This window comes from Yersinia sp. Marseille-Q5920 (assembly GCF_946902935.1).
Taxonomy (GTDB): domain Bacteria; phylum Pseudomonadota; class Gammaproteobacteria; order Enterobacterales; family Enterobacteriaceae; genus Yersinia; species Yersinia rochesterensis.
The window spans coordinates 173,015-230,685 of the sequence record NZ_CAMPQA010000007.1 but is presented as its reverse complement, the minus strand read 5'-3'; the positions used below and the strand labels follow the sequence as shown (position 1 = coordinate 230,685).

Sequence of the window (57,671 nt, the reverse complement as noted above, 5' to 3'; positions counted from 1 at the left end):
ACGTCAGTGCTGATATCCGTGAGATGTAACGGCGCGAGAATATCCAAATTATTGAGAACAGTGTGCCGTTCGGCTGCATTGGGAATATCGACTAATGTGGAATGACAGTAGCGCCATAACCAGGTATCGCGTTTCGGATAATGAAAACCAATACTAAAGCCCGGTTTTAATAAACGACAATAGGCTGCGGCCCGCCATTGATCAGATAAATTGAGGATCAGATCATAATGGTGTGCTTTCAATGCATTAAACAGCGCTTTTTCACCGCTAATTTGCGCCTTTAAGCCCGCATGTTTGAGGCCGCGATCGACAATAAATGCATGATTAACTGTTTTGTTCTCTCGCAACATTTCTTGCGTTCCGCCATACAGCAACACGTCGATTTTCGCCTGTGGATAGTTGGCTTTCAACGTATTCAGCAAAGGAGTTGTCAGGAGAACATCGCCGAAATGGCGTAATTTAATCACTAAAATGCGCTTAACATTCTCTTTCTCCCGCAGTATGACCGATAAATTATCGGCAGGAGCAGGAGCAGAAAGTTGCCCGGCAGGTGATTCTGTCTTATTTGATGTATTCATCATAGGATGCGCCATCATCGGCAACGAAAGAGGGGCTGTAATGCTATACCAGCCGTTTACTGCATGGCAATTTTTTATTTGATTATACAATACACCGAGAGCGGCGAGTTGACCGTACCTAGGGGCGCTCCGGCGACTCACGTCGCTACGACCCCAACGGCACGTTTCCCCGCCGTTTCACATTTGGGCTGTTTGCCCTTATCAAACAATATAACCAATTGGCGTCATCGGCGCAGGCAGATTGAGTGCGGACAGCGCACAGCCAACGGAGCGTACACGCAGTACGTGACGGAGGCGAGCACTGCCCCGAAGCTCAAGCTGGCCAGTAAGATAGCCAATTTTAGAGGCCAGGGGCTTTCCACAGGGAGGTCGTCAGCCCACTGTCTACTAATGTCAGTTGGTCGGTATACACCGCTTGCCAGTTGATTTTAGCCGCCTGATAAAGTGCTTTATGTTCAGGATTGGGCTGATATTCCCGCTCCCAGCGCACTAGACGCTCGCCAGTTTTATCGAGCGCTTCATATAGCCCGACCCCCACCCCCGCCGCAATGGCGCAACCTAATGCCGTGGCCTCTTTAACTACCGGTACACGGACTGGAATGCCGGTCACATCGGCCAGGATCTGGCTCCACAGTTTGCCTTTTGAACCGCCACCGGCAAATACCACCGAAGAAGCTTTGACGCCGGAGAACTCTGCAATTTGGGCCAAATTACAAGCCGAGACAATCGCGGCGTTCTCTTCCAGCGCACGGAATAAAGTCGCTTTGTTACATTTTTCAGGGTCGAGCGACAGGTTAATAAAGGAAGGGGCGGCGTGATACCAAGATTTAAAGCGCATGACATCAGAGAAAATCGGCATCACCCCGTAAGCGCCAGCGGGCACCCGCGCCGCCATATCTTCCAGCAAACTGTAAGTATCAATCCCCAGCCGTTGGGCGAGTAATTTCTCTTCGGCGCAAAATGCATCACGGAACCAGCGCATAGTCAGGCCAGTAAAGAAGCTGATGGATTCCGCTTGCACCATGCCAGGAATGACATGCGGGTTAATGCGCGTATTCATATTGGGGTCAGTAATCGGCTTGGGCAAGTTAACGACTTGCTGCCAGAAAGTGCCGCCCAACACCGCGGTTTGGCCCGGTTTTACCACGCCAAGTCCCAAGCAGCCGAGTTGGACATCGCCACCGCCCATGATGACTGGCGTCCCGACCTGCAAACCACTCTCTTCTGCCGCTTGCGCGGTGACATGCCCGAGTAAAGTGCCCGTCTCTTTGACCGGCGATAAGATATCGGCGCGTAATCCGGCCATTTCCAACAAATTCGGTTGCCAGTTGCGAGTGACTAAATCCAGCATTCCGGTGGTGCCCGCATTGGAGGGGTCAACCGCCAGCTCGCCGCTGAGCATATTTGCCAGCCAGTCACTTATCATAGTCAATGTCCCGGCCTGACGATAAATATCTGGGCGGTAATGCGCCAGCCACAGTAACCGTGGCATGGCACTCAAGGCCAGTGTTTGACCAGAACATTGATAGACTTCGAGTTCAAATCCATTGTTGTGTAACTCTTTTAATTCGCTGACTTCGCGGCTAGCACGCGCATCCACATTGGCACAGGCCCAGATAGGTTTGCCGCTGCGATCATAGAGCACGATGCCCTCGCGCATTGAGCATGCCGCTACCGCACGGATAGCACTGGCGGGTAGGTTGGCCTGATGCAGCGCCTGACGGATGCACTGGCAGGTCAACTTCCAGTTGGTGGTTAAGTCAAACTCCATTGACCCTGGGACATCGGGTACTGGCAGGTGTAGCCATTCAGCCTGTCCGGCGGCTATCTGATGACCATTAAGGTCAAATATCACAGCCCGAACACTGCCGGTGCCTGCATCCAAAGCCATCAGATAATCACCCGATGTGGTCGTAGAGAATTGACTCATTACGCTATCCTCTGTTTTATCTAAATTTATGAATAAATCTGTCCTCTACTGCTTTTTCTCGAAAAAATAAAAACTATTGGCGTGATTGTCGCGGTCAGATTGAGCACTGCTCAACCTCAAACCGGTAAGTAAAATAGCCAATTAAATCAGTTTGATAATAGCTCTTGCCGTCAATTCGTCCGTCACTAACGCGTTCATATACTGGCCTTTCAGCGCTGCAACAATCGCCTCTGACTTTTCAACGCCACCCGCGACCCCAATCACTGTCGGGATGTTGGTCAAGTCTGTCAGCGAAATACCGATTAATTCCTGGTGAATCTGCATATCTGCGGCCAGCGCGCCATCGGCCTGCATAAAGTAACCGAGGATATCGCCCACGGCACCTTTGCGGCTAAACATCAGCTGTTCACCTTCGCTGATATAGCCAGAGCGCAAAATAGTGGCTTCTTTTTGTTGATTGACCGAGCCAATCCCCACCACGGCGACATCCGCTGCACACGCCGCCAGCATCACATCGCGCACGCTATTTTCCTGGCGGAATGTTTCAGCGACTTTAGCGCTGGAAGCCCGCAACGGCGCAGGGATAATACTGACCTGACAGGCCGCATCAAGCTGCCCAATCCCCGTCATATAAGACCCCACCCCACCGGAAAGAGTGACTAAACGCACCTGCTGAGAGGCAATAAAGCCGCTCAAATGCTGCAAGGCGCACATGGTGGTTTCGCCAAAACCGACCGCTAATAGCTGCTGCGGTTGTATCAATGCCATCAATAAATGTGCCGCACCAATCCCCAACCGGCTGCTAATACTGAGGTCAGCCAGTGACGGCAAAATGCGGATATGCTTGAGGTCAAAATGCTGTTGCAGCGCGTTTTCCAGTTCCAGACAACCCTCATAGCGCGAATTGATCTGTACCCGAATAACCCCAGACTGACGGCCTTTCTCCAGCAATCTGGAGACCTTCAATCGGGTCAGCCCCAGCAGTTCGCCAATATCCCCTTGTGTTAAGCCATCGTGATAATAAAACCACGCAATGCGAGCGAGCAGTTCCTCTTCACTCATGCTATTACCCGGATATTTGTATTCATCGTTGGACGACATAAGTTTTTCTTTCATCATTAGCCGCGATCCCTATTGCCGCTTTTCCATTCTTCATTAATTCATCATCGATCAGAAATCCACGGTCTGAATTGGTAACTACGCTAACAGCTTAAATGACACATTTGAACATATTTTAATTTAAATTTTTTTATTCACGATTTTGTGATCTTGATTACGCCATAAATGGGATTATGCGGCTATCTTTTTTGAACACTTTTAATTTTAATTTATTTTTGTTCACATCGCGGGAGCTACTGATGCCACAGATTAATCCGTCCCCCCTGCTCCAGGTTCGTGGTATCAGCAAGCAGTTTTCCGGCGTCGTGGTATTGAAAAGTATCGATTTTACTCTGCTACCGGGTCAGGTTCATGCCCTGCTCGGCGGAAATGGCGCGGGGAAATCGACACTGATGAAGATCATCGCCGGTGTGCTGCCTCCCGACAGCGGCACTATTGAAATAGATGGGCAACTTTGTTCCAACCTCACTCCAGCCAAGGCCCACCAGCTCGGTATTTATCTGGTGCCACAGGAACCCATGCTGTTCGCTAATTTGTCGGTTCAGGAAAACATTCTGTTCCGCTTGCCGAAACATCAGGCTGATAAAAAGAAAATGGCGCAGTTGCTGCACAGTTTGGGCTGCCATTTAGATTTGTCGGTCAGTGCCGGTTCGCTGGATGTGGCTGACCAGCAGTTAGTCGAGATCATGCGCGGCCTGATGCGCGACTCGCATATTTTGATTCTTGATGAACCCACCGCCTCGCTAACACCCGCGGAAACTCACCGTTTATTTAGCCAAATCAAAATGTTATTGCAGCAAGGGGTCGGGGTGGTGTTTATCTCCCACAAACTGCCGGAAATTCGCCAATTAGCAGATTGGGTCAGTGTGATGCGCGATGGCGGGATGGCCCTGAGTGGCGCGACCGCTGATTTCTCCACCGAGGCCATTATTCAGGCGATGACTCCGCAAGCTAAAAACAGTGAATTAACCGATACCCAGAAGTTATGGCTCGAGCTGCCCGGTAACCGCCGCTCGCAAGCACGGGCGCAATCCAATCAGCCGGTGATACAAGTGAGCGACTTGAGCGGCGAGGGCTTTGCCCATATTTCTTTTGAGGTGCGCGCCGGTGAAATTCTCGGGCTGGCGGGGGTAGTCGGCGCGGGCAGAACCGAGCTGGCCGAAACGCTCTATGGCTTACGGCACGCCAGCAGTGGCCGCGTTATGTTGGAAGAGCTAGACATCACCGCCATGAAAACCGTCAATCGGCTGGCAACCGGCCTGGTTTATCTGCCAGAAGACCGGCAGGCCTCCGGCCTCTATCTGGATGCCCCGCTGAGCTGGAATGTCTGTTCGCTCACTCAGGGCAACCAAGGGATATGGACTCATCCGGCGCAGGAAGCCGCTATTTTGGAGCGCTATCGCCGCGCGCTAAACATCAAATTTAGTCACCTCGAACAGCCGGTTCGGACGCTATCCGGTGGTAACCAACAAAAGCTGCTGATTGCTAAATGTCTGGAAGCCAACCCGCTGCTACTGATTATTGATGAACCGACCCGTGGTGTGGATGTGTCGGCCCGCAGTGATATTTATCAATTGATCCGCAGCATTGCCTCGCAGCATGTGGCGATCATTTTTATCTCATCGGATCTGGAAGAAGTGGTGCAAATGGCGGATCGCGTGTTGGTCATGCACCAGGGGGAAATCAGTGGCGCGCTGGAGGGCAGTGCAATGAATGTCGACACCATTATGCACTTATCTTTTGGTGAACAGGCCGCTTTTGGTGAACATCAGACCGATGCCCATCAGTCTGCTGAAAATGAGGGCGTATCATGTTGAAATTCATTCAAAACAATCGCGAAGGCACCGCCCTGCTGGCGATCCTCGCCTTATTTGCCCTGCTCGGTGTGATTGATCGTAATTACTTCAATTTGCAAACTTTCACCATGATCTTCAGTAGCGCACAGATCCTGATCCTGCTGGCGATCGGCGCGACTATGGTGATGCTGACCCGCAATATTGATGTCTCCGTCGGCTCAATCACCGGCTTGTGTGCGGTGACAGTCGGCATGGCGCTCAATGCCGGTTTCGGGCTGGCGGTATCTTGCTTGCTTGCTTTGCTGGTCGGCATGGTGGCAGGTTTGTTTAATGGCATCCTGGTGACTTGGCTGCGCATCCCGGCGATTGTCGCCACACTGGGCACATTGGGGTTGTATCGCGGCCTGATGCTGTTGCTGACCGGCGGTAAATGGATTGAGGGGCTACCCGCTGACCTCAAAAGCCTATCAACGCCAATTCTGTTTTCCATCTCGCCCATTGGCTGGCTGATTATGTTGTTGATTGTGTCAATGGCCTTACTGCTGGGCAAAACCGCCTTTGGCCGCAGCTTCTATGCGACCGGCGATAACTTGCAGGGCGCACGCCAATTGGGGATCCGCACTGATAGCATTCGTATTTTTGCTTTCTCAATGAATGGCGTGATGGCGGCGCTAGCGGGGATTGTATTCGCCTCACAAATTGGTTTTATCCCCAATCAAACCGGCAGTGGCTTGGAAATGAAAGCCATTGCCGCCTGTGTTCTCGGCGGTATCAGCTTGCTCGGCGGCACCGGCACCATTCTTGGTGCCATTCTTGGGGCTTATTTACTGACACAAATCGACAGCGTGCTGGTGCTGCTGCGCCTACCGGCGTGGTGGAATGACTTTATCGCTGGCTTGGTGCTGTTGGCGGTGCTGGTATTCGATGGCCGCCTGCGTTGCGCCGTCGAGCGCAATATTCGCCAACAGAAATATGCCCGCTTTACCGCCCGCCCGGTTGCTCCGGATAAGAAAATGAAACCGAACAATAACAAAGCACCGAGTAGTAAATCATTTACTAAGAAGGAGGCGGCACGATGAATATTTACCGGCGTTATGGATGGGAGCTGACACTGGCCGCCTTGTTAGTGTTGGAAATTGGGCTGTTTGGTTTATCCAATTCGCGCATGTGGGACATCAATGTGCTGCTGTTCAGTACCAGTGATTTTATCTGCATCGGCATCGTCGCCCTGCCGCTCACCATGGTGATTGTCAGTGGCGGCATTGATATCTCATTTGGCTCCACTATTGGCTTGTGCTCAATATTCCTCGGGGTGATGTTTCAAGCGGGCGTCCCGATGAGCCTCGCTATCCCATTGACGCTGGTGGTGGGCGCATTCTGCGGTTTGATTAATGCCGGGCTGATTCTGTATACCGGCGTCAACCCGCTGGTCATCACCCTCGGCACTATGTATCTGTTCGGTGGCAGCGCCTTGTTGTTATCCGGTATTTCCGGCGCGACCGGTTATGAAGGCATTGGCGGCTTCCCAACCGCCTTTACCGATTTCGCCAATCAAACTTTATTCGGCCTGCCGGTGCCGCTGGTCATCTTTATGGTCTGCGTGTTGCTGTTCTGGTTGCTGATGCACCGCACCCACAGTGGCCGTAACGTTTTTCTTATCGGGCAAAACAGCCGGGTGGCACGATACAGCGCCCTGCCCGTCGCACGTACCTTGTGCATCTTGTATGCCTTGACTGGCGTGGCCTCCGCCATTGCCGCAGTCCTGTTGGTTTCTTACTTCGGCTCGGCACGATCTGATTTAGGGGCATCATTCCTGATGCCTGCTATCACCGCCGTGGTGTTGGGCGGGGCCAATATCTATGGCGGCTCCGGCTCCATCCTCGGCACGGCACTGGCGGTATTACTGGTGGGTTACTTGCAACAAGGCCTGCAAATGATTGGCACGCCCAACCAGATATCCAGTGCGCTGTCTGGCGCATTGCTGATTCTGGTGGTGGTCGGGCGCTCCATTAGCCTGCACCGGCATTTGATTTATGAATGGCTGCAACGTCGCAGAAATACGGTTAATTAACCTGTTGTTTTTATTTAAATTGCCAACACCTCGATCCCATATCGGAGATAGCCATGAAAACACCAAGATTAAAAAAGCTGGCGCTGATTTGTGCCCTCGGATTTGCCGGTATCACTTTTAGCGCTATAAATGCCGCGCAAGCCGCGGAACGCATCGCATTTATCCCGAAATTAGTCGGGGTGGGCTTCTTTACCAGCGGCGGTAAAGGTGCCGTCGATGCCGGGAAAGAGCTGGGGGTGGATGTCACCTATGATGGCCCGACCGAACCGAGTGTCTCCGGTCAGGTTCAGTTAATTAATAACTTTGTTAATCAGGGCTATAACGCCATTGTGGTCTCTGCGGTTTCACCCGATGGCCTGTGTCCGGCATTAAAACGCGCTATGCAGCGGGGGGTCAAAATCCTGACCTGGGACTCTGACACCAAACCCGAATGTCGCTCGCTGTATATCAACCAGGGAACGCCCAATCAACTGGGATCAATGCTGGTTGATATGGCGGCCAATCAGGTGAAAAAAGACCAAGCCAAAGTCGCATTTTTCTATTCCAGCCCGACAGTCACCGACCAAAACCAATGGGTGAATGAGGCGAAAAAGAAAATCCAGCAAGAACACCCCGGCTGGGAAATTGTCACCACCCAGTTTGGCTATAACGACGCCACCAAATCACTGCAAACCGCTGAGGGTATTTTGAAAGCCTATAGCGATTTGGATGCGATTATTGCCCCAGATGCCAACGCCCTGCCCGCTGCGGCGCAAGCAGCAGAAAACCTCAAACGCGACAATGTGGCGATTGTCGGCTTCAGCACCCCGAATGTGATGCGCCCTTATGTTCAACGCGGCACGGTCAAAGAATTCGGCCTATGGGACGTGGTTAACCAAGGCAAAATCTCAGTGTATGTCGCCAATGAGATGCTGAAAAAAGGCGACCTGAATGTCGGCGATAAAATTGATATCCCGAACATTGGTGTGGTCGAGGTGGTGCCCAACAGTGTTCAGGGCTATGACCATGAAGCTAAAGGCAACGGCATTGTGTTACTGCCACAGCGGGTCATTTTCACCAAAGAGAACATCGACAAATACGATTTCTAATCTCGGCGGCCCGCCCCTACCGGCGGGTCTAAACAGACCTAAGGGAGTAATGACAGATGGCTGATTTAGACGATATCAAAGACGGTAAGGATTTCGGTATTGGCGTACCCCAGCAAAATCCTGCATTTACACTTAAAGGCTGCGGTTCGCTGGATTGGGGGATGCAATCTCGTCTGGCGCGGATTTTTAATCCGAAAACTAACCGCACAGTGATGCTGGCATTTGACCACGGCTATTTTCAGGGGCCGACCACCGGTCTGGAGCGGATTGATATTAACATCGCCCCGCTGTTTGAATATGCCGATGTCTTAATGTGTACTCGTGGCATTTTGCGCAGCATCGTGCCCGCCGCGGCCAATCGCCCGATTGTACTGCGCGCCTCTGGCGCAAACTCAATTCTGACGGATTTATCCAATGAAGCGGTGGCGGTGGCAATGGAAGATGCCCTACGGCTCAACTCCTGCGCCGTGGCAGCACAGGTTTACATTGGCACTGAGCACGAGCATCAATCTATCAAAAATATCATCCAGTTAGTCGACCAGGGCATTCGCTACGGAATGCCGACCATGGCAGTGACGGGGGTGGGTAAAGATATGGCGCGCGACCAGCGTTATTTCTCTCTGGCGACCCGTATCGCCGCAGAAATGGGCGCTCAGGTGATTAAAACTTATTATGTCGACAGTGGCTTTGAGCGCATTGCTGCCGGTTGCCCGGTGCCTATCGTGATAGCGGGTGGTAAAAAACTCCCGGAACGGGATGCGCTGGAAATGTGCTATCAGGCGATTGATCAGGGCGCATCTGGGGTGGATATGGGCCGCAATATCTTCCAATCAGACGCCCCGATTGCCATGCTGAAAGCGGTTCATGCCGTGGTGCATAAAAATGAAAATGCAGAAACGGCCTATAAGCTGTTTTTACATGAAAAAGGTTGAGTCAGCTGGCCGTTAACTGGCCCATGATGACAAGGAGAAAGGTATGCATGTCACCCTCGTCGAAATTAATGTTAAAGATGGCAAAGTTGAGCAGTTTATTGCGGTTTTCCGCGCTAATCACTTGGGTTCGATCCAAGAGCCGGGCAACCTGCGTTTTGATGTCTTGCAGGATGCATCTATCCCAACACGCTTTTATATCTATGAAGCTTATGTTGATGAACACGCGGTCGCCGCTCATAAGAAAACGGCCCATTATCTAAAATGTGTCGAAGAGCTAGAGGGGTTGATGACCGGCCCGCGCAAGAAAACTGTCTTTAATTGCCTGATGCCTTAATCCATCCGGGCAGCGGCTCCCTCGCGCTGCCCTTTCTTCTATTTCTTGTTTCTTACTTCTTGCTCAATAAAAACATTCTGCTCAATAAAATACTCAATTTGCGCTTAGTAGAGGTTTATTATCGGCGAGCTAATAAGTTGAAGATCAATACCAGCAATATCCGCGTTATCAGATAACACCTATCAATAAAATGTTTGCTTTGCGTTATTCTTAGTGCCGAAGATAATAATGACGGTATTGCTCACTCGGTGCTGTAATACCCACCGTAAACAGGAGTTTCTATGAATATGACTCATCGCCTCATGCTCACTTTGGCTTTCTCCGGCACTCTGTTAGCCAGTTCTGCTAACGCCAACAGCTTATTAGACTCAGTAAAAAGTGCCGCAGATCAGTACAGTAAATCAGGCGACAGCTCATCTTCACTGTCATCACTGACCGGTTTACTCAATGGCGGCGATAAAGCCCTCAGCGCCAGCACCATGACCAATGCTGCCGGTATTTTGCAATATTGTGTGCAAAATAATGTATTGTCGGCCAATGGCACTACAGCGATTAAAGACCAATTGATGAGTAAATTGGGCATCACCAGCACTGAGAATGCCAAGAGCCAAGACTATCAGGAAGGCCTCGGTGGATTGCTGAAAACCGGTGAAGGAAAGCAACTGAATTTGAATGACCTGGGTAGTGAGCAAATCACCGAAAAAATTAAAACTAAGGCCTGCGATTTAGTGCTGAAACAGGGTCAGTCATTCTTGTTGAAATAACGGGATGAGGAATAACCGAGCGCAGCTTGCGGCTGCGCTTTTTTTATACTGAGATAGCCAGCTAATCGGAGATAAATATGTTTTTATTTTTTCACCGGTTCAGGATGAATATTTTTACTGGGTATTTATCTACCGCTTAAGAAAATATTCTGGCGGTGATAGGCCATTTGCCCTTCATCGGGGAAGAACTGAATCGGTAACCGCAGTTTTCGCCCTTCATATTTAGCGAAATTCTCTTCACTGATACTGCTTTTGAGTTTTTTGATCTGAGGAGATAACACCATTTCCAGATGTTCATTAAAGGTTATTAATCCCTGATCAAAAGCCCGGTCATGCAAGCTCGACAGGCAGAGGCCATTACTGGGATTAAGCCGATGCTCTGCACCCTGGCTCCAGGGGCGAATATGGCTGGCGACTAATAATGCCGGTTCTTCTAACTGCGTAATACAGCAGCGGCTCTCATAAACTTGCAATACGTTTTTACGAAATAGCTGCTGGCCAACCCGCGCTTTAATAATGGCGGTTCTTTCTTTGCCACTGAAATCTTTAATGCCGCTATCAAAGAGTTTGGTCACCGGTTTTTCTAACTGGCCTATGGCCTGCTGACATTGCTGCTCAAAAACTTCAGCATTTTCATTCAGTTCCAGCCATAAGGCACGATCTGCATTAGATGCACCACTCAGCCCTTTTCGGCCCGAGTCGATAATAAAGGGGTCCAAACTGGCGAAATTAACTAATTTCATCGCCAATGCCGAGGGTGTTCGGCCAATTAATGCAGCGTAATGAATAATATCGGGATTCTTGGAATGTAATTTGCCAAAAGGAATTTGGCTATACAGCGTAAATGCCACTAACAGTTGATCCCGGGTCCAGTGATTTGCCGCCGCCATACATCGCCATCCAGAATGAGTGAACCGCCTTATTGAATGAGCTAACTATGCCAGGTGTGGGAGGGAATGGCTATGGGGTGCCCCCCCGAACACATCACATGGAGAGATAAATATTATGGATAAACAAGACTGGCATCCGGCAGATATTATTGCGGCACTAAAAAGGAGAAAGCGGGATTATTAAATCTTGAGCAAAACAGTCGATTGATTATCAATAAATTTCCCCCGCACATCGGGGGAGAATTTATATTATTCACTACAACATTAAACCGTTTCTTCCGATTCAAGCGGCTTTTGATTACGACTGACGACCACTTTGAACACCCAGTAGATAAAGCTGGCAGCAACTAATGAGTTGATAGTTGGGATTCCCCACTCGATCACTAGCCCAACAACACTGCCAACTATGCTGGCGATAATCGCAACCCAGCCAATGACAGGCGTTTGTTTTTCATCAGGTAATTTCCCTTCATCTCGACTTTTATCCAGAATTTTGCGATGGGAGCGCAGCACATAATAATCCACCAGCATGATGCCAATAATCGGTGGAAGCACCACTCCTAGCAGGCTCAGGAAATCAATGAATCGATCCAAAATACCTAACACGGAAAGCGTGGTTCCCAGCGCTCCAATCACTAGCGTAGTTGAGAGATATTTCAGTTTCTTACCGGTTAGCCCTTCGACTGCATTGACAATACCCAGTGATGAGCAGTACAGGTTGAGATCATTGACTTTCAACGTAGAAAACACGACCACCAGCAGGCCCGTGACCCCCACGGTTTGAGACATAATGCTAACAACATCTGCCGTACCCAGAGCCTTAGCAATCAGGAGGGCCAAGCCGTTGACCGCACACTTCCCCACTATGATGCCAATAAATATCACACCCAGCACATGCTTACCATTTTTGGAATAACGCGTCAGGTCAGGCGTCACTAAGCTCGCCATGATGGCTCCTCCCATCACGATGGTGATACCCGCACTGATAGACAGAGTGTCGCCTGCTGCTGTCAACTGATTGATATCAGAAATATTATGCTCAGTTAGAATTTTAAAGGTGATATAAATCACCAGTAAAATGAACGTCGGTACAGCAATTCGAGCCGCTATGCGTAACGCCTTAAAACCAAAGGCTACCAATATCGTCAACAGACTACCGGATAAAATTGCAGCCCAATTAAAGCCCAGTTTATGGCCCAAAGCGAAATCCAGGGATTTGGCGAAAATAGCATTCTGTATACCAAACCAACCGAGCAGACTGACTGCGACGACGATCCCGACCAGTGCCGATCCCAAGCGCCCAAAACCACACCAACGGGCCAAAAGACTGCCAGAGATCCCCTCACGCATACCTGCCATGCCAAGGCCATAGGTCACCAAACAAAATATTATGCTGGCGATGAAAAGCGCGATAAAAGCATCAGCTAACTCCATAGAATTACCCAGTACTGCACCAAGCATGAATTGATCCAGCGAAGTCAGCGCACCCATATAAACGATAGCAACACTGAAAAGTGACACTCTTTTATCCTGTGGAACTCGACTTAACGGGTAATCTTCTGTTTTGATCATGATGAGGTGTCCCTTTATTATTCAGATAAATTAAATCCCTTTTGCCACTAATCGATCAATCGTATAACGATTAACTTTCACAGCGTAAATATCCCCGTCATACCCTCAAGTTGCATGTGCGTTGGCGGGCTTCCCGCAACTCGAATTATTTAGGGTATTATTACCAAACCACTCAAACCATTAATAATTGTCATTATATTTCCTATAAATAAGTTAAATTATGTTTAATATAATTTAACTATTTACTAAATATCGTTTTGACATTGATTAATATAATCACACTGCTAATCGTGGAGCTTTTATTGATTTATTCACTTCAATGACAACACTGCTATAATACTTTCTTTATATATATAGTATGGATATTCACCTCCTATTATATTAATGATTGAAGTTGAAATTAGATTAATAGCCCATTCAACGTTCCTTATTCTAACATCACCTTTATTAAAACTTTACAATAATATTTTTCATCCATCCCCCTCATAACATTAAGTATTCATATTTATTATGGCAGAATTAAATAATATAAATTAAAATCACTGTATGCTTACTGTACGGCGAAGCGAGAATAATGTGTCGGACCAAAGCTCACACCTCTCAAATAGAGGAGTGAGCTATTTGATATAAATTAAACCGTTTCTTCTGATTCAAGCGGCTTTTGATTACGACTGACGACCACTTTGAACACCCAGTAGATAAAGCTGGCAGCAACTAATGAGTTGATAGTTGGGATTCCCCACTCGATCACTAGCCCGACAACACTGCCAACTATGCTGGCTATAATCGCGACCCAGCCAATGACAGGCGTTTGTTTTTCATCAGGTAATTTCCCTTCTTCTCGACTTTTATCCAGAATTTTGCGATGGGAGCGCAGCACATAATAATCCACCAACATGATGCCAATAATCGGTGGGAATACTACGCCGAGCACCGTCAGGAAATCGACAAACCGGTCGAGTATCCCCAACACTGATAATGTCGTACCCAACACACCAATAACCAGTGTGGTGGATATATATTTCAGTTTTTTGCCCGTTAACCCCTCGACCGCATTAACAATACCGAGTGAAGAAGAGTACAAATTAAGGTCATTCACCCTTAAGGTAGAGAACACCACGACCAGCAAACCTGCGCCACCTGCGGCTTGAGACATGATCGTCACGACATCTGCCGTCCCCAAGGTTTTCGCAATCAGGATGGCCAACCCATTGACCACAAACTCGCCCGCAACAATAGTGAAAATCGTCACACCCAGAACATGTTTACCATTTTTGGAGTAGCGCGTCAGGTCTGGCGTCATCAAGCTTGCCACAATAGCGCCCCCAACCACGATAGTAATCCCCGCGCTAATAGACAAAGATTCACCCGGCGGGATCAACTGAATGATTTCATTCAAATTATGGCCAGATAATGTGCTAATGGAGATATAAGCTACCAATAAAATAAACATCGGCACCGCAATTCGCGCTGCAATGCGTAATGCTTTAAAACCAAAGGCAACCAGGATGGTCAATAAGCTCCCCGATAATGCAGCCGCTAATCCGAATCCCAGTTTATTACCGAGGGCGAAATCGAGTGATTTGGCAAAAATAGCGTTTTGAATGCCAAACCACCCCAGCAAACTGACCGCCACAACAATCCCAATCAGTACTGATCCCAAGCGACCAAAACCACACCAACGGGCCAGTAAACTGCCGGAAATCCCTTCGCGCATCCCCGCCAGCCCCAGGCCGTAAGTCACGACACCAAATATAATGCTGCCGATAAGAATTGCGGTAAATGCATCAATTAGCGTCATAGAATTACCGAGTACAGCGCCGAGCATAAATTGATCTAGCGCGGTCAGCATACCCATATGAACAATAGCGACACTTAGAAATGAAACTCTTTTATCTTGCGGTACCCGACTTAATGGATAATCTTCAATTTTGATCACGATGAGGTGTACCTTGTTGTCCAGATAGATTATTGTCCAGATAGCTTGTTGTTCAGATAAATTGGATTCCTTTTGCCACCAGGCGATCGGGAATGTAATTATCCAAATGCGCCAGTTTGCAAAACTCCTCAAACTGTTGCAGCGTGTGGACATCAGCCTTCTGATAAATTGTATATATTCTATTTTCTATCGTTTTAGTGCTGATGTTATATATCTTTGCAATTTCTTTAACAGAAAATCTTTGCAGCATTAAAAATATAACATCAAGTTCAGCTCGAGTGAAAATACTGTTATTAATTTCAGTTGTCAGAATACTGGGCTTTTGTTGATTAATATATTTTAGTGGGGATAAGGTATTAAGTGGCTTAGCATTCCACATTACGCCAATAACTTCTTTTCTATCGTTATAGACGGGCAGTTTCTCGCTGATATACGGAGTCAGAGTATTTTTCCCATACCAATAATGGGTTTCTATGACAGTAACCCGATCCTGAGTTTCCTCTGTTTGTTTGTCGTGCTCTATCAGATCGAGAGAAAATTCAGTCCAATCCCCTGGGAAATCATGGTCCATCTTCCCCTCAACCTCAAAATCCAAAGGTGTATTGGTGTAGAGGTAAGCGGCCTTATTCATATAAATATGGCGGGAGTGCAGATCTTTAATGCCCCATGGTTCACTTAAGTTTTCCATCATGGCAATAAGGCCCTTGAAATAAATTTCATTATTTTTATCGGGCAAATCCATGGCAACCTCGCCGATGAAGAATGGGTTAAATTTCTTTTGCCAGATAGTGCCGCGTATGCTTTTTAGCATACCCGTCTAAATTGCCATATGCGCGATAGCCTAATTTTTCATAAAAACCTTTGGCTTGAAAATCGAAAGTATCGACATAAGCCATGTGACAACCGCGCTTTAAAGCCTCTTCTTCAGATTTTTCCATTAGCTGGCGGCCATAACCGCTTTTACGATATTCGTCACTGACCCAAAGGTATTGAATTTCAAGCCCACCCCACCAGGTTCTGGCAACTAATCCCGCCACGATTTTGCCATTATCATCCGTCACAGTTAAGAATAGCGGATGGATATCTACCGGTTGTGTTTTATCATTGTGCGCCCAAAGACCATCAATAACATACTCTTCATCTTCTGGGTTTGGTTTATCGGTAACGTTGATATTCATTTTCGGAACATACCTTCCTATCTCAAGAGTTAAAATTGCCATCAGATTAATCGATCACAGCTGTCTGTAATATCATTTTCCTTAAAGTGTTACAAGAGTGGTTTTCACCCGTTCCCACCGCCCCCTTAAGTGTTTATATTTACTGCGACAGAGCTAAAAAACACCAATATGTATTGTAATGGCAATCTTTCTTTCTTGTTCTGTCTGCAAATGCTGATAACGCCTCACCAGGGCCTCATCGGGGAAATCTATACATAATTCACGGCTCCACCCACAGAGCAAGAGTCACTTGCCATAGGGGGAGCCGCTCATCTCTCTTCCAATGCATTAAGTTTATTTCTTAATATTGCCCCTTTAGCCAAGAATGAATTTTTGTGGAGCAAGAACTAAAAAGCCACCTTACGGTGACTTTCTTTTCATATGCATCATGCGAAAATAATACTCGCCAGTTAACGCCAATTGATTGAATTATAAGAATTATCTGACTCGCTAATTCAGTCTACCAAAGTGGGTGGCGGCTAATGACTAATAACAACTTTCCCCACGTTCTGGCGTGAATTGAAGCGCTGCCAGACCTGTTTAGCTTCGGCAAAAGGAAAAACGCTATCAATGACGGGTATAATTTTATGCTGCACCAACGCCCGGCGGATTTAGCCAATGATAATCTGGGTGTCGTTTTTGACACGATACCCCGAAGTCCGACTTGAATAATTACACTCAGAATTTGATTGGTAGCGGTGCTGATGTGGCGATCCGCGTGGGCGCTCAGCAGGATCCTCAATTGATGATTTGAGTCTTTTTACTTCCCGATAATCTCGGCAAACTTAATGGCTGGCTTGATATTCAAGCGCCTTAGCCAATTTAGAATCTGGTTTTGCCAACTTATTTAAACGTTTTTCATCTATGTGACTCATCTGCCCTAAAGCCGCCGCTGTTTGACCTGAATGCCCTATTAGCTGTTGCTTAGGGACATTGACCATCAATACTGCCGCGTCTTTCAGCGCCTTGATATAATCATCCTGTTTATGCAGGTTATAACGTTTTAAATCCATTTTGCTCTGTAATAACTGGCCCCAATAAAACTCGAGGAAAGGGACTGCCGGATAAGGCTTACCGGTTTCAGGATTGAGGTTTTTATCTGACTTATCGTAAGAGATACCGCGTAAATAATAGAGCATTGAGCGATACGGATCGTCCTGAAAACCGCTAATGCCCAAGGTGTTAGGCAATTGAGAAAAAGTGATGGACTTTCCCTCAGCATCAATAGGAAGAAAGTGTTTGAGTTCCGTCATCTTTTGTTCAAACTGAGCTTGAGTCAGCGCCTTTCCGTTGCTGTCACGGCTAACATTTTGCCCCACCAAGACACTTAAGGCCACATCGCCACCACCACCGGGTACATCCCAAAAACTGTTAAACGCATGATGTCCATCAGTCAGATAAAGCTTGCCCGTTGGCCCGATATCGACTGTATTCATATCCGCTTTTTTAGTGCCGATAGCCAGTTTACACCTATATGAAGAGGGATCTTTGGGTGTTGATGACGCATTCATTTCAGCCAGTTTCCCAGCCCCTTGAACTTTACATAACTCATTGAATAGACGCTTATAATCCTGGGCATAATCAGCCAAATCGCCCGCAATCTGGAGTTTACCTACCGCGATTTGGGTCGGGTGCAACTCACTGAGTTTGATTTGAATAATATCGCCAGATTTAGCCTGTAAGTCATTCTGGGAAAGGGAAGGTACCGCGTGCAGATTAACTGAGTAGAGCATCAGCCCAGAAAGCAGCAAAATGAAAGCCGAAAGTAACCCACCCCCCAACCTTGCCTGGATAGATCCAGCCGGACATAAATCAATCTTATTCAGAGACACATTTTACTCCTCGAATCGGCATCAATATTTTCAGCATTTTATTGGCTTTACGTTATTCATGATATGACTATCCCCTATTCTTCGCCATGAAAACGCATGATGATTTTTACTTGCTCATTTTGTATCGAAAGGGACTTAATTAATTCCAGATCGCACACATAATATAAAAATAATGAGATAATGTTTTATAAGTCATGGCAAACATCCAGATGATGTTATTTCCTGTTTAATTTAAATATAATAATCTACTAAGACAATTCCACCTTTGAGTTTTCTGTAGGATATTTCCCACCCTTGCAATGGAAAGTTCTTGCAAGCTTATTTTATCGACAAAAACACATTGAAAATAACGCTTTTGCAGTCATAATGCGCATCAATCATCTTATATTTATCTACCCCAACCTATTTGGGGAAGGGTCTTTATTGTGTCGCGTTCCTGTTATTTTACATTAATTGTTGGCGTATTATCACCAGCATTGATTATTCCGTTCGCCAGTCATGGCGCGGAATTGCCTCCTATTCAACAAAGTATTCATCAACAGGAACGGCAACGCGCACTGGAAGAGCGTTTGGCCTCCTCAACGCCGGATGTGCGCTTATCTGCGCCGCCAGTCTCTTTAGGCCGTCTGGCTTTCCCGGTGGAGACACCCTGCTTTGTCATTGACCATATTACCCTCAGCGGAACCGAGCCGTTACCTCGCTGGTTGCCACTGCAACGCATTGCCGATCAAGCGCAAGGCCACTGTCTGGGAGGACAGGGCATTAATCTGCTGATGAGCCAGATGCAAAACCGCCTGATTGATCACGGCTATGTCACTACCCGAGTGCTGGCCCCGCAACAGGACTTGAACAGGGGTACGCTGGCGTTACAAGTGGTGCCTGGCAAAATACGCCATGTTGAGCTGACCCCCGACAGTGACCGCCATGTGACGCTGTTGAGTGCTTTCCCTGCCCGCCCCGGTAACCTGTTGGATTTACGTGATATTGAGCAAGGGCTGGAGAACCTACAGCGCGTCCCCACGGTGCAGGCCAACATGGAGTTGATCCCCGGTGAGGCCCCCGGCGAGACCGATATCGCCCTGAGCTGGAAACAGAGCAAAATGTGGCGGCTGGCGGCCTCGCTGGATGACTCTGGCACCCGCAGCACTGGCCGCTATCAAGGCGGCGCGACCCTGTTTCTGGATAACCCGCTCTCTCTGAGTGACCTATTTTATGTCTCTGCCGGTGGCTCAATAAAAAATCGCGGCGATAAAGGCACCAATAACCTGACCGGCCATTACTCGCTACCTTTCGGCTATTGGACTCTCGGCATGACCGCCAGCAGCTATGACTATCACCAGACGGTGGCGGGTCTCAATGGCGATTACGGCTATCGCGGCGAAAGTGAAAATGTGTCGCTGCAACTCAGCCGCCTGCTACACCGCAATGCCAGCCAAAAAACCACTCTGACCTACGATGTGCTGACTCGCTCGTCGAAAAACTACATCAATGATACTGAAGTGGAAGTGCAACGTCGCCGCACCTCGGCCTGGCGTGTTGGTTTAGAGCATCGCCACTTTATCTCACAAGCCATACTGGACGCGGGTGTCAGTTACCAGCGCGGCACTCGCTGGTTTGGTGCAGTACCGGCACAAGAAGAGTATGTCGGCGAAGCCACTGCTCTGAGCAAAATTCTGCGGCTGAATGCGCAACTGGATATTCCTTTTGCCCTGCAAAAACAAAACTTCCATTACAACCTGCAATATCAGCGGCAAAGCACCAACACGCCACTGACACCACAGGATCAATTCAGTATCGGTGGCCGCTGGTCAGTACGCGGTTTTGATGGCGAACGCACATTGAATGCCGATCGCGGCTGGACGGTGCGCAATGATCTCGGCTGGTATACCCCGCTACCAGGCCATGAACTGTATGTCGGTGTGGATTACGGCGAGGTCGGTGGTCGCAGTGATCCTTACTTACTGGGCCACCATCTGGCAGGCGCGGCTTTGGGTGTGCGCGGCAACGTGCTGAATACCCGCTATGACCTGTTTGCTGGCAAACCGCTGTCTAAACCCGATGGTTTCAAAACCGATTCGGTGACCGTCGGCTTTAACCTGAACTGGCAATACTGATGCGCCCAATTAGCGCTTTACTCTCTGGGATGAGTTATGAATAAGAACCTATACCGTATCGTGTTCAACAAGGCGCGTGGCTTGTTGATGGTGGTGGCCGATATCGCCGCCTCCGGTCGGGCGGCTTCCTCGCCCTCGTCAGGTGTTGGGCATACTCAAAGCCGCCGTCTCAGTGCCTTATCAACATTGAGTTTCAGTCTGCTATTGGCTTTGGGTTGTGTCTCTTTACCCGCCCTGTCCGCGATTGTCGCCGATGCCAGTGCGCCGGGGAATCAGCAGCCAACCATTATCAGCAGCGCCAACGGTACGCCGCAGGTCAATATTCAGACGCCCAGCAGTGGCGGGGTTTCGCGTAACCTTTACAGCCAATTTGATGTCGATAATCGCGGCGTGATCCTCAACAACGGCCAGGGTGTCAACCAGACCCAGCTCGGCGGTTTTATCAACGGTAACCCGTCGCTGGCGCGCGGTGAAGCCAGCATTATTCTCAACGAAGTCAACAGCCGTGACCCGAGTAAACTCAATGGCTATATCGAAGTTGCAGGCCGCAAAGCGCAGGTGGTTATTGCCAACCCATCAGGCATTACCTGTGAGGGCTGCGGCTTTATCAACGCCAACCGTGCGACCTTAACCACCGGTCAGACGCAGCTTAATAATGGCCAGCTCACCGGCTTTGATGTGGATCGCGGTGAAATTGTTATTCAAGGCAAAGGTCTAGACAGCAGCCGTCAAGACCATACCGATCTTATCGCCCGCTCTGTCAAAGTGAATGCGGGTATCTGGGCCAATGATTTGAAAGTCACCACCGGGCGCAATCAGGTAGATGCCGCCCATCAGAATAGTAACGCCAAAGCCGCCGATGGCAGCGCCCGCCCTACTGTGGCGGTGGATGTTGCCAATTTGGGTGGCATGTACGCTGGTAAAATTCGCTTGATCGGCACTGAAAGCGGTGTTGGTGTGCGTAATGCCGGTGAAATAGGCGCATCAGCGGGCGATATCACCATTACGGCTGACGGCATGCTGATGAACAGCGGCCAGATCAACAGTGTCCAGCACTTGGCGGTGAATGCCGCTGCGGGCATAGAGAATGCCGGGGTGCTCTATGCGCAGGGCAATACCCAGCTCACTACTGCGGGTAAGCTGAGTAACAGTGGCACTATCGCGGCGGCGGGTGATACCTCATTGCGTGCGGCAGAGGTGAACAGCAACCGCAACTCTATGTTGGGCGCAGGGGTCAAGTCGGACAACAGCAACATTACCAGCGGCACCTTGCGCGTTGACGCCAGTGGGAAGTTAACCGCCCAAGGGAAAAATATTAGCGGCACGACGCAGAATTTCACTGCGCACAGTATTGATCTGAGTGGCAGCCAAACTCAGAGCCGAGACCTGACACTCACCGCCCAAAATGGAGACATTAATCTCACTGGCGCAAATCTGTCCGCCAGCCGTCAGCTGTCTGCCTCGACGGCTTTTTTGTTACGAACGGATAACGCCAGCCTGATTGCGGATCAGCTCAAGCTTAGCGCCCAAGCACTCTCCAATGTCGGCGGCCTGATCGCGCAAACCGGCACCACCGATTTCAACCTGAATCTTCCGGGTTATGTCGATAACCGTGGCGGCTCCCTCCTGTCTGCCGGTAAATTCTTGCTGCAAGCCGAAAGCGTGAACAGCAACGGCAATAGCCAGCTGGGCGCAGGTGTACAGAGCAATGGCAAACTGGCCCAAAGTGGAGATCTTAATGTCACCACGCGGCAAGCTTTGATTGCTCAGGGGCAAAATGTGGCGGTGGGGGCCATGACATTATCCGGTAGCCGTGTCGATCTCACCGGTAGCCAGACTTCTGCGAGCAATATCGCCATCACTGCGCGTGACGGCGATATTTCTACGCAAAAAGCGACGGTGCTCACTCCCGGCGCTCTTACCATCACTGCAGCGGTAAATCCTGCACAAACGCTGAATAACAACGGCGGCAAATTACATGCCGACACCCTCGAACTCAAGCTGGCTAAATTAGATAACAGCAACGGGGAGATAGCGGCGGCGACCGACCTGTGGATACGGCTGCAAAGTGATTTCACTCACCAGACCGGCGCGCGTGTCACGGCAGGTCGTGACCTGGTCTTTAACACCAGTGGCACACTGATTAACCAGTATAAACTGGAAGCCGGGCGCGATATGCAGCTCACCGCGCTCAGCATCAGCAACACCAATGACAGCAGCGCCCTGCTGGCCGGTCGGAACTTGTCATTAAGCACCAATGGCCTGTTTAACAGCGGCGCTATTTATGCGGCCGGTGTCGGGCAATTGACGGTTAATGGCAAGGCTGAAAACCGCGGTGAGATTTACACCGAACAGCAGTTAACTTTCACCACCACCGGCAATTTGGATAACCGCGGTGTGATGCAAACTCGCGGGAATATGCAGTTATCGACGCAGCGCGACCTCAATAACAGTGGCACGCTGTACAGCGCTGGTGACCAGATGCAACTGTCAGTCACCGGCGACCTGACCAACCAAGGCAAGTTGCACGCCGCCAATGGCGACCTGCTGCTGTTGACCAACGGCAATCTGGATAACAGCGGTAGCTTCTATGGCGCAGGGAACAGTCTGTTTACGACTCAGGGGAACGTACTTAACAGCGGCTCGATTTACACCCAAGGCACGCTCCAGTGGCAGATAGCTGGGCGAGCACAGAACAGCGGTTCCATCGCCGCGCTGGGTGACCTCCAACTGCGGGCTAATGATTTACTCAGCACCCATCAATCCCTGATAGCAGCTGGATTGAAAGCGGATGGTAACCTTGCCAATAGTGGCGATTTGGCTATCCATACTGAGCACGCTTTGATAGCGCAAGGGCAAAATATCGCCGCAGGGGCATTGGCGCTGGCGGGTAGCCAGCTTGATTTAACCGGCAGCCAAACTCAGGCCAACGCCATTACCCTCACAGCTAAATCCGGGGATATCACTTTAACTGGGGCAGTGGTTAAAGCCGTCATGCGCCTGTCTGCCAGCACTAACGGCCTGCTGCGCAGCGATAAAGCTAACCTGATGGCGGAGCAGATAACACTCGCCGCGCAAGCACTCTCCAACCTCGGCGGGGTGATAGCACAAACCGGTATCATGGATTTCACTCTCAATCTGGCCGGTTATCTGGATAACCGCGCCGGCACGCTGCTTGCCAAAGGTCACGTGACAGTACAGGCGGAGCGTCTGGATAGCGACGGCGACAGTCTATTGGGGGCGGGAGTGCAGAGTAATGGCCGCCTGACTGATGCCGGTGATCTGCGGGTGACCACCCGTCAGGAGTTAGTGGCGCAAGGGCAAAATATCGCCGCAGGGGCGATGACGCTAACGGGTAGCCGGATTGATTTAACCGGCAGCCAAACACAAGCCAGAGAGATAAACATCACCGCCAACAAGGGGAATGTCAGCACGCAGCGCGCCAATATCCTCTCCCTTGGCTCGCTGACCATGAATGCCGGTGCAAATGCAGGGCAAACCCTCAATAACCAGAGTGGCACGCTGGCAGCAAATAATATCCAATTAAATTTGGGTCAGTTTGATAACCGCAGCGGCAAGGTGACCGCCAGTCAGGATCTGACTATTGGCTTACAGAGCGATTTCAATCATCTGGCCGATTCAACACTTCAGGCTGGGCGTGATTTAACCTTTATCACCAATGGGGCTTTAACCAACGACGGGCAGTTATTGGCGGGTGGCAAACTCAGCACCCGTTCGAGCAGCTTACTGAATAACGGCAATATTATCGCGACGCAAGCCGGGCTAACCACCACAGGTGCCTTGATTAATCACGGCGAAATATTAACCAGCGGGCGGCTCGATACCGACTCCACCACCCTGTTCAATAGCGGCGCCATTATTAGCGCAGAAGCCACACTCAAAGCACGTCAAAGCATCACTAACTCCGGCCCTAACGCCTTGATCGGCGCGACCGATGAGAACGGCACCTTAGCCTTGCTGGCTCCGGTGATTGAAAACAGTGATACCGTCACCAACACCGACACCGCCCCGAGCACCACCCTGTTAGGCATGGGCAAGATTATCCTGGCGGGCGCTCTGGACCAGAGTGGTAATTATCTGTCGGCCGCTCAGGTACTCAATATTTCTGGCCTGATTGAATCCGGCAAAGATATGTTGATTTACGCCACGACACTGACCAATCGTCGTCATATTCTCACCGCCAATACTGACTTTGTCGTCGCGGATACGGTGAATGGGACTGCTTACTGGACAGCCGAAAACCCCGATATTCCAGGTGGGCGCTATGCAGAACCGCCTCATGGCGGCTCGATGAACAGCGATTATATCGGCACGAATTATACGTCGACCATTGCCTATAACGGCATCGATCAAATCAGCCCGGAAGCACAGTTGTTAGCCGGTGGAAACCTGACCCCGCAGGTCGGCACGCTGGAAAACTTCTGGAGCAAAGTGAGCGCGCAAGGCGAGATTGATCTCTCCGGTGTCACCCTGCAACAAGATGGTTGGGGCAGCGCACAACGTCTGATAGAAAAAACCACCTCCAGCGGTGAGTGGCGCTACCGTACCTACAAAGGCGATTTGTGGGGCATCGGTTGGGGGCCGGAGGTGAGTGAGCTGGCCACCCACCAATATGCCTCGAGTATCACCGCAAAAACCCTCAGCGGCAGTGGCACGATTATTCATAATGGCGCCAACCCCGGCGCGATCGCCCCACCGAGTGGCAGCGACAGTACCGGGAAAAATATCGCCATCGAATTTAACGGTATTTCCCTGACACTCCCCAGCGGTGGGCTATATCAGCTCAACACTGACCAAGGTCAATACGCGCCGGATCCTGACGGGGAACTCTCGCTTGAGGCTATCAATAACCCATCCGCCAATGTGGACAGATCTGGCCTCTCCGCCCCTGATCGTGCGGTGAGCGGCGGCTATCTGGTCGAAACCCACCCGGCATTTGCCAATCTGAATAACTGGCGCGGCTCGGACTATGTGCTCCAGCAGCTCAATAACAACCCCGATGTGATATTCAAACGTCTGGGGGATAATGCCTATGAACAACGTCTGGTGCGCGACCAAGTGCTGGCATTGACCGGTCAGGCGGTCGCCAGTGATTACCGCAGCGCCCAGGAGCAGTTCGAGCAACTGTTTGCGGCGGGGCTTGAGTACAGCAAGGCGTTCAATATTGCCCTCGGTACCCACCTCAGTGCCGAGCAGATGGCGGCACTGACCAGCAATATCATCCTCATGGAAACCCGTGAAGTCGCCGGACAAACCGTATTAGTCCCAGTGGTCTATCTGGCGGGGATTAAACCGGGTGAGTTGCATGCCAACGGCGCATTGATTGCGGCTGACAATATCACCTTAACGAATGTGCAGGGTTTCACTAACTCGGGGGCGATTAAAGCCACCAATGACCTGCAAATCAGTATGGCGCAAGACATCACGCTCAATAACCGTGGCGGCCTGCTTCAGGCGGGCAATACTATGCTGCTCAGTACCCTGAACACTGATATTGACCTGACCAGTGCGCGACTCAATGCCACCAACCTGCAACTGGACAGTGGCCGCGATGTCATCCTGCGCACCAGCAGTGAACAACTCAGTAGCAGCAATGGCTCAGTGCTGCGTAATCAAACCATTTTGGGGCCGCTGGCGAGTATCAATGTCAGCAATAACGCGGTGATTAATACCGGGCGCGATTTTATCCTACAAGGTGCCGGCCTCAATGTCGGTCAGGATTTGCAGGTCAATACCGGCGGTGACTGGCTGCTCAATACGGTACAAACCCGCGACCAGATAAGTGCAAATTATGGCAGTGGCAGCGCGAGCAGTGAGCATATCCGCCATCTGGGCAGTGAGGTCAATGTCGGCGGTGCGCTAACCGCCAATGTCAATAATCTGACCGCGGTGGGGGCCAATATCAATGCCGGCACTATTGATGTGCAGGCGCAAAATATTAACCTCAGCGCCGCCACCGACAGCCTGCAGGTCAGCGGTGAATCCTCAAGCAAACGCCATACCAGCTCAGTGGAGCTTTATGATGAAACCCTGCGCGGCAGCCAGTTAAACGCCACCGGCGATATCCATTTGCAGACGGCAAAAGACATCACCCTCAGCGCCAGCGCGATACAAACTGACGGCGCGCTGACACTGGCGGCGGGCGGCGATGTCACCCTCACCGCCCAGACTGAACAGCATGATGAGCAGCGCAATCATACCGGCACTAAAAAAGGGCTGGCCTCCAGCACCACCACCCGCAGCGAAGACAGTATTAGCCAGACGCTGGCGGTCGGCTCCATGCTGTCTGCCGGTTCTCTTGATGTCAGTGGCAAAAATATCGCGGTCATCGGCAGCAATGTGGTGGCAGACAAGGATATCAACCTGCGGGCAAAAGAGAACCTCACCGTCGGCAGCGCGCAGCAGAGCGAGAGTGAATCTCACCTGTATGAGCAGACAAAATCCGGCCTGATGAGCGCCGGCGGCATGGGTGTCATGGCCGGCAGCAGCAGCACCAAAGTCACCGATACGGGCAAATCCCTCTCCAACGTCGGCAGCACCGTCGGCAGCGTACTGGGCAATGTCAGCATGACCGCCGGTGAAGACCTGACGGTGCAAGGCTCCGACGTGTTGGCCGGTAAAGACATTAATCTGAGCGGTAAGAGCGTCAGTATTTTGGCGGCGGAAAATCACAGCAGCCAGACTCATAGCGTCGAGCAAAAAAGCAGCGGCCTGACACTGGCGCTGTCCGGTGCGGTCGGCAGCGCTCTCAATACCGCGGCCACCACCGCCAAAGAGGCCCGCGACGAAAGCAATGGCCGATTAGCCGCGTTGCAAGGGGTGAAAGCCGCACTCAGTGGCGCGCAGGCGGTGCAGGCCGGCCAACTGGTGCAGGCGCAAGGGGGCGATGCCGCCAGCATGGTCGGTGTCAGCGCCTCATTAGGCTCACAAAAATCGTCCTCACAGCAGCATCAGGAACAGACCAGCGTGACCGGTTCGACCCTGACGGCGGGCAACAACCTGACGGTGACAGCCACCGGCGAGGGGAACAGCGGCGATATTCTGGTGCAAGGCAGCCAGCTTAAAGCCGGCGGTGATACCACCTTAGATGCCGCCCGCGACTNGCAAGGGGGCGATGCCGCCAGCATGGTCGGTGTCAGCGCCTCATTAGGCTCACAAAAATCGTCCTCACAGCAGCATCAGGAACAGACCAGCGTGACCGGTTCGACCCTGACGGCGGGCAACAACCTGACGGTGACAGCCACCGGCGAGGGGAACAGCGGCGATATTCTGGTGCAAGGCAGCCAGCTTAAAGCCGGCGGTGATACCACCTTAGATGCCGCCCGCGACTTGCTGTTACTCGGTGCCGCCAACACGCAGAAAACCGACGGCAGTAACAGCAGCAGCGGCGGCAGCGTAGGGGTCAGTCTGGGCCTGAATGGTGCCAGCAGTGGCCTGAGCATCTTTGCCAACGCCAACAAGGGCCAGGGCAATGAACACGGCAACGGCACCACCTGGACTGAAACCACCCTCGACAGCGGCGGCACCCTGTCGCTCAACAGCGGCCGCGATACCTCGCTGATTGGCGCGCAGGCCAGCGGCGAAAGCGTCAAGGTGGATGTCGGCCGCGACCTGCTGCTGCAAAGCCAGCAAGACAGCGATAATTATGATGCGAAGCAGACCAGCAGCAGCGGCGGTGTCAGCGTGGCGGTGACCGGCGGCGGCTCGGCCAACCTGAGCATGAGTCAGGACAAACTGCACAGCAATTATGACTCGGTGCAGGAACAGACCGGCATCTTTGCGGGCGCTGGCGGCTTTGATATCACCGTCGGCGAGCATACTCAGCTGGATGGCGCAGTGATTGCCAGCACCGCAGACCAGAGTAAAAATAGTCTGGACACCGGCACACTGGGCTTCAGTGATATTGAGAATAAAGCCGATTTCAACGCCGAGCATCAGGGCGGCAGCCTGAGCAGCGGCGGCCCGGTGGGGTCTGACCTGCTGAGCAATCTGGGCGGCGTGGTGCTGTCGGGGCTGGGTAATGACGGTCATGCCGGGGGCACCACACAGGCGGCGGTCAGTGAGGGCAACATCACCCTCCGTGATACCGATAAACAACAGCAGAATGTCGATGACCTGAGCCGCGACACCGACCATGCCAACGGCAGCATCGGCCCGATATTTGATAAAGAGAAAGAGCAAAACCGCCTCAAAGAAGCACAGCTGATTGGCGAGATAGGCGGTCAGGCGATGGATATTGCGCGGACGCAGGGGGATATTCTCGGGCTTGAGGAAGCGTTGAAACGCCATCCTGAGCTGAAAGGCGATGCGGATGCCTTACGCGAAACACCCGAATACAAAGCCGAAATGCAGAAATACGGCACCGGCAGCGCACTGCAACAGGGGCTTCAGGCCGCCACCGCCGCTATTCAAGGGCTGGCGGGCGGGAATATGGCGCAAGCGCTGGCAGGGGCTTCCGCGCCCTATCTGGCTGAAGTGATTCACAATATGACAACCGATGCCAACGGCAAGGTCAACACTGAAGCCAACCTAATGGCCCATGCGGTACTGGGTGCGGTCGTGGCGCAGATAAACGGCAACAGTGCGCTGGCGGGCGCTTCGGGTGCAGCGATGGGTGAGTATATCGCCCAGCAGATGTATCCTGGTATCAAACGTGAAGACTTGACAGAAGAGCAACGACAAACCATCAGCGCATTGGGTACACTGGCGGCAGGATTAGCCGGTGGATTGACCGGCGACAGCACCGCTGATACGGTTGCCGGTGCACAGGCTGGGAAAAATGCGGTTGAGAATAACTCCCTGAGTGGTGACAAATCCCGTGAAACGGTTAAACAGGCCGCGGAATCCCTGAAAAATCAGGTTAGGGATAAGCTTGGTGAGGGCACAACCTCTTCCATTGCGAACGGTATTATTAATGCTCTTGCCGATACCGGCGATGCGACGTTGGGATCAGTGGATTATGTAGCCGATGCAGCGATGGCACTGGCTTCATGTGCTGCCGGAGACAGTTACTGCACTCAGGCATTAAACGATCTGGCGGGTAAAAATCAAGCTGCAGCAGATACGCTGAAAACCCTGATGAAGAGTGAAACCTGGACAGCGGTTGCAGGACAGGTGAAAGAAGCTGCACAAGGTAACCAGCTTGCACTGGAAGCCACGGGCGGAATGCTGGCGGGCCTTTTCCTGCCGGGTAAGAAATTACCTGATGTTGTTAAACTTATTGATTCAAACATCAAAATTGTAACGGGTGTAACTGTTGGTACTTTCGAAAAAAGTTTAGTCGGACTTCCTCCGGGAGAGCGTGTCGCGATTATAAAACAAACAGCCCCGAAAGTTGCAGCAGAATACGGCATGGTTAAAGATAATCAGCTAACTAAAAATAATGGGCGCGATGTGTATCGAGGACAAGATGGAAATCTTTATGCACTTGATACGCAGCATGGCCGATTTGAAGTTGTCAGCCCGAAAGGTAAACATTTAGGTGAAGTTGATTTCTCTATGCAAAAAATACCTAACAGCCAAGATAAATCGGGTTCCCACAATTTGAAGGTGAAATAATGAGACTAGTTGATTATAAGAATGAATCCATCAAGAGAGGTTCAGTTTTTAGATTACCTGCAGTTTGGCCTTATGAATCATTGGTAGATTTTATGGTCATTGATCTTTTTGATACTCATGGCCTAGTTGTGTCTACCGGCCATAAAGCAGGTTTAATATTAATAGAGCTACCTGCCGATAGTGGTTCGAAGGAGGGCCGAGCCTTAAGTACAACGTGGATTATTAACAACTGGGAAAAATGGATCTATCCAGAATGTAATGTTGAAGATGTTCATCTTATTGAACAATATGTAGCAACGGCTGTTGAATGATAAAAATCCCATCTTTCACGGCGGGATTTTATTTTCATGGAGAATAATAACTTTAATTTTGGTAAAGGCATATCGCAGGCTTTGCTTGGCGCTTTCATGTTTCAAAATGGAGCTTCACCGGATGAAATTATAGTGATACTGGTCAATAACGCCTAAGGTGATATACCACCGCCAAAGAGGCCCGCGACGAGAGCAATGGCCGATTAGCCGCGTTGCAAGGGGTGAAAGCCGCACTCAGTGGCGCGCAGGCGGTGCAGGCCGGCCAACTGGTGCAGGCGCAAGGGGGCGATGCCGCCAGCATGTTCGGTGTCAGCGCCTCATTAGGCTCACAAAAATCGTCCTCACAGCAGCATCAGGAACAGACCAGCGTGACCGGCTCGACCCTGACGGCGGGCAACAACCTGACGGTGACAGCCACCGGCGAGGGGAACAGCGGCGATATTCTGGTGCAAGGCAGCCAGCTTAAAGCCGGCGGTGATACCACCTTAGATGCCGCCCGCGACTTGCTGTTACTCGGTGCCGCCAACACGCAGAAAACCGACGGCAGTAACAGCAGCAGCGGCGGCAGCGTAGGGGTCAGTCTGGGCCTGAATGGTGCCAGCAGTGGCCTGAGCATCTTTGCCAACGCCAACAAGGGCCAGGGCAATGAACACGGCAACGGCACCACCTGGACTGAAACCACCCTCGACAGCGGCGGCACCCTGTCGCTCAACAGCGGCCGCGATACTTCACTCATCGGCGCGCAGGCCAGCGGCGAAAGCGTCAAGGTGGATGTCGGCCGCGACCTGCTGCTGCAAAGCCAGCAAGACAGCAAGACAGCAAGACAGCGATAATTATGATGCGAATACGACACCGGCAGCGTACTGAGTCCTCAAAAAAACCACGTTGAATCATGACTGGCACGTAGCCTAACCCGCCATCAGTACTGCGAATCTCAGAATTTCAATAAGGGGACATTTAAGCACTAGCCTTCCCAGACAAAGACTAAAAATAACCCCACTCCCGACCAGCTAAAAACTCAAGCCCCTTTCAACATATCAAACACTACCCGGGCAAACCCTTTCGCCAACTCCGGATTAGACAAATACTGCATCATCATTTCGTGCTGAGCATCATTGCTATCCATTACCGCGTCATCAATGGCTTTAGGGAAATCCCCCAGCATAGCTTGTTCACGGGTGTTGTTGGCAATTTGCGTCATGACTGCCTGGTTTTCCGATAACTTGTCGCGCACGGTAAAAGCATAGTTAATCATGTCTTTATCACTGAGATTATCAGTAATAAACAGGTCATTTAGACGTGCCAGAATATTCGACAGGAACTCTTCTTTCTTATCTTTTGGCTTGGCGGTGCCGATGTCATTGCCTGGTTCGATTTTGTATTCTCCGGCATCTTCCTGCAGCTTGAGATGCTGCTCGTGGATTTTCGATAAGCGGTAATGGCTCATCTCCACATTGCTTAAATCAATCTCATCTTCTTCAACGCGCTGTTCATGCAGCAGCGGACGCAAATGGCGGGCAAATAGGCTAAGTTTCTCCAGTTCTTTGTCATCGTACTCAACGATTTGCGACATAAACTCGTAGAAACGAACAAAACTGCCAAGATCTTTCTTGAAGATATCCAGTTTGTCTTTCTCTTGTTTGCACTCTTTAAAACTGTTTTCGGCATTAGTGATAAGCACCACATCGTGGGTTTTTTTGGTTCGCTCAAAAATTTCTTTTGCCAGCACATAAGCATCAATCGCCGAGGTATAACGCTTCTTCCAGCGCTCAACGGCGGGTTTACAGATATTACTGATCGCGGCGTTGGATTTGTTTTTAGTGAAAAATGCCTCGCAGAATTGCTCGACTTCGCTCCAGAGAAAAATACCGCTAGCGCGAAGTTTCTGTGACAACTCAAAGACTAGCTGTGGGTCACTGACATCTGTCAACTCAGCAGTTTGATAGTAAGGCTGGAAAGCTGCCAAAATATCATCCGGTTTGTTATAGAAATCGAGTACGAAGGTGCCCGACTGTGCTTTACCCGGATAGATACGATTCAGGCGCGAGAGCGTCTGTACACACTCCACACCACCGAGAGCTTTATCCACATACATGGCGCATAATTTCGGCTGGTCAAAACCAGTCTGGAATTTATTCGCCACTAACATGACCTGATAATCATCACTATCAAAAGCTTTACGCATATCCCGGCCTTTCAGCCCCGGATTCATATTGATTTCGGTGAACTTCTGGTTGAGCAGTGCCAGGCTATTGTGGTCACTCTCAAGAAATTCCACCTCGCCAGAAAACGCCACCATTGCGTTAATCTTCGGATAGTTTTTTTCGGCGATGTATTGATCAAATGCCAACTTATAGCGCACTGCGGCTTTACGCGAACTGGTGGCCACCATCGCCTTGGCTTGCCCACCGAGTAAATGCATCACATGTTTGCGGTAGTGCTCAACAATCACTTTTACTTTTTGCGCAACATTATGATCGTGCAATGTAACCCACTGGTTCAGTTTAATTTTGGCTTTTTTACTGTCGACTTCCCGGTCGGCATCTGCCAGTTTTTGCAGCAGCTGATAGGCTACTTTGTAGTTGGTGTAGTTCTTCAGGACATCAAGAATAAAGCCCTCTTCAATCGCCTGACGCATGGAGTAAACATGAAAGGCTTCGGGCTTGTTGGTTTTCGATGCGGGTTCTAGCGGGTTAGGGCGGCGGCCAAATAGCTCAAGGGTTTTCGCTTTGGGCGTGGCGGTAAATGCATAGTAGTTAAGGTTGCTGCTGCCTTTACGGGCGGCGACAGTGGCATCGATAATGTCCTCCGATGACAACACCACATCGTCATCTACCTCGTCGGTCATCAGCACTTCTTTAAGCTGACGCGCTGTGGAGCCGCTTTGCGATGAGTGCGCTTCATCAGCTATCACCGCATATTTACGCTGTTTGAGGCTGACGCTGTTTTCGATGGCTTTCAGCACGAACGGGAAAGTCTGGATGGTGACGATAATAATCGGCTGTGAGTTTTCCAGCGCGCTGGCGAGTTTTTCTGATTTGGAGCCATCGCCTTCTTTATTATTGATGCGCCCGACAACGCCGTCCGCATGTTCAAACTGGTAGATAGTGTCCTGTAGCTGATCGTCCAATACCGTGCGGTCAGTGACCACAATCACCGAATGAAACTGCTTTTCACCCTGCTCATCGTAGAGAGTTGAAAGCTGGTGAGCAGTCCAGGCAATGGAGTTAGATTTACCGGAACCCGCGCTGTGCTGAATAAGATATTTATGCCCTGTACCTTCAACCACGGCGGCACTAATCAGCTTATTCACCACATCCCACTGGTGATAGCGCGGGAAAATAAGGCTCTCTTTTTTTCCTTTCAACCCGTTCCATGTTTCTTTTTCTTCAATTTGTAGATGCACAAAACTGGCGAGGATTTTCAGTAAGTTGTCGGGCAGTAGAACTTCATTCCACAAGTAGCTGGTGGCGTACTCGTTTTCATCTTCGGGAATATCATTACCTGCACCGCCGTCTTTGGTGCCTTTGTTAAACGGCAGGAAGAAAGTGTCATCGCCGGCCAGTTTGGTCGCCATAAACACGTCATACTGGCTAACAGCAAAATGCACCAACGCGCCCCGTTTAAAGGTCAGCAGCGGCTCAGGTTTATTGGTTATCGGGTCTTTGGGCAAACGCGTTTTTTTATATTGTTTGATGGCGTTTTGCACCGCCTGTTTGAACTCAGATTTCAGCTCCAGCGTTGTCACCGGCAGGCCGTTAACAAACAGCACCAGATCGATTCGCCACTTTTTGGCTTTTATGCCAGATTCTTCAAACGCGGCTTTGGTGGCATAGGGGCTATAAACCAGCTCTGGCACCACACGGCAGATATTCTGTTGATAACGCGCCAGCGTTTCCGGGTTGAGATTATGCTCTGGCTTAAATTGGCATAATGAAAAGCGCGCATTGTGGCTTTTAATACCATGACGCAATACGCCCAGCGTCCCGTAAGTGCGCGACAATATATCGGTGGCGTTGTTATCGGCTTTTTTAAGTTGCGCTACCAGCACATCAAGGAAATGACGTTCAGTATCGGTCGGGTAAATTCTGGCAAACTTTTCCCATTCCAGCGGCTGAGTATTTTGTACAAAAGCTATGGCATCTTGGGAGAAGAGCGCGTGTTCGCGGTCATAGCCATCTGATTTGCCACAAACCCAACCTTTAGCAACCATTTGAGTAATGATTTCATTCTGGAAAATTGCCTCTTTGGTGGTGTCCATACTCATGCGCTGACCTCCTGTGATAACTCAACTTCACGGGCTTCGGGTGCAACCCAATGGCGTACATCGATTTTTCCGGTGACGGCGGCAGAAATAAGGGCGGTGCGACGTTCTTGGAGAAGATTTATTTGAAGAGATGCAATACTTTCTAACTGTGAATATTGAGTTTCTAATTTTTCAATTTCATCAACAATTAGGTTTTGTTCCAACATGGATGGAACAGGCATAATTATTCTACCTAACTCCTCAAAGTAAAGACGAAGCCTCATCTCCATAATTCCTCTAGACCACCTTTTAAATTCTCTTTGTGTTAGCTCTAATCTAAAAAGATAGTGATAGAACTTAGGGTTTATATCTTTCGTCTTCCTTAGAATATCGTAAGCGGGACTAGTCACTCCATCATAATTTGAATAGCCAACGGCACCCATCCACGCAAGAAGTTTATTAACAATTATATCTCCTTTTTTTACTATCCAATAACCATCTGTGGTGGATGCTTTATTACCTTTAGGCTCTAAGTCTTTTCGTGGTGCAACACCAATAGCTGTGTAAACAGATAATAACTCATGGCTATTACTCATTTCAGCAGGTTCTGTTACCAACCTAAATAGTCGTTTGGTTGGTAAAGTTTCCCAATGCTCCGGCACTTCCCCCAGCCACTCAACACCAGAATCTTTCATTGGCACATCAGAATTTAGCCCTTTAGTCACCGCATGGCTAATCACTGCCTGACGTTTTTCCTTTAACAGTTCAATTAGTTGCTGTTGCTTCTCGATCAGCTTATCGATTTTTGCGGTTGCGTGATCCAAAAAGGTGGCAATATTTCTTGCTTCATTAGAGCTAGGAACAAGTAAGAAAGAATTTTTGATAAGCTCTTGATTTAATATTTTAGCACCATAAATATTGGTTGATGCATTTTCAATTATGAATTTTGGGAGTACATAATATAAATATGATAAAGGAAGTGTAGCGTTATCAAGAAATGAAGCAATTGCCTCATTTGTATAGAGATCACACCCCGCAAATGATACAGCACCTACCGACAACTTGAAACTGTATAGTAGTGCCCCTTTAGGGGTTATATCCATAGAGGCTTCTTTAGCAGCCAAGTCGGAGATGCATTTTGCAGTGGATGAAATGTACTTTCCTTTTAAATCAGAAATATTCACCCATAAATTATCACCAATGAAATTAGCATCATTCTTAGTCGGAGGAGTCCAACCAACCTGAAATGGCGCTATATATTTTACTCTACTGACTTTCCATTCTTTGGGAATTTCTCCCAGCCACTCCACACCAGAATCCTTATATTCCGGATAAGCCTTATATTTAGCCATCAGGAATGTACCTCCTGCAATAGCTTCATAATCTCGGCGCTCACCGCATCTAAATCCGCATCAATCTCTTCTAACGGGCGCGGCGGCTGATAAACGTAGAAATGGCGATTAAACGGGATTTCATAACCGACAATCCCTATTTCACCGTCTTTGGCATCGCGCTTATCGGCGTTAATCCAGGCATCGGCAACGTGCGGCAGCACTTCGGCTTTAAAGTAGTTCTCAATCAAATCGCTGGTAGCGATAACCGGGTTTAACGGCACATTTTCGTTATCACGCAGATCGCCATCCTGCTCGAACTCCACCACTTTGCCTTTATATTCAAATGCACCATACAGCGGCTGGGCGGCTTCTTTTAGTACCTTTTTCACCACCGGCTCGGCATCCGGGTTTTTAGTGGTGATAGCGTCGATAAACTGTTTATTTTCTTTAGTATCCAGCTTCACGCCCGCGGTTTTAATCGCGCCTTTTAAGGTGAGTTGGAACTCATTAAAGTCATCACTAACTCGCTCTTTGCCGCCGGTTTTCACACCCAATGCGGTTTGGATTTGCTGTGCTTTATCCATCAATGCAAGCTGTGCCAGCCACAATTTGCTGTCCAGCAGGTCTTTAATTTGCTTCTCTTTCAGCTCAGCAAATTCAGCTTTGATAATGGCGCGCGCTTCAACTTGCAGCCCGGTAAAATCGCCGTAATTATCGTCTTGCCATTGCGCGGCGAACTCGTCATATAGGCGCTCCATCGGCACGTTAAACGGCTTCGGAGCAAAGCGCAGTGTGGCAATCGATTCATCAGTAACTTGAGCAGACAAACGCAGCGGGCGCTCAATGGTTAGGCGGCGGTAGCCAAAATCCGTGCTGTTAAAAATTTTACTGGCGAAGGTTTTTGGCGCTTCGATTTTCGCCGTTGCCGACTGACGGCCACGGTTAGATTTCTGCTCAGGCGCTTTCTCAAGACCTAATGTTTCAAGAGCAGTCGCTTCCACCACCTCAAAATCACCAAAGGTACGAGTGATAAGCTTAATATCATCCTCGCCCATGATGTTACGTTTGGAACCTAAAGACTTACGCATCTTGCCGCACAGATTGGTGCCGTCAATCAGTTGAACTTTGCCCCTACGCTCCGGTGCTTTCTTGTTCGACAAAATCCACACATAAGTGGCAATCCCGGTGTTGTAGAACATATCGGTCGGCAGCGCGACAATCCCTTCCAACAAATCAGCTTCCAGAATATAACGACGGATTTCACTCTCGCCACTACCCGCCCCGCCGGTAAACAGTGGTGAGCCGTTCAGAATAATGCCGATCCGCCCGCCGTTACTCACCGAGCCATCGGCGTTGTGGTTATCGCGCATTTTGCTGATCAGATGCATCAGGAACAGTAGTGAACCATCAGATACACGCGGCAGACCTGGGCCAAAACGCCCATTAAAACCTTTCAGTTGATGCTCGCCGTTAATCTCACCTTCAATCTTTTTCCAGTCCACACCAAACGGCGGGTTAGACAGCATGTAGTCGAACTGATCTTGCGGTAACTGATCGTTAGAAAGGGTATTGCCCAGTTTGATGCGGCTGACATCTTGCCCTTTAATCAGCATATCGGCTTTACAGATGGCGTAGGACTCGGGGTTCAGTTCCTGCCCAAAAGCACGCATTACCGCGTTCGGGTTAAGTTCGTGCACGTACTCCATACCGGAAGAGAGGAAGCCACCCGTACCGGCCGTTGGATCATAAATGGTGCGAATGATGCCATCCTTTGACAAGGCATCATTATCTTCCATAAACACCAGAGAGGTAGTTAAACGCACGATATCGCGTGGGGTAAAGTGTTCACCCGCCGTTTCATTCGAGCTTTCCGCAAAGCGCCGAATTAGCTCTTCAAACACCAGCCCCATTTCATAGTTAGAAATAGCATTTGGGCTTAAGTCAGTGGTAGCAAATTTCTTAACGATTTTGAACAGCAGGTTGGCATCATCCAACAAACCAACAAATTCGGTGAATTTGAAGTGCTCAAAGATTTCCCGCGCATCCTTCGAAAAACATTGAACATAGTTCTCCAAATTGGCCTTAATATCGTTCTGACCCATTTTGCCGAGATCCATCGGCGAGGTATTGAAGAACGACAGACCCTTGGTGGCACGTAACAGAAACTTCTCTCTTCCTTCTTCGGGCAGCGGACTAGTCTTCAGCTTTTCAGCCTCTGCCACCACTGCATCTTTGGTTGGCGCTAACACACACTCAAGACGGCGCAGTAAGGTAAAAGGCAGAATCACACGCCCGTACTGGGATTGCTTAAAATCACCGCGAAGCAGGTCAGCCACCGACCAGATAAAGGCAGCCGTTTGAGAGAAGTTAGTGTTAGTCATGAAAATCCTCAGGATAAATCGTAGCTATAGAGCAAATGTGCCCAAGCAAAAATGCAGTTTTTGAAATGCAATTCGCAAAATAATACCCGTAACGAAAACTATCGCAAACGATACAGGGCAAAGAAATGAATACCGAGACTAAATAATCACTTAACCTACGGCCAGCATTCGACCGTTACAACTTAAAATAGCCAGGTATCCTTCAAAGCCTAACTTTATAACAGCCGTAAGCCCGAACATGATTTTATACTTTAATAGAATGTTGAGCTTTCGTTATACAAGGCTCATTGCTGTACCCTGGGTAACATACTAATGCAAACACATTCAGACAGTAACGATGACAAAAGACACGCCATTCCCCTCCAACGTCAAAAGGCTAGTGGAGAACACCATTTATATGAGACTTTTCAGAGAAAGAAGCTGCAAAAGAAAAGTGCCTTTTACCTTAACTGATTATTAATCTCCACGAAATCAAACGGGTTAACCCCTTCTCCCGGTTCGCATCCAGATAATCTATCCACCACTGGACCCTCAGTCTGCGCTCATCGAAGTGCTCAGCCTTATGAGTAAGCTGACAGCAGGATAACCACCAAAAGCAATGCGGCTTTCCTTTCCATTGATACGGAATTTAAGGTACCAGAGCTTAGTTCCACGAGGTTGTATCTGTAGATAGAGTCCTTGAGCATCAGTGAGTTTATAAGCTTTATCGCGAGGTTTGGCATTTCGAATTGCGGCATCAGTCAGTGCCATTGGGGTCACATCCTTATAGAACCCAGAAAGCGCTCACTATGCTATTGGAGTGTTATGGCTGTCAACGGGTGATAAAGGCAAAATTCAAGCTGGCTTCTCTACAACAACATTATGTTAATCAATGGCATTACAGAAAACGATAGTGCCTAATTATCTCTGCACCAAGGACACCCCCAAAATGTCCTTTGTAAAGAGATACCCCCCGATGCTACAACCTACCCCGCTAAGATCGTCACAAAGGCTGATACCACCTATATCTGGTGCATATTTGGGGGTCACAAATTTTCCGAATCGAGCTGACCCCCATTTTGACCCCCAGTGATGATGGCTGCTAATGGACGTAGAAATACCAGAATGGAGAAGTGGCAAAAATCACCAGAATGTTACATGCTGTTTTATATAGACTTTTACGGAAGATAATGGACTTTGCTGAACGACAGGCAAAAAAAAAGCCACCCTGTGGTGACTTGATTTACATACTAATGGTGCCGAAGGCCGGAATCGAACCGGCATGCCTCGCGGCGGTTGATTTTGAGTCAACTGCGTCTACCGATTTCGCCACTTCGGCACTGAAGTAGTATGCGGAGAACGAGGTGAATTATACCTACCCGAAGTCCGCATGCAACTGTTATCCCACTAAGTTTAGTCTAAGTGTTGAAAAAACCGCCATCAACGCCGTTTTAGCAGCAAATAAACACTGATTAGGAGGAAAAGTATACTCGGTAACAGCGCGCCGATGACCGGAGGGATGCTGTAAACCAAGCTAAGTGGGCCGAAAATCTGATCCAATACATAGAAAACAAAACCAAAGAAGATACCGGTAACCACCCGAACCCCCATTGGTACACTGCGTAATGGACCAAAAATAAATGACAGCGCCATCAGCATCATCACGGCAACTGAGAATGGCGCAAATATCTTGCCCCACATATTCAGTTCGTATCGGCTCGACTCTTGCCCACTTTGTCGCAGGTATTTGCTGTAATCATGCAATCCGCTGATAGAAAGTGAATCTGGGTTCATAGCAACCACACCCAACTTCTCTGGTGTTAAGTTAGTTCTCCACTCACCGGTTAGTGTCTGTGAGCCAGTCACTTTATTTGGATTGCTTAAATCAGATTCATCAACCTGCGATAAGCGCCACAGATTGTCTTCAAACGTCGCGGTAGCGGCATAACGCACCGAAAGCAGGCGATCCTGTTTATCAAAATGATAAATATTGACCCCGGTTAGCTCGTTATCACCCGAAACTCGCTGGATATAGATAAAGTCGGAGCCATCTTTTGCCCACAAACCAGATTGCGTCGATAACAATGACCCCCCGTACATCTGCTGTGCACGGAAGTTACGTGCCATCTGCTCACCTTGCGGGGCAACCCACTCACCAATAGCCATGGTCAGCAACACTAATGGAATCGCGGTTTTCATCACCGAAGCGGCGATTTGCATGCGGGTAAAACCTGATGCTTGCATCACCACCAATTCACTGCGCGTGGCCAAGGTGCCCAGGCCCAATAAGGCACCTAACAGCGCTGCCATCGGGAAGAATATCTCGATATCCTTAGGGATACTTAGCAAGGTGTACATACCCGCGGAAACCGCAGAGTAATCGCCCTGCCCGACTTTGCGTAGCTGATCGACAAACTTGATAATGCCGGACAACGATACCAGCATGAATAAGGTCATCAGGATGGTATTGAGGATAGTCCGTCCGATATAGCGGTCTAATACACCAAACATCAGGCAGCCCCTCTCAGTCGAGCACGTAACTTACGAGCCGGCAGGCCATCCCACAGGTTCAATATCACCGCCACTGCAAAGTAAACACCGTTCACAGTCCACATCCAAATCAAGGGGTCCAACTTGCCACCACTTGCATTAGAGCGCAGGGAGCTTTGTAACAGGAAGAAAATCAAATAGAGCAGCATGGCGGGCAACATACTCAGAACACGGCCCTGACGCGGGTTGACTACACTGAGCGGCACCACCAGCAATGCCATAATGACCACAGAGACAATCAGTGTTAAACGCCAATGAAACTCCGCACGCGCATCAGGTTTGGTAGAGTCCCACAGCTGTTTCATGGTCATCTGCTCAGCGACATTATTGTTTTGCTGTACTTCCTGATGACCGATAATAGCCTGGTAATCGACAAAATCAGTAATACGGAAGTCGCGCAACAATGCAGTGCCTTCATAGCGGGTACCTTTATTTAAGATAACCACTTGCGAACCATCAGGCCGTTCAGTCATATGGCCGCTGTCTGCTACCACGACCGAGGGGCGTTGATTACCGTTTGGCCGCAATTGTGCCAAAAATACACGGTTAAACTCTTTGCCCGTCACATTACCGATAAATAAGGCTGAATTGCCATCAGTTGAAGACTTAAACTGCCCACCAGCCAGAGCAGCCAAGCTAGGGTTAGCTCTGGCGTCATTCAGCACTTTGTCTTGATGTTTAGAAGACCAAGGGCCAAGCCAGATAGTATTGACTACCGCCAGCGCTGAAGTTATCAGTGCCAAAATTAATGCAGCCATAATCAAGGACTTTTTGCCCATGCCGCAGGCATGCATCACGGTGATTTCACTCTCCGTGTACAATTTACCTAGCGTCATCAATAAGCCAAGGAATAAGCTTAATGGCAGGATAAGTTGTGCCATTTCAGGCACACCGAGCCCTAAAAGGGATAAAACCAAGTTTGTTGGGATTTCACCGTCGACCGCAGCGCCCAATATCCGTACTAACTTCTGGCTAAAGAAGATTAATAGCAGGATGAACAGAATCGCAATTTGGCTCTTAAGTGTTTCCCGTACCAGATATCTAATGATGATCACGCTAATACGCCTGTGAAAACTTGTCTTTTTGCAGGAAAATCGATAGTTTCATCGTTAATCCGCCATTTATTCTCATCATATGGCAACCTTCACAGCTAAAATAGTATTACAACATCTAGCGTTTAGGTGTCCTATAGGAACATGCTTATAGTCGCCAAAACAAAACAACTTATGCCGTTAAGGTTAACACACGTCGTTAACACAACGGAGAGAGATCGTTGCGGAGTGCTACATTCTAGCGGTAGCTCCCGCCTTTGTCTTTAAGATTCAGGAGAGTGCATGGAGTTCAGTGTAAAGAGCGGCAGCCCGGAAAAACAGCGCAGTGCCTGTATTGTAGTCGGCGTTTTCGAACCCCGCCGTCTATCTCCCATTGCCGAACAACTCGACAAAATTAGTGATGGCTACATCAGCGCTTTACTGCGCCGTGGTGAACTTGAAGGCAAAGTCGGGCAGACGCTATTACTGCACCATGTGCCGAATATTCTCTCCGAGCGCATCTTGTTAATTGGCTGTGGCAAAGAGCGTGAGCTTGATGAGCGCCAGTACAAGCAAGTGATCCAGAAGACCATCAATACCCTTAATGACACCGGCTCAATGGAGGCTGTTTGCTTCCTAACTGAGCTGCATGTTAAAGGCCGCAATACTTACTGGAAAGTGCGCCAAGCGGTAGAAACAGCGAAAGAGACGCTTTATACCTTTGATCAGCTTAAAAGTAATAAAATCGAGCCTCGTCGCCCATTGCGCAAAATGGTGTTCAATGTGCCAACCCGCCGCGAACTAACCAGCGGTGAGCGCGCTATCCAGCATGGTCTGGCAGTGGCATCCGGCATTAAAGCGGCTAAAGATTTGGGTAATATGCCACCCAATATTTGTAATGCCGCCTATCTGGCCTCGCAAGCGCGCCAGTTGGCCGATGCATTCAGCACCAATATCATCACCCGCGTGATTGGTGAGCAGCAAATGAAAGAGCTGGGAATGCACTCTTATCTCGCTGTTGGCCATGGTTCGCAGAATGAATCATTGATGTCAGTGATAGAATATAAGGGTAATCCAAACCCGGACGCTAAGCCAATTGTGCTGGTGGGCAAAGGGTTGACCTTCGACTCCGGCGGTATTTCGATTAAGCCGGCCGAAGGTATGGACGAGATGAAATACGACATGTGCGGCGCTGCAACTGTCTATGGCGTGATGCGCGTGGTGGCTGAGCTGCAATTGCCATTGAATGTCATTGGTGTGCTGGCGGGCTGTGAAAACATGCCAGGTGGCCGTGCTTATCGCCCTGGTGATATCCTCACCACCATGTCTGGCCAGACAGTTGAAGTGTTGAATACCGATGCCGAAGGCCGCCTGGTGCTGTGTGATGCATTGACCTATGTCGAGCGTTTCGATCCAGAACTGGTGATTGATATCGCGACATTGACCGGTGCTTGCGTTGTGGCATTGGGCCATCACATCACCGGTTTGATGTCGAATCACAATCCACTGGCTCACGAGCTGATTGGGGCGTCTGAACAGGCCGGTGACCGTGCATGGCGCTTGCCGCTGGGTGATGAGTTCTATGAGCAGTTGGATTCCAATTTTGCCGACATGGCGAATATTGGTGGCCGTGCTGGTGGTGCCATTACCGCGGGCTGTTTCTTGTCGCGCTTTACTCGTAAATATAGCTGGGCGCACCTGGATATCGCGGGTACGGCATGGCGTTCGGGCAAAAACAAAGGTGCAACCGGCCGGCCGGTCGCGTTGCTATCCCAGTTCTTGCTTAACCGCGCAGGGCTAAACGGCGACGATTAATCGTTTGATGTATTCCATTTGATATACACCCAAAGTAATTGGGGTTGCAGGTAGGCGGCAAACGAACTCATCCCGATGAGCTTACATCAGTAAGTGATTCGGGTGAGTGAGTGCAGCCAACACCCCTGCGGCGTCAAGGACGAAGGGTGCTGAGAACCTATGAAGAACGCCACCTTTTATCTGCTTGAACACGACACGCCCGCGGGTGAGCTACGTGCTCATGAAGCATTGGCCTGCGAGGTTGCGGCTGAACGTTGGCGGGCGGGCAAACGGGTGTTGATCGCCTGTGAAAGTCAGGAACAAGCCCAGCGGCTAGATGAAGCCCTGTGGCAACGGGCACCTGAGCAATTTGTGCCCCATAATCTAGCCGGTGAAGGGCCAAAGTATGGTGCGCCAGTCGAACTGGCGTGGCCGGAACGACGTGGAAATTCTCCTCGCGACCTCCTGATTAGCCTACTGCCAGAGTTCGCAGGTTTTGCCACCGCTTTCCATGAAGTGGTAGACTTCGTGCCTTACGAAGAAAATTTAAAACAGTTGGCGCGCGACCGATATAAGTCTTATCGCAGCGTCGGCTTCCACTTGACCACGGCAACGCCGCCAACTAATTGAAATAAAAAGAAAATGGAAAACACACCTTCTAATACCGACAAAACTGAGCCGTCCCTCGATAAAACATACAGCCCGCAGGAAATCGAACAGCCGCTGTATGAACACTGGGAAAAACAGGGTTATTTCAAGCCGAACGGCGATACCAGCAAAGAAAGTTACTGCATCATGATCCCGCCACCGAATGTGACCGGTAGCCTGCACATGGGTCATGCGTTCCAACAAACCATCATGGATACCTTGATTCGCTACCAGCGCATGCAGGGCAAAAACACCTTGTGGCAAGCCGGAACCGACCATGCCGGTATCGCGACCCAAATGGTGGTTGAGCGCAAAATTGCGGCTGAAGAAGGCAAAACTCGCCACGATTATGGCCGTGAAGCATTTATCGACAAAATTTGGCAGTGGAAAGGCGAATCTGGCGGCACCATTACTCGCCAAATGCGCCGTCTGGGCAACTCTGTGGATTGGGAACGCGAGCGTTTCACCATGGATGATGGCCTGTCCAATGCCGTTAAAGAAGTGTTTGTTCGCCTACATAAAGAAGATCTGATTTACCGTGGCAAACGTCTGGTGAACTGGGATCCGAAACTGCGCACCGCTATTTCTGATTTGGAAGTGGAAAACCGCGAATCCAAAGGCTCTATGTGGCATCTGCGTTATCCGCTGGCCGATGGTGCCAAAACAGCCGAAGGCAAAGATTATCTGGTGGTCGCCACCACCCGTCCGGAAACGGTGCTGGGTGATACCGGCGTGGCGGTAAATCCAGAAGATCCGCGTTATAAAGATCTGATTGGTAAAGAAGTGATTCTGCCACTGGTGGGCCGCCGCATTCCGATCCTCGGTGATGAACACGCCGATATGGAAAAAGGCACCGGCTGTGTGAAAATCACGCCAGCGCACGACTTTAATGACTATGAAGTGGGTAAGCGCCACGCGCTGCCGATGATCAACATTCTGACGTTTGACGGCGATATCCGTTCAGAAGCCGAAGTGTTTGATACTAATGGCGAAGCGTCCGATGCTTGCAGCGGCGCAATTCCAGAACAGTTCCAAGGTCTTGAGCGCTTTGCTGCCCGTAAAGCTGTAGTGGCTGAATTCGATAAACTCGGCCTGCTGGAAGAAGTTAAAGCCCATGACCTGACCGTACCTTATGGCGACCGTGGCGGCGTAGTTATCGAGCCGATGCTGACTGACCAATGGTATGTTCGCACCGCGCCATTGGCTAAAGTGGCCATCGAAGCGGTTGAAAACGGCGAGATCCAATTCGTACCGAAACAGTACGAAAACATGTATTACTCATGGATGCGCGACATTCAGGATTGGTGCATTTCCCGCCAATTGTGGTGGGGTCACCGCATTCCGGCCTGGTATGACGAGCAGGGTAAAGTGTATGTCGGCCGCGATGAAGCCGAAGTGCGCCGCGAAAATAATCTGGGCGCCGATGTGGCCTTGCGTCAGGATGAAGATGTGCTGGATACCTGGTTCTCATCTGGCCTGTGGACTTTCTCCACACTGGGCTGGCCAGAGCAAACTGAAGCACTGAAAACTTTCCACCCGACCAGTGTTGTGGTCAGTGGCTTCGACATTATTTTCTTCTGGATTGCCCGCATGATCATGCTGACCATGCACTTTATGAAAGATGAAAATGGTAAGCCGCAGGTGCCGTTTAAAACCGTGTATATGACCGGCCTTATCCGCGATGACGAAGGGCAGAAAATGTCCAAGTCGAAGGGTAACGTTATCGACCCACTGGATATGGTTGACGGTATCTCGCTGGAAGAGTTGCTGGAAAAACGTACCGGCAACATGATGCAGCCGCAATTGGCAGACAAAATCCGCAAGCGCACCGAGAAGCAGTTCCCGAACGGCATTGAGCCGCACGGTACTGACGCCCTGCGCTTTACGCTGGCCGCTTTGGCCTCGACTGGCCGTGATATCAACTGGGATATGAAGCGCCTGGAAGGTTATCGCAACTTCTGTAACAAGCTGTGGAACGCCAGCCGTTTCGTGCTGATGAACACCGAAGGGCAAGATTGCGGGCAGAATGGCGGCGAGATGGTGTTGTCACTGGCTGACCGCTGGATTCTGGCCGAATTCAATCAGACTATCAAAGCCTACCGCGAAGCAATGGACACTTACCGCTTCGATTTGGCGGCCGGTATTCTGTATGAATTTACCTGGAACCAGTTCTGTGACTGGTATTTGGAACTGACCAAGCCGGTGATGAACAGCGGTTCTGAAGCTGAATTACGCGGGACTCGTCATACTCTGATTGAAGTTCTGGAAGCATTGCTGCGTTTAGCGCACCCTATCATTCCTTACATCACAGAGACTATCTGGCAGCGGGTTAAAACCCTGAAAGGCATTACTGCGGACACTATTATGTTGCAGCCTTTCCCAGAATATGATGCCAGTCAGGTGGATGAAAAAGCCCTGAGCGATTTGGAATGGATCAAGCAAACCATTATTGCGGTGCGTAATATCCGGGCAGAAATGAATATTGCGCCAGGTAAACCGCTGGAAGTGATGCTGCGCGGAGCCAATGCTGAAGCTCAACGCCGTGTGCTGGAAAACCAGAGTTTCATCCAGTCGCTAGCCCGTTTGTCTTCTCTCACTCTGTTAGCTGACGGTGATAAAGGCCCGATATCTGTGACCAAATTGGTTGAAGGTGCAGAGGTGTTGATCCCAATGGCTGGCCTGATTGATAAGGCCACCGAACTGGAGAGGCTGGCAAAAGAAGTAGCGAAGCTGGAAGCCGAGATTGAACGCATCGAAAGTAAATTGAGTAATGAAGGATTTGTGGCGCGCGCGCCAGAAGCCGTGGTTGCCAAAGAGCGCGAAAGAATGGCGGCCTGTGCCGAAGCTAAGCAGAAGTTAATTGAACAACAGGCGACTATCGCCGCACTGTAATTCAATCTGACATGAAGTAAGCACTCACTGGGGGCCATAATAATTTGGCCCCCAGTTTTTTTTTGCCATTGCATTTAATTCGAGTTGTCGGAAGGCGGCCAACGCACATACAACTTGAAGTATGGCGGGTATAGATGGTATTACAGATTATAACTAAGTTATTACCTTTGGGTTTATAGAGCATGACCACAGCCACACCTATCCGCCTGTTGGTGCGCCCCATCCTCGCCGCAGACAATCTCGCTATCGCTAATGTCATCCGCGACGTTTCGGCTGAGTTCGGCTTAACCGCCGACAAAGGCTATACCGTGTCCGATCCTAATTTGGATCACTTGTATGAGCTGTACAGCCAGCCACGCAGTGCTTACTGGGTGATTGAAGTGGATGGAAATATTGCGGGCGGCGGTGGCGTGGCACCGTTGTCTGGTGGCGAAGCTTCCCTTTGTGAGTTGCAGAAAATGTATTTTCTGCCGATATTACGTGGTCAAGGGTTGGCAAAACAATTGGCATTACAAGCACTTGAGTTTGCCCGCCAGCAGGGTTTTAGTCACTGTTATCTGGAAACGACAGCGAGCCTGACCAGTGCTGTCGGCTTATATGAAAGATTGGGTTTTGAGCATATTAATGGCCCGATGGGAAACACCGGTCATGTTGATTGCGAAGTCACGATGTTGAAAACGTTATGATAATTCAGGGCGTATCAAGCGCCCTGAATAATTAGCGGAAACCTATAGCTTCACATGACCCAAAGTCATTGACGCTATAGCAAGGCAACAAACAAGCGAGTGCAGATGAGCTGACACAAGTCAGTGATTTGGGTGAGCGAGTGCCGCTAACACCGCTATAGCGTCAAGCACCTAAAACATTACCCAAAGTCATTGGCGCTATAGCAAGGCAGCAAACAAGCAAATCCCGATGAGCTGACACAAGTCAGTGATTTGGGTGAGCGAGTGCCGCTAACACCGCTATAGCGTCAAGCACCTAAAACATTACCCAAAGTCATTGGCGCTATAGCAAGGCAGCAAACAAGCAAATCCCGATGAGCTGACACAAGTCAGTGATTCGGGTGAGTGAGTGCCGCTAACACCGCTATAGCGTCAAGGACGACGGGGAATTAATGGCGCTTGCCGTCGTCATCCTCATCCACCGACTCTTCGTCGTCGAACTCGCCGTCTTCATCATCTTCTGCGTTTGGATCTTCGTAGTAAGTGCCCCAACCGTCGTAATTCACGCCACAGGTTTCAGCCAAAGCAATCAGCTGTTCAACCTGCGCATCAATAATTTCAGCATTTAGAGCAACTTCGCTAATCACATCACAGCACATCACCATTGAGCCGTCTTCTATTTCCAGCTCTTCAGCATCTGTCACTTCATAACCCAGCTTGAATGCTTCAACAGCCGCTTTCTCCAGAACTTCGAATTTCTCCGCAGAAAGATGGTGCTCAATGGTGTACAGCGCATCTGGATCGCTGCCATCGTCCAGCAGTTCTTCGATGATCAGGCGGGTTTCGTCACGTTGTTCGTCAAGCATTTCGCGGTTTGCCATGCCTTTATCCTCAGTCAATGGGCTTAGTATGGCGCTATTTTCCCACACCCACGCTATTGCCTCCACTATAAACGAGAAAGATTTATTGATTAGGGTTGTATTTGAATATTTATCCGTATAAATTGAATTTAAATTCAGTTTAACCCTTCAGGATGAAAAAGATGAACACGATAAGTCAGTTCTATAAACGTCACTTTCTAAGGTTATTAGATTTTACTCCCACCGAGATTATAGCTCTGCTCGATTTGGCTGTTGAACTGAAGCAAGCCAAGAAATCCGGCTGTGAGCAACAAAAACTGGTAGGTAAGAATATCGCGCTCATCTTCGAAAAAGACTCGACTCGTACTCGATGCTCTTTCGAAGTTGCCGCATATGATCAAGGTGCGCGCGTGACTTACCTCGGCCCAGGAGGAAGCCAAATTGGGCATAAAGAATCAATTAAAGATACTGCCCGAGTATTAGGCCGCATGTATGACGGCATTCAGTATCGTGGTCACGGCCAAAAAGTGGTTGAAACACTGGCAGAATTTGCGGGCGTACCGGTATGGAATGGCCTGACAAATGAATTTCACCCAACTCAATTACTGGCCGACTTGCTGACCATGCAGGAACACTTACCGGGTAAGCCATTGAGTGAAATGACATTTGCCTACTTGGGTGATGCCCGCAACAACATGGGTAACACTATGTTGGAAGCTGCTGCACTGGTCGGGATGGATTTGCGGTTAGTGGCACCAAAAGCATGCTGGCCGGAGGCCGAACTGGTGGCGGCTTGTCAGGCGCAGGCCAAAAAGACCGGCGGTAAAATCACACTGACAGAAAATATTGCCGAAGGTGTAAAAGGTGCCGACTTCCTGTATACCGATGTTTGGGTCTCAATGGGCGAACCGAAAGAAGTGTGGCAAGAGCGTGTTGCTCTCTTGAAACCTTATCAAATCAATATGGATGTAGTGAAACTGACCGGCAATCCGCAGGTTAAATTCCTGCACTGCTTGCCCGCATTCCACGATGACCAAACCACCGTCGGCAAACAAATGGCGGAGCTTTATGACTTACCGGGCGGCATGGAAGTCACCAACGAAGTGTTTGAATCCACACATAGTATTGTGTTTGATCAAGCAGAAAACCGCCTGCACACCATCAAAGCCGTGATGGTTGCGACATTGGGTCAACACTAAACATAACAGGGCCGGCCATCCGAAGTGCTGGCTTTTGATTATTTTCACACCTAATCAATAAGCGTTATTGGCGCAGACAGATTGAGTGCGGACAGCGCGCAGCCAACGGAGCATACACGGAGTATGTGACGGCGGCGAGCACTGCCCGAAGCTCAAGTTGGCAAGTGAAATAGCTTATTTTACAGATATCTTCACTACTGCTTTACGCACATTTGCCGGTTCGCCCACCGCACATAATGGCTTATGCACTTCCCCTGGGTAAAACACCACGAAATCACCGGTTTTCATCACAAACTGCTTCTCATCAACCCCCGCCGGTAAAAAGGCGATATCTTTATCTGCTAACCAGTCGGTATCAGGTTTGCCAGCAGGTAAGCTACTGAAAGTCATCCCCTCGACACCCTCTAGGATGATTTGAATATCCAAGTATTTAGCATGATATTCCGCTCGGCGATTTTCCAAATAGTCGGTGCAGTCATTGGAAATCAATACAAACATATTATTGCCATCAATATCGAGTTTGCCCAATGGGGTTTCTGCGGTGATGTGGCTTTTCACATATTCAATAGCTTCTTTTAATTGCGCAGGTAAATAAGGTACTAATTCCAAATGATGAATGTTTCCGGTGATCATGCTATTCCCTTTCTTATAAATTAAATGAAATGACGTTTCATTATAACCATTTCATTCTTTATTGAGTGAGAAGTCTCTGACATTTATTCATACCGACCACAGGTTTGAATCACCTCAGAATCATTACTTTTTTGTAAAGTTTTTTTATCACTAATTGTTATAACAAATAACTGTTGAGACTTTGACCACAGACAGCAAAGCTATTATCGTGAGAAAATGCGATGAAATAGTTTTAAAAACAATAATTTCCGCGCAATGTTTATAATTTCCACCCGCTATCCATACTTATATATCGATGGTCATGATCCATTTCAGGGAGTCTCAATGAAAGCTAAAATTCTGTCATTATTGGTTTTGACAGCACTATCTGGCAGTGCCTTTGCAGCAACGCCACCAGATACGCTGGTTGTCGTGCAATCCCTGGATGATATTGTTAGCCTTGATCCAGCTGAAAGTAATGAACTCTCCAGTATTCAGACCGTGCCAAGTCTCTATCAACGCCTGGTGCAAGCCGATCGTGATAATCCGGCAAAAGTCGTGCCTATTCTTGCTGAAAGTTGGCAGGGTGATGCCGCCGCCAAAACTCTCACAGTGAAATTGCGTCCAGACGCGGTATTCTCATCCGGTAATCCGGTGAAAGCGGATGACGTGATTTTCTCCTTTACTCGCGCGGTCAAAATGAACCGTTCACCTGCCTTTATCCTGAATGTATTAGGCTGGGATCCGAGTAATATCGACCAACACTTGAAAAAGATCGATAACAATACCGTGCAACTGAGCTGGGGCGCAGATGTCAGCCCTGCGGTGGCACTGAATATTTTATCAACGCCGATCGCCTCCATTGTTGATAAAAAAGCCGTGACCGCCAATGTTAAAGACGACGATTACGGCAATGCTTGGTTGAAAATGCATTCAGCCGGTAGTGGCCCATTCAAAATGCGTGTTTATCAGCCGCATCAGGCCATCGTACTGGATGCTAACCCGACGTCACCTGGCGGTAAGCCACTGATTAAAAATATCATTATTAAAAACGTGCCCGACCCAAGTGCTCGCCGTTTGCTGATTCAGCAAGGTGATGCTGATATCGCCCGTGAATTAGGGCCAGACCAAACCGCAGCACTGAAAACTCAGGCCGGTGTTAAAGTTGTCGAAATCCCGTCTGCCGAACAAAACTATTTAGTCTTTAACACCGCCAACCAGGCGAATCCGCTGTTAAGCAAACCCGAATTCTGGCAGGCTGCCCGCTATTTGGTTGATTATCAGGGCATTACCAAAGATTTGCTGAAAGGCCAGTATTTTGTGCATCAAAGCTTCCTGCCAGTCGGTTTGCCGGGCGCGTTGGAAAGCAATCCGTACACCTTTGACCCAGCTAAAGCCAAAGAGATTCTGACAAAGGCCGGAATTAAAGATGCCACGCTGACACTGGATGTTGAGAACAAACCGCCATTCATTACCATTGCTCAGTCGTTGCAAGCCAGCTTTGCCCAAGGTGGCGTGAAATTGGTATTACTGCCAGCCGCGGGTAGCCAAGTTTATGGCCGCGTACGTGCCAAACAGCATCAATCGGCTATCCGTCTGTGGATCCCGGATTATTTTGATGCGCACTCTAACGCCAGTGCCTTTGCCTATAATGACGGCAAGAGCAGCACGGTTGCCGGTTTAAACGGCTGGGTTATTCCTGAGCTGAATAAACAAACACTGGCGGCAGTCGCCGAGTCCGATCCGGCCAAACGTATCGAACTTTACACTCAGTTGCAGGAAGAACTGCAAAAGAACTCGCCATATATCTTTATTGATCAAGCCAAAGCACAAGTTGTGCTGCGAGATAACGTAAAAGGCTATCAACAAGGTCTAAATGCCGATATGGTCTATTATGATCGAGTGAGCAAATAGCCTATGCCTTTCATACTTGGCATAACGGGTTGATATATAGATAAATGTAATCATGAAATAGTGAGTTGCTAGTTAATGTCTGTAGCACTAAATCAAACGCCGGGAACGCTATCCCGGCGTCGTCTTTGGGGGTTTTTACAGGGGTTATTGACCCTGGCCCTGACCTTGTTCGGTCTACTGGTTATCACCTTTTTCCTGTCGGCGCTGTCGCCGGTGGACCGGGTGTTGCAAATCGTGGGCGACCACGCCAGTGAAGCCACTTATCAGCAAGTTAAACACCAGCTTGGGCTGGATCAATCGCTACCCGTGCAGTTCTGGCATTATCTCGAGCGGCTGGCTCATGGCGATCTCGGCATTGCCAGCGCTAGCGGTCAGCCAGTGTTGCAAGACTTGCTGACCGTTTTCCCAGCCTCATTGGAACTGGCAACATTATCACTGGTGATTGGTGCCGCACTGGGGGTTATCCTCGGCTTGTTGTGCGCCCGCTGGGCCGGTAGCAAGCTGGATGCCACTATCCGCTTTATGACATTGCTGGGGAACTCCGTGCCCATCTTCTGGCTCGGTCTGTTGATGCTGTTGCTATTTTATGCCCGGCTGCAATGGAGCCCCGGCCCTGGCCGCCTCGATGATATTTATCAATATACCGTGGAAGCAAAAACCGGTTTTGCCCTGATTGATACCTGGCGCTCCGGTGATGCCGGTGCCTTTGGCAATGCCGTCGCTCATTTGATCTTGCCGGTTGCCCTGCTCTCTTACTACGCGCTGGCCAGTATTACTCGCCTGACGCGCTCGGCCTGCTTGAGTGAACTGAATAAAGAGTACATTACGTTGGCAAGAGCCAAAGGCGCGGGTGAGATGCGCATTTTACTCACGCACGTGTTGCCGAATATTCGCGGCACTTTGCTGACAGTGATTGCGCTGGCCTATACCAGCATGTTGGAGGGCGCAGTGTTAACCGAAACTGTCTTTGCCTGGCCGGGCATTGGCCGCTACCTCACCAGCGCGCTGTTTGCCGGCGATACCACCGCCATTATGGGCGGGACACTGTTGCTCGGTATGTGCTTTATTTTGATTAACAATGTGACGGATCTGCTGGTTCGCTTGCTGGATCCGAGAACGCGCTGATATGCCAATGACAAAATTCTTCCATGCACTGAAACGTTCGCCCTCCACCAGCATCGGGCTGTTTATTCTCTCCTTGCTGGTGTTCATCGCGATTTTCGCCCCGTGGCTGGCACCCTTTGATCCCAACTGGCAAAACGCGGCTGACCGCCTGCTACCACCGGGTCGCGACCACTGGTTGGGGACTGACAGCTATGGCCGCGATATGCTGTCGCGCCTGATTTACGGGACGCGCCCAACCTTGGGGCTGGTGCTGCTGGTGACCGTGATAACCCTGCCGCTGGGTTTGCTGGTCGGGGTGCTTTCCGGCTATTACGGCGGCTGGCTCGAACGTATTCTGATGCGCGTCACTGATGTGGTGATGTCGATGCCGCGTCTGATTCTGGCTTTTGCTTTCGTCGCCATGCTCGGCCCCGGTTTAATTAACGGCGCACTGGCATTGGCGCTGACCACCTGGCCGGCCTATGCCCGTCAGGCCAGAGCAGAGATTCAATTACTGCGTAAAAGTGATTATCTGGCCGCCGCTGAAATGATGGGAATCAAAGGGTTGCGGCTGCTGTGGGGCCATATTCTGCCTATGTGCCTCCCCTCGGCAGTGGTGCGGCTGGCATTAGATTTAGCCGGGATCATCTTAGCCGCTGCCGGGCTTGGTTTCCTTGGGTTAGGTGCTCGCCCGCCGATGTCAGAATGGGGATCTATGGTCGCCGACGGCATGCAGGTTATTTTTGACCAATGGTGGATTGCCGCGATTCCGGGCTGCGCTATCTTACTGAGCAGCATGGCATTTAATCTGTTAGGCGATGGCCTGCGCGATATTTTGGACCCTCACCATGACTGATAAAATTTTTGCCGTCGACAATCTCTGTGTCGATTTCCAACAACAGCGGGTGGTGGATAATATTTCATTCCATCTCGGCCACGAGCGGGTTGCGTTGGTGGGAGAGTCCGGCTCGGGCAAATCCATTACCGCCAGAGCGTTGATGGGGTTAGTGCGCACGCCGGGCAAAGTCAGTGCCAAAAAGCTGAGTTATTATGCGGATAACACCGACGCACAGGGCAATGCTGGTCAAGTTACTGAACACGATTTACTGCAGTTGAAACCAAAGCAATGGGCCGCATTACGTGGCAGTGAAATTGCCATGGTGCTGCAAGACCCGCGCTATGCACTGAATCCGGTGCGCACCGTGGGGAAACAAATTGAAGAATCTCTGCTGCTGCATAATGCGCTTTCCGGTGCGGATACCCGCGAGCGGGTATTAAATGCGCTCGCCTCGGTCGGGCTAAATGCCAGTGCCTGGCACAGTTATCCCGGCCAACTTTCGGGTGGCATGGGCCAACGGGCGATGTTAGCCATCGCTTTGGTGAATAACCCACGGGTATTAATTGCTGATGAACCCACCTCCGCATTGGATGCCAAACTGCGCAACCAAATATTGGAGTTGATTGTCGAGCAGACTGAGCAGCGCAATATGAGTTTGTTGCTGATAAGCCACGATCTTCCGCTGGTTGCCGAGCATTGCCATCGGGTGTTAGTGATGTATCAGGGGAAACTGGTGGATCAAGGCGCGGCGGTTGACTTACCCCATTCAACCCACCCTTATACCCATACTTTGTGGGCCTGCCGCCCGAACGCCAGCACCTATGGCACTGATTTACCAGTATTAGATCGCAGCGCTGATTTCTCTGGAGGTTCCCGTGGCACTGATTGAAGTCAAAAATCTACGGGTCAGTTTTGCCCAAAAAAATCAGTTGAAAACGGCGGTTGAGTCGGTCAGTTTTACCGTTGAAGAGGGTGAAACTTTCAGTCTGATTGGCGCATCTGGCTGTGGTAAATCTACCGTATTACGCACTCTGGCGGGCTTGCAGCGCGAGTGGCAAGGCGAGATAACCTTGCTGGGCCAACCTTTGCAACCAGGGCACCGTTTTACCGGCCAACTGCGCAAAGAGGTGCAGATGGTGTTCCAAGACCCTTATGCTTCTCTCCATCCTCAGCATAATATTCAGCGCACATTGGGTGAGCCGCTAAAGATTCATGGCGAGCAACATATTCAGCAGCGAATTGATCAAGCTTTAGAGCAAGTGGGCTTACCGGCTTCTGCGGCACAGCGCTACCCTCATCAATTCTCCGGCGGCCAGCGCCAGCGGATTGCCATCGCCCGCGCCCTGTTATTGCGGCCCAAACTGTTGCTGCTGGATGAGCCGACTTCAGCATTAGATATGTCAGTTCAGGCAGAAATTCTCAACTTACTCAATCACTTGAAACGCGAACACGGCATGACCTATTTGCTGGTTAGCCATGACAGTGATGTGGTCGCACACATGTCCGAGCGCGCAGCCATGATGGAGAGTGGGAAGATTGTAAGAGAGTTTACGCGGCGGGATCTTGAGTTAGCGGAACATTTTATGGGGTAACATTTCTCCTTCAATTGCCAATCATGCTTCAAGTAAGCTAACAGCAGCTTGCGAAATATCAAATTTATACTGAATTTGTACACACAATCACATCAACTAAAACCCCTTAATCACCGCCACCAATCCGCAGTGGCGCTGACTTATGTCGTCCTGTACAAAAAGGCGGCATAAAAATGCCTATTTTGGGGTGCTCTGAACAGGGAGTAACCTAACGCTGTTTTCCTTGTCCTAAGTCAAACTTGTTTACCGCCACCTATATATAGTGCTTCTAGTGATTTAAAAACCCATATGTAGTAGTTATCCACAAAATCATCCACACCCCCTCGCAACCCTGATGTGCTGCGGGTTGTCTTGTGGATAACCTTTGCGGCAGTAAACAGGAGCGACATTGTGAAAACAGTAGTGATTAAACGGGACGGTTGTCAGGTACCTTTTGATGAGGTGCGAATCAAGGAAGCGGTCGAGCGCGCAGCGCTGGCAGTTGGCGTGGTAGACGCAGATTATTGTGCAACTGTTGCTCGTGTGGTCGCTCAGACGATGGAAAACCAGCCAAAAGTTGATATCCGCGACATCCAAACTGCGGTAGAAAACCAACTGATGGCCGGTCAATATAAGCAGCTCGCCCGAGCTTATATCGAGTATCGCCATGACCGGGATATCTCGCGCGAACTGCGTGGTCGCCTGAATCAGGAAATTCGCGGTCTGGTAGAGCAAAGTAACCAAGCGCTGCTGAACGAAAATGCGAATAAAGACAGCAAAGTCATCCCAACTCAGCGGGATCTGCTGGCCGGTATTGTCGCGAAACATTACGCCAAACAACATATTTTGCCACGGGATGTGGTTTTGGCTCATGAGCGCGGTGAAATTCACTACCACGATTTGGATTACGCGCCGTTCTTCCCCATGTTCAACTGCATGCTGATTGACCTTAATGGCATGCTGACCCAAGGTTTTAAAATGGGTAATGCGGAAATTGAGCCGCCAAAATCCATTTCTACCGCCACCGCAGTGACCGCTCAGATTATTGCGCAGGTCGCCAGCCATATCTATGGCGGCACAACCATTAACCGTATTGATGAAGTCCTGGCGCCATTTGTCACGGAAAGCTTTAACAAACATAAGGCGGTAGCCGAAGAGTGGCAGATCCCCGATGCCGCCGGTTATGCTATGTCGCGTACTGAAAAAGAGTGCTACGACGCATTCCAATCACTGGAATATGAAGTCAATACCCTGCATACCGCCAATGGCCAGACGCCGTTTGTCACTTTCGGCTTCGGGCTGGGCACTAGCTGGCAATCGCGCATGATTCAGCAGGCGATTCTGCGTAATCGCATTGCCGGTTTGGGCAAAAATCGCAAAACCGCAGTGTTCCCGAAACTGGTTTTTGCTATCCGTGATGGTCTAAACCATAAATTTGGCGATGCCAACTACGATATCAAACAGTTGGCGCTAGAGTGCGCAACCAAGCGCATGTATCCAGATATTCTCAATTATGATCAAGTGGTTAAAGTTACTGGCTCTTTCAAAACGCCAATGGGCTGCCGCAGCTTCTTGGGTGTGTATGAAGAAGATGGCAAGCAAATCCACGATGGCCGTAATAACCTTGGGGTTATTAGTCTTAACCTGCCGCGTATTGCATTGGAAGCCCAGGGAGATGAAGCAAAATTCTGGCAATTGCTGGATGAGCGCCTGTTGCTAGCCAAGAAGGCCCTGATGACCCGCATTGCGCGTCTGGAAGGGATCAAAGCTCGCGTGGCTCCTATCCTATATATGGAGGGGGCTTGTGGGGTGCGCTTGCAAGCGGATGATAATATTTCAGAAATCTTTAAAAACGGCCGCGCATCTATCTCTCTGGGCTTCATTGGTATTCATGAAACAGTTAATGCCCTGTTTGGTCATCATGCACATGTCTTTGATGACGAAAAATTACGTGAAAAAGGCGTGGCTATCGTCGAACGCATGAGAC

At 49.8% G+C, this 57,671-nt stretch carries 38 protein-coding genes, 1 tRNA gene and 3 pseudogenes (2 of these 42 running past the window's edge); 22 read left to right on the top strand and 20 right to left on the bottom strand.

Annotated features, from left to right (window positions below; genetic code table 11):
* From rfaQ to lsrR, 3 genes are all read right to left on the bottom strand, one after another.
* Positions 1–581 carry the 5' portion of a putative lipopolysaccharide heptosyltransferase III gene (gene rfaQ, locus OVO64_RS12630; RefSeq protein WP_038636571.1) on the bottom strand. It extends 571 nt beyond the left edge of the window, so 581 of the gene's 1,152 nt are visible here — the first part of the coding sequence; it begins with the start codon at positions 579–581; its stop codon lies beyond the left edge, outside the window.
* Between the two features lie 337 nt (positions 582–918).
* A complete protein-coding gene (lsrK, locus tag OVO64_RS12625; RefSeq protein WP_038636574.1) occupies positions 919–2,508 on the bottom strand; it encodes an autoinducer-2 kinase in 1,590 nt (529 codons plus the stop codon).
* A 141-nt stretch (positions 2,509–2,649) separates the two neighbouring features.
* Positions 2,650–3,627 (bottom strand): transcriptional regulator LsrR, encoded by a 978-nt coding sequence (lsrR, locus tag OVO64_RS12620; protein ID WP_038636576.1) that lies wholly within the window; start codon positions 3,625–3,627, stop codon positions 2,650–2,652.
* A gap of 239 nt (positions 3,628–3,866) precedes the next feature.
* On the opposite strand from lsrR, the gene lsrA reads away from it, so the two are divergent.
* The 7 genes from lsrA to OVO64_RS12585 all read left to right on the top strand — a co-directional run bounded on the left by lsrA (position 3,867) and on the right by OVO64_RS12585 (position 10,612).
* Positions 3,867–5,444 (top strand): autoinducer 2 ABC transporter ATP-binding protein LsrA, encoded by a 1,578-nt coding sequence (gene lsrA / locus OVO64_RS12615; RefSeq protein WP_038639853.1) that lies wholly within the window; start codon positions 3,867–3,869, stop codon positions 5,442–5,444.
* Positions 5,438–6,502: an autoinducer 2 ABC transporter permease LsrC gene (gene lsrC, locus OVO64_RS12610; RefSeq protein ID WP_145509732.1), complete on the top strand. Its 1,065-nt coding sequence runs from the start codon at positions 5,438–5,440 to the stop codon at positions 6,500–6,502. Before lsrA ends, lsrC begins: the two co-directional genes overlap by 7 nt.
* Entirely contained in the window at positions 6,499–7,494 is a 996-nt protein-coding gene (gene lsrD / locus OVO64_RS12605) for an autoinducer 2 ABC transporter permease LsrD (RefSeq protein ID WP_038636581.1), read from the top strand. The genes lsrC and lsrD overlap by 4 nt, the downstream gene beginning before the upstream one ends.
* 53 nt (positions 7,495–7,547) lie before the next feature.
* Entirely contained in the window at positions 7,548–8,582 is a 1,035-nt protein-coding gene (gene lsrB / locus OVO64_RS12600; protein WP_038636583.1) for an autoinducer 2 ABC transporter substrate-binding protein LsrB, read from the top strand.
* A gap of 56 nt (positions 8,583–8,638) precedes the next feature.
* On the top strand, positions 8,639–9,514 hold the full coding sequence (lsrF, locus tag OVO64_RS12595; protein ID WP_004389332.1) for a 3-hydroxy-5-phosphonooxypentane-2,4-dione thiolase: 876 nt from the start codon (positions 8,639–8,641) through the stop codon (positions 9,512–9,514).
* A 43-nt stretch (positions 9,515–9,557) separates the two neighbouring features.
* The gene (gene lsrG, locus OVO64_RS12590; RefSeq protein ID WP_050094954.1) at positions 9,558–9,848 is read left to right on the top strand and encodes a (4S)-4-hydroxy-5-phosphonooxypentane-2,3-dione isomerase; all 291 of its coding nucleotides are present in this window, start codon (positions 9,558–9,560) and stop codon (positions 9,846–9,848) included.
* Between the two features lie 281 nt (positions 9,849–10,129).
* Positions 10,130–10,612: a DUF2501 domain-containing protein gene (locus OVO64_RS12585; RefSeq protein ID WP_038636590.1), complete on the top strand. Its 483-nt coding sequence runs from the start codon at positions 10,130–10,132 to the stop codon at positions 10,610–10,612.
* A 125-nt stretch (positions 10,613–10,737) separates the two neighbouring features.
* Here OVO64_RS12585 and OVO64_RS12580 read toward each other — a convergent pair whose 3' ends face one another.
* The 7 genes from OVO64_RS12580 to OVO64_RS12550 form a co-directional block, all read right to left on the bottom strand.
* A complete protein-coding gene (locus OVO64_RS12580) occupies positions 10,738–11,502 on the bottom strand; it encodes an HNH endonuclease (protein ID WP_145586584.1) in 765 nt (254 codons plus the stop codon).
* A gap of 264 nt (positions 11,503–11,766) precedes the next feature.
* Positions 11,767–13,074, bottom strand: a complete 1,308-nt coding sequence (locus tag OVO64_RS12575) for a cytosine permease (protein WP_145586581.1) — start codon at positions 13,072–13,074, stop codon at positions 11,767–11,769.
* A gap of 631 nt (positions 13,075–13,705) precedes the next feature.
* Positions 13,706–15,013: a cytosine permease gene (locus tag OVO64_RS12570; RefSeq protein ID WP_038636598.1), complete on the bottom strand. Its 1,308-nt coding sequence runs from the start codon at positions 15,011–15,013 to the stop codon at positions 13,706–13,708.
* Positions 15,014–15,065: 52 nt separating this feature from the next.
* Complete coding sequence (locus OVO64_RS12565) at positions 15,066–15,755, bottom strand: helix-turn-helix transcriptional regulator (RefSeq protein ID WP_050291621.1); 690 nt, start codon at positions 15,753–15,755, stop codon at positions 15,066–15,068.
* A 25-nt stretch (positions 15,756–15,780) separates the two neighbouring features.
* Entirely contained in the window at positions 15,781–16,191 is a 411-nt protein-coding gene (locus OVO64_RS12560) for a GNAT family N-acetyltransferase (RefSeq protein WP_038636601.1), read from the bottom strand.
* Between the two features lie 518 nt (positions 16,192–16,709).
* Positions 16,710–16,826 (bottom strand): zinc-binding dehydrogenase, encoded by a 117-nt coding sequence (locus tag OVO64_RS12555; protein WP_230852368.1) that lies wholly within the window; start codon positions 16,824–16,826, stop codon positions 16,710–16,712.
* Between the two features lie 189 nt (positions 16,827–17,015).
* Positions 17,016–18,062: a ParB/Srx family N-terminal domain-containing protein gene (locus tag OVO64_RS12550; protein WP_038636603.1), complete on the bottom strand. Its 1,047-nt coding sequence runs from the start codon at positions 18,060–18,062 to the stop codon at positions 17,016–17,018.
* 425 nt (positions 18,063–18,487) lie between these two features.
* On the opposite strand from OVO64_RS12550, the gene OVO64_RS12545 reads away from it, so the two are divergent.
* The 4 genes and pseudogenes from OVO64_RS12545 to OVO64_RS12530 form a co-directional block, all read left to right on the top strand.
* A complete protein-coding gene (locus OVO64_RS12545) occupies positions 18,488–20,176 on the top strand; it encodes a ShlB/FhaC/HecB family hemolysin secretion/activation protein (RefSeq protein ID WP_038636606.1) in 1,689 nt (562 codons plus the stop codon).
* Between the two features lie 36 nt (positions 20,177–20,212).
* Entirely contained in the window at positions 20,213–29,755 is a 9,543-nt protein-coding gene (locus OVO64_RS12540; protein ID WP_267248804.1) for a hemagglutinin repeat-containing protein, read from the top strand.
* Positions 29,755–30,066: an Imm45 family immunity protein gene (gene imm45 / locus OVO64_RS12535; RefSeq protein WP_038636609.1), complete on the top strand. Its 312-nt coding sequence runs from the start codon at positions 29,755–29,757 to the stop codon at positions 30,064–30,066. The genes OVO64_RS12540 and imm45 overlap by 1 nt, the downstream gene beginning before the upstream one ends.
* Positions 30,067–30,230: 164 nt before the next feature.
* Positions 30,231–30,878 (top strand): annotated as a pseudogene (locus OVO64_RS12530) (hemagglutinin repeat-containing protein); the annotation flags it as partial.
* Positions 30,879–31,084: 206 nt separating this feature from the next.
* Here the strand turns inward: OVO64_RS12530 and OVO64_RS12525 are convergent.
* The 8 genes and pseudogenes from OVO64_RS12525 to lptF form a co-directional block, all read right to left on the bottom strand.
* Positions 31,085–34,333: a type I restriction endonuclease subunit R gene (locus OVO64_RS12525; protein ID WP_038636613.1), complete on the bottom strand. Its 3,249-nt coding sequence runs from the start codon at positions 34,331–34,333 to the stop codon at positions 31,085–31,087.
* Positions 34,330–35,664, bottom strand: coding sequence for a restriction endonuclease subunit S (locus tag OVO64_RS12520; RefSeq protein ID WP_145540962.1), 1,335 nt, complete (start codon positions 35,662–35,664; stop codon positions 34,330–34,332). The genes OVO64_RS12525 and OVO64_RS12520 overlap by 4 nt, the downstream gene beginning before the upstream one ends.
* Positions 35,664–38,027 (bottom strand): type I restriction-modification system subunit M, encoded by a 2,364-nt coding sequence (locus tag OVO64_RS12515; protein ID WP_038636616.1) that lies wholly within the window; start codon positions 38,025–38,027, stop codon positions 35,664–35,666. Before OVO64_RS12515 ends, OVO64_RS12520 begins: the two co-directional genes overlap by 1 nt.
* A gap of 440 nt (positions 38,028–38,467) precedes the next feature.
* A pseudogene (locus OVO64_RS20635) lies at positions 38,468–38,592 on the bottom strand (integrase); the annotation flags it as partial.
* Positions 38,593–38,594: 2 nt separating this feature from the next.
* A pseudogene (locus OVO64_RS12510) lies at positions 38,595–38,777 on the bottom strand (Arm DNA-binding domain-containing protein); the annotation flags it as partial.
* A gap of 483 nt (positions 38,778–39,260) precedes the next feature.
* A tRNA-Leu gene (locus OVO64_RS12505) sits at positions 39,261–39,345 on the bottom strand.
* A 101-nt stretch (positions 39,346–39,446) separates the two neighbouring features.
* Positions 39,447–40,517 carry an LPS export ABC transporter permease LptG gene (gene lptG / locus OVO64_RS12500; protein ID WP_038636669.1) on the bottom strand — a complete coding sequence of 357 codons (1,071 nt, stop codon included), beginning with the start codon at positions 40,515–40,517 and terminating at the stop codon, positions 39,447–39,449.
* Positions 40,517–41,611 carry an LPS export ABC transporter permease LptF gene (gene lptF, locus OVO64_RS12495; RefSeq protein WP_038636672.1) on the bottom strand — a complete coding sequence of 365 codons (1,095 nt, stop codon included), beginning with the start codon at positions 41,609–41,611 and terminating at the stop codon, positions 40,517–40,519. Before lptF ends, lptG begins: the two co-directional genes overlap by 1 nt.
* A 279-nt stretch (positions 41,612–41,890) precedes the next feature.
* Between lptF and pepA the strand changes: the two genes are divergently transcribed.
* From pepA to OVO64_RS12475, 4 genes are all read left to right on the top strand, one after another.
* Positions 41,891–43,402 carry a leucyl aminopeptidase gene (pepA, locus tag OVO64_RS12490; protein ID WP_038636675.1) on the top strand — a complete coding sequence of 504 codons (1,512 nt, stop codon included), beginning with the start codon at positions 41,891–41,893 and terminating at the stop codon, positions 43,400–43,402.
* A gap of 159 nt (positions 43,403–43,561) precedes the next feature.
* Entirely contained in the window at positions 43,562–44,011 is a 450-nt protein-coding gene (locus OVO64_RS12485) for a DNA polymerase III subunit chi (RefSeq protein WP_033852822.1), read from the top strand.
* A gap of 12 nt (positions 44,012–44,023) precedes the next feature.
* A complete protein-coding gene (locus tag OVO64_RS12480; RefSeq protein ID WP_120011076.1) occupies positions 44,024–46,921 on the top strand; it encodes a valine--tRNA ligase in 2,898 nt (965 codons plus the stop codon).
* A gap of 182 nt (positions 46,922–47,103) precedes the next feature.
* Positions 47,104–47,607 carry a GNAT family N-acetyltransferase gene (locus tag OVO64_RS12475; RefSeq protein ID WP_038636683.1) on the top strand — a complete coding sequence of 168 codons (504 nt, stop codon included), beginning with the start codon at positions 47,104–47,106 and terminating at the stop codon, positions 47,605–47,607.
* Between the two features lie 428 nt (positions 47,608–48,035).
* Here the strand turns inward: OVO64_RS12475 and rraB are convergent, their stop codons facing one another.
* Entirely contained in the window at positions 48,036–48,467 is a 432-nt protein-coding gene (gene rraB, locus OVO64_RS12470) for a ribonuclease E inhibitor RraB (protein ID WP_038636687.1), read from the bottom strand.
* 161 nt (positions 48,468–48,628) lie between these two features.
* Between rraB and argF the strand changes: the two genes are divergently transcribed.
* Complete coding sequence (gene argF / locus OVO64_RS12465) at positions 48,629–49,645, top strand: ornithine carbamoyltransferase (protein WP_267248803.1); 1,017 nt, start codon at positions 48,629–48,631, stop codon at positions 49,643–49,645.
* A gap of 174 nt (positions 49,646–49,819) precedes the next feature.
* Here argF and OVO64_RS12460 read toward each other — a convergent pair whose 3' ends face one another.
* A complete protein-coding gene (locus tag OVO64_RS12460) occupies positions 49,820–50,278 on the bottom strand; it encodes a YhcH/YjgK/YiaL family protein (RefSeq protein ID WP_038636692.1) in 459 nt (152 codons plus the stop codon).
* A gap of 324 nt (positions 50,279–50,602) precedes the next feature.
* On the opposite strand from OVO64_RS12460, the gene OVO64_RS12455 reads away from it, so the two are divergent.
* The 6 genes from OVO64_RS12455 to nrdD all read left to right on the top strand — a co-directional run.
* Complete coding sequence (locus OVO64_RS12455) at positions 50,603–52,171, top strand: ABC transporter substrate-binding protein (protein WP_050291556.1); 1,569 nt, start codon at positions 50,603–50,605, stop codon at positions 52,169–52,171.
* Between the two features lie 75 nt (positions 52,172–52,246).
* On the top strand, positions 52,247–53,296 hold the full coding sequence (locus tag OVO64_RS12450; protein ID WP_038636698.1) for an ABC transporter permease: 1,050 nt from the start codon (positions 52,247–52,249) through the stop codon (positions 53,294–53,296).
* Position 53,297: 1 nt separating this feature from the next.
* The gene (locus OVO64_RS12445) at positions 53,298–54,131 is read left to right on the top strand and encodes an ABC transporter permease (RefSeq protein WP_038636702.1); all 834 of its coding nucleotides are present in this window, start codon (positions 53,298–53,300) and stop codon (positions 54,129–54,131) included.
* The gene (locus tag OVO64_RS12440) at positions 54,124–55,002 is read left to right on the top strand and encodes an ABC transporter ATP-binding protein (protein ID WP_267248802.1); all 879 of its coding nucleotides are present in this window, start codon (positions 54,124–54,126) and stop codon (positions 55,000–55,002) included. The genes OVO64_RS12445 and OVO64_RS12440 overlap by 8 nt, the downstream gene beginning before the upstream one ends.
* Positions 54,989–55,705 carry an ABC transporter ATP-binding protein gene (locus OVO64_RS12435; RefSeq protein WP_038636708.1) on the top strand — a complete coding sequence of 239 codons (717 nt, stop codon included), beginning with the start codon at positions 54,989–54,991 and terminating at the stop codon, positions 55,703–55,705. Before OVO64_RS12440 ends, OVO64_RS12435 begins: the two co-directional genes overlap by 14 nt.
* Positions 55,706–56,095: 390 nt before the next feature.
* Positions 56,096–57,671, top strand: partial view of an anaerobic ribonucleoside-triphosphate reductase gene (gene nrdD, locus OVO64_RS12430; protein ID WP_145585951.1) — the 5' portion only. The gene runs 563 nt beyond the window's last position; only the first 1,576 of its 2,139 coding nucleotides appear in the window; its start codon is at positions 56,096–56,098; its stop codon lies off the right edge, out of view.

Excerpts from the sequence above, each read along its gene's own strand:
- lsrK (WP_038636574.1), bottom strand. The coding sequence starts at position 2,508 with ATGAGTCAATTCTCTACGACCACATCGGGTGATTATCTGATGGCTTTG.
- lsrR (WP_038636576.1), bottom strand. The coding sequence starts at position 3,627 with ATGATGAAAGAAAAACTTATGTCGTCCAACGATGAATACAAATATCCG.
- lsrA (WP_038639853.1), top strand. The coding sequence starts at position 3,867 with ATGCCACAGATTAATCCGTCCCCCCTGCTCCAGGTTCGTGGTATCAGC.
- lsrC (WP_145509732.1), top strand. The coding sequence starts at position 5,438 with ATGTTGAAATTCATTCAAAACAATCGCGAAGGCACCGCCCTGCTGGCG.
- lsrD (WP_038636581.1), top strand. The coding sequence starts at position 6,499 with ATGAATATTTACCGGCGTTATGGATGGGAGCTGACACTGGCCGCCTTG.
- lsrB (WP_038636583.1), top strand. The coding sequence starts at position 7,548 with ATGAAAACACCAAGATTAAAAAAGCTGGCGCTGATTTGTGCCCTCGGA.
- lsrF (WP_004389332.1), top strand. The coding sequence starts at position 8,639 with ATGGCTGATTTAGACGATATCAAAGACGGTAAGGATTTCGGTATTGGC.
- lsrG (WP_050094954.1), top strand. The coding sequence starts at position 9,558 with ATGCATGTCACCCTCGTCGAAATTAATGTTAAAGATGGCAAAGTTGAG.
- OVO64_RS12585 (WP_038636590.1), top strand. The coding sequence starts at position 10,130 with ATGAATATGACTCATCGCCTCATGCTCACTTTGGCTTTCTCCGGCACT.
- OVO64_RS12580 (WP_145586584.1), bottom strand. The coding sequence starts at position 11,502 with ATGGCGGCGGCAAATCACTGGACCCGGGATCAACTGTTAGTGGCATTT.
- OVO64_RS12575 (WP_145586581.1), bottom strand. The coding sequence starts at position 13,074 with ATGATCAAAACAGAAGATTACCCGTTAAGTCGAGTTCCACAGGATAAA.
- OVO64_RS12565 (WP_050291621.1), bottom strand. The coding sequence starts at position 15,755 with ATGGATTTGCCCGATAAAAATAATGAAATTTATTTCAAGGGCCTTATT.
- OVO64_RS12560 (WP_038636601.1), bottom strand. The coding sequence starts at position 16,191 with ATGAATATCAACGTTACCGATAAACCAAACCCAGAAGATGAAGAGTAT.
- imm45 (WP_038636609.1), top strand. The coding sequence starts at position 29,755 with ATGAGACTAGTTGATTATAAGAATGAATCCATCAAGAGAGGTTCAGTT.
- OVO64_RS12525 (WP_038636613.1), bottom strand. The coding sequence starts at position 34,333 with ATGAGTATGGACACCACCAAAGAGGCAATTTTCCAGAATGAAATCATT.
- OVO64_RS12520 (WP_145540962.1), bottom strand. The coding sequence starts at position 35,664 with ATGGCTAAATATAAGGCTTATCCGGAATATAAGGATTCTGGTGTGGAG.
- OVO64_RS12515 (WP_038636616.1), bottom strand. The coding sequence starts at position 38,027 with ATGACTAACACTAACTTCTCTCAAACGGCTGCCTTTATCTGGTCGGTG.
- lptG (WP_038636669.1), bottom strand. The coding sequence starts at position 40,517 with ATGTTTGGTGTATTAGACCGCTATATCGGACGGACTATCCTCAATACC.
- pepA (WP_038636675.1), top strand. The coding sequence starts at position 41,891 with ATGGAGTTCAGTGTAAAGAGCGGCAGCCCGGAAAAACAGCGCAGTGCC.
- OVO64_RS12485 (WP_033852822.1), top strand. The coding sequence starts at position 43,562 with ATGAAGAACGCCACCTTTTATCTGCTTGAACACGACACGCCCGCGGGT.
- OVO64_RS12480 (WP_120011076.1), top strand. The coding sequence starts at position 44,024 with ATGGAAAACACACCTTCTAATACCGACAAAACTGAGCCGTCCCTCGAT.
- OVO64_RS12475 (WP_038636683.1), top strand. The coding sequence starts at position 47,104 with ATGACCACAGCCACACCTATCCGCCTGTTGGTGCGCCCCATCCTCGCC.
- rraB (WP_038636687.1), bottom strand. The coding sequence starts at position 48,467 with ATGGCAAACCGCGAAATGCTTGACGAACAACGTGACGAAACCCGCCTG.
- argF (WP_267248803.1), top strand. The coding sequence starts at position 48,629 with ATGAACACGATAAGTCAGTTCTATAAACGTCACTTTCTAAGGTTATTA.
- OVO64_RS12460 (WP_038636692.1), bottom strand. The coding sequence starts at position 50,278 with ATGATCACCGGAAACATTCATCATTTGGAATTAGTACCTTATTTACCT.
- OVO64_RS12455 (WP_050291556.1), top strand. The coding sequence starts at position 50,603 with ATGAAAGCTAAAATTCTGTCATTATTGGTTTTGACAGCACTATCTGGC.
- OVO64_RS12450 (WP_038636698.1), top strand. The coding sequence starts at position 52,247 with ATGTCTGTAGCACTAAATCAAACGCCGGGAACGCTATCCCGGCGTCGT.
- OVO64_RS12445 (WP_038636702.1), top strand. The coding sequence starts at position 53,298 with ATGCCAATGACAAAATTCTTCCATGCACTGAAACGTTCGCCCTCCACC.
- OVO64_RS12440 (WP_267248802.1), top strand. The coding sequence starts at position 54,124 with ATGACTGATAAAATTTTTGCCGTCGACAATCTCTGTGTCGATTTCCAA.